Annotated in this window: 53 protein-coding genes (1 of these 53 running past the window's edge); 33 read left to right on the top strand and 20 right to left on the bottom strand. The window is 59.0% G+C overall.

The features are described from left to right. Nucleotides 1–60, bottom strand: the 5' end (the start) of a protein-coding gene (locus tag LOH53_RS04910) for an acyl-CoA dehydrogenase family protein (RefSeq protein ID WP_230066618.1). It extends 1131 nt beyond the left edge of the window; 60 of the gene's 1191 nt are visible here — the first part of the coding sequence; it begins with the start codon at nucleotides 58–60; its stop codon lies beyond the left edge, outside the window. Further along, nucleotides 57–836: an SDR family NAD(P)-dependent oxidoreductase gene (locus LOH53_RS04905; RefSeq protein ID WP_230066617.1), complete on the bottom strand. Its 780-nt coding sequence runs from the start codon at nucleotides 834–836 to the stop codon at nucleotides 57–59. The genes LOH53_RS04910 and LOH53_RS04905 overlap by 4 nt, the downstream gene beginning before the upstream one ends. Before the next feature lie 117 nt (nucleotides 837–953). Here LOH53_RS04905 and LOH53_RS04900 point away from each other — a divergent pair, with 117 nt between their 5' ends. The 4 genes from LOH53_RS04900 (at nucleotide 954) to LOH53_RS04885 (ending at nucleotide 4162) form a co-directional block, all read left to right on the top strand. Further along, nucleotides 954–2084: a glycoside hydrolase family 76 protein gene (locus LOH53_RS04900; protein ID WP_230066616.1), complete on the top strand. Its 1131-nt coding sequence runs from the start codon at nucleotides 954–956 to the stop codon at nucleotides 2082–2084. Nucleotides 2085–2145: 61 nt separating this feature from the next. Beyond that, nucleotides 2146–2808 carry a VOC family protein gene (locus LOH53_RS04895; protein WP_230066615.1) on the top strand — a complete coding sequence of 221 codons (663 nt, stop codon included), beginning with the start codon at nucleotides 2146–2148 and terminating at the stop codon, nucleotides 2806–2808. Between the two features lie 64 nt (nucleotides 2809–2872). Continuing rightward, nucleotides 2873–3412: an NUDIX hydrolase family protein gene (locus LOH53_RS04890; RefSeq protein WP_230066614.1), complete on the top strand. Its 540-nt coding sequence runs from the start codon at nucleotides 2873–2875 to the stop codon at nucleotides 3410–3412. 33 nt (nucleotides 3413–3445) lie between these two features. Then, nucleotides 3446–4162 carry an SRPBCC domain-containing protein gene (locus LOH53_RS04885; protein WP_230066613.1) on the top strand — a complete coding sequence of 239 codons (717 nt, stop codon included), beginning with the start codon at nucleotides 3446–3448 and terminating at the stop codon, nucleotides 4160–4162. A 121-nt stretch (nucleotides 4163–4283) separates the two neighbouring features. Here LOH53_RS04885 and mctP read toward each other — a convergent pair whose 3' ends face one another. Beyond that, the gene (mctP, locus tag LOH53_RS04880) at nucleotides 4284–5999 is read right to left on the bottom strand and encodes a monocarboxylate uptake permease MctP (RefSeq protein ID WP_326832741.1); all 1716 of its coding nucleotides are present in this window, start codon (nucleotides 5997–5999) and stop codon (nucleotides 4284–4286) included. Continuing rightward, nucleotides 5996–6433 carry a DUF3311 domain-containing protein gene (locus tag LOH53_RS04875; protein WP_230066612.1) on the bottom strand — a complete coding sequence of 146 codons (438 nt, stop codon included), beginning with the start codon at nucleotides 6431–6433 and terminating at the stop codon, nucleotides 5996–5998. The genes mctP and LOH53_RS04875 overlap by 4 nt, the downstream gene beginning before the upstream one ends. A gap of 207 nt (nucleotides 6434–6640) precedes the next feature. Here LOH53_RS04875 and tgt point away from each other — a divergent pair, with 207 nt between their 5' ends. Beyond that, nucleotides 6641–8023: a tRNA guanosine(34) transglycosylase Tgt gene (tgt, locus tag LOH53_RS04870; RefSeq protein ID WP_230066611.1), complete on the top strand. Its 1383-nt coding sequence runs from the start codon at nucleotides 6641–6643 to the stop codon at nucleotides 8021–8023. 98 nt (nucleotides 8024–8121) lie between these two features. Here tgt and LOH53_RS04865 read toward each other — a convergent pair whose 3' ends face one another. Further along, nucleotides 8122–8886, bottom strand: a complete 765-nt coding sequence (locus LOH53_RS04865) for a queuosine precursor transporter (RefSeq protein ID WP_230066610.1) — start codon at nucleotides 8884–8886, stop codon at nucleotides 8122–8124. A 298-nt stretch (nucleotides 8887–9184) separates the two neighbouring features. Beyond that, nucleotides 9185–9799 carry a hypothetical protein gene (locus LOH53_RS04860; protein ID WP_230066609.1) on the bottom strand — a complete coding sequence of 205 codons (615 nt, stop codon included), beginning with the start codon at nucleotides 9797–9799 and terminating at the stop codon, nucleotides 9185–9187. Between the two features lie 208 nt (nucleotides 9800–10007). Between LOH53_RS04860 and LOH53_RS04855 the strand changes: the two genes are divergently transcribed. From LOH53_RS04855 to LOH53_RS04840, 4 genes are all read left to right on the top strand, one after another. Beyond that, nucleotides 10008–10883 (top strand): MurR/RpiR family transcriptional regulator, encoded by an 876-nt coding sequence (locus LOH53_RS04855; RefSeq protein WP_230066608.1) that lies wholly within the window; start codon nucleotides 10008–10010, stop codon nucleotides 10881–10883. 91 nt (nucleotides 10884–10974) lie between these two features. Continuing rightward, nucleotides 10975–12159 (top strand): amidohydrolase, encoded by a 1185-nt coding sequence (locus LOH53_RS04850; protein ID WP_376991484.1) that lies wholly within the window; start codon nucleotides 10975–10977, stop codon nucleotides 12157–12159. Further along, the gene (locus LOH53_RS04845; RefSeq protein WP_230066606.1) at nucleotides 12156–13622 is read left to right on the top strand and encodes a DUF3100 domain-containing protein; all 1467 of its coding nucleotides are present in this window, start codon (nucleotides 12156–12158) and stop codon (nucleotides 13620–13622) included. Before LOH53_RS04850 ends, LOH53_RS04845 begins: the two co-directional genes overlap by 4 nt. Before the next feature lie 16 nt (nucleotides 13623–13638). Continuing rightward, entirely contained in the window at nucleotides 13639–14802 is a 1164-nt protein-coding gene (locus LOH53_RS04840; protein WP_230066605.1) for an alpha/beta hydrolase, read from the top strand. Here LOH53_RS04840 and kynA read toward each other — a convergent pair. Next, the gene (gene kynA / locus LOH53_RS04835) at nucleotides 14799–15680 is read right to left on the bottom strand and encodes a tryptophan 2,3-dioxygenase (RefSeq protein ID WP_230066604.1); all 882 of its coding nucleotides are present in this window, start codon (nucleotides 15678–15680) and stop codon (nucleotides 14799–14801) included. The genes LOH53_RS04840 and kynA overlap by 4 nt on opposite strands. 38 nt (nucleotides 15681–15718) lie before the next feature. Next, nucleotides 15719–16489, bottom strand: a complete 771-nt coding sequence (locus LOH53_RS04830; protein ID WP_230066603.1) for an alpha/beta hydrolase — start codon at nucleotides 16487–16489, stop codon at nucleotides 15719–15721. Nucleotides 16490–16614: 125 nt separating this feature from the next. Here LOH53_RS04830 and LOH53_RS04825 point away from each other — a divergent pair, with 125 nt between their 5' ends. Then, the gene (locus LOH53_RS04825; protein ID WP_230066602.1) at nucleotides 16615–17541 is read left to right on the top strand and encodes an NADP-dependent oxidoreductase; all 927 of its coding nucleotides are present in this window, start codon (nucleotides 16615–16617) and stop codon (nucleotides 17539–17541) included. 26 nt (nucleotides 17542–17567) lie between these two features. On the opposite strand, the gene LOH53_RS04820 is transcribed toward LOH53_RS04825, so the two are convergent. From LOH53_RS04820 to LOH53_RS04810, 3 genes are all read right to left on the bottom strand, one after another. Further along, entirely contained in the window at nucleotides 17568–18485 is a 918-nt protein-coding gene (locus LOH53_RS04820; protein WP_230066601.1) for a ketopantoate reductase family protein, read from the bottom strand. A 115-nt stretch (nucleotides 18486–18600) separates the two neighbouring features. Beyond that, nucleotides 18601–19089, bottom strand: coding sequence for a hypothetical protein (locus LOH53_RS04815; RefSeq protein WP_230066600.1), 489 nt, complete (start codon nucleotides 19087–19089; stop codon nucleotides 18601–18603). Next, entirely contained in the window at nucleotides 19067–21013 is a 1947-nt protein-coding gene (locus tag LOH53_RS04810; RefSeq protein WP_230066599.1) for a primary-amine oxidase, read from the bottom strand. The genes LOH53_RS04815 and LOH53_RS04810 overlap by 23 nt, the downstream gene beginning before the upstream one ends. A 136-nt stretch (nucleotides 21014–21149) precedes the next feature. Here LOH53_RS04810 and LOH53_RS04805 point away from each other — a divergent pair, with 136 nt between their 5' ends. The 5 genes from LOH53_RS04805 (at nucleotide 21150) to LOH53_RS04790 (ending at nucleotide 26166) form a co-directional block, all read left to right on the top strand. Next, a complete protein-coding gene (locus tag LOH53_RS04805) occupies nucleotides 21150–21743 on the top strand; it encodes a TetR/AcrR family transcriptional regulator (protein WP_230066598.1) in 594 nt (197 codons plus the stop codon). A 112-nt stretch (nucleotides 21744–21855) separates the two neighbouring features. Further along, entirely contained in the window at nucleotides 21856–22818 is a 963-nt protein-coding gene (locus LOH53_RS04800; RefSeq protein WP_230066597.1) for an AraC-like ligand-binding domain-containing protein, read from the top strand. Between the two features lie 165 nt (nucleotides 22819–22983). Continuing rightward, entirely contained in the window at nucleotides 22984–24393 is a 1410-nt protein-coding gene (locus LOH53_RS04795; protein ID WP_230066596.1) for an aldehyde dehydrogenase family protein, read from the top strand. 48 nt (nucleotides 24394–24441) lie between these two features. Beyond that, nucleotides 24442–24600: a hotdog domain-containing protein gene (locus LOH53_RS16995; RefSeq protein WP_376991461.1), complete on the top strand. Its 159-nt coding sequence runs from the start codon at nucleotides 24442–24444 to the stop codon at nucleotides 24598–24600. 39 nt (nucleotides 24601–24639) lie between these two features. Next, nucleotides 24640–26166, top strand: coding sequence for an APC family permease (locus LOH53_RS04790; protein WP_230066595.1), 1527 nt, complete (start codon nucleotides 24640–24642; stop codon nucleotides 26164–26166). Between the two features lie 94 nt (nucleotides 26167–26260). On the opposite strand, the gene LOH53_RS04785 is transcribed toward LOH53_RS04790, so the two are convergent. Then, a complete protein-coding gene (locus tag LOH53_RS04785; protein ID WP_230066594.1) occupies nucleotides 26261–27619 on the bottom strand; it encodes an MFS transporter in 1359 nt (452 codons plus the stop codon). A gap of 310 nt (nucleotides 27620–27929) precedes the next feature. Between LOH53_RS04785 and LOH53_RS04780 the strand changes: the two genes are divergently transcribed. From LOH53_RS04780 to LOH53_RS04745, 8 genes are all read left to right on the top strand, one after another. Continuing rightward, nucleotides 27930–28661, top strand: a complete 732-nt coding sequence (locus LOH53_RS04780) for an IclR family transcriptional regulator (protein ID WP_230066593.1) — start codon at nucleotides 27930–27932, stop codon at nucleotides 28659–28661. Nucleotides 28662–28894: 233 nt separating this feature from the next. Next, the gene (locus LOH53_RS04775) at nucleotides 28895–30364 is read left to right on the top strand and encodes a fumarylacetoacetate hydrolase family protein (protein ID WP_230066592.1); all 1470 of its coding nucleotides are present in this window, start codon (nucleotides 28895–28897) and stop codon (nucleotides 30362–30364) included. Then, the gene (locus LOH53_RS04770) at nucleotides 30364–31068 is read left to right on the top strand and encodes a GntR family transcriptional regulator (RefSeq protein ID WP_230066591.1); all 705 of its coding nucleotides are present in this window, start codon (nucleotides 30364–30366) and stop codon (nucleotides 31066–31068) included. Before LOH53_RS04775 ends, LOH53_RS04770 begins: the two co-directional genes overlap by 1 nt. Before the next feature lie 28 nt (nucleotides 31069–31096). Continuing rightward, entirely contained in the window at nucleotides 31097–32602 is a 1506-nt protein-coding gene (gene hpaE, locus LOH53_RS04765) for a 5-carboxymethyl-2-hydroxymuconate semialdehyde dehydrogenase (RefSeq protein WP_230066590.1), read from the top strand. A gap of 26 nt (nucleotides 32603–32628) precedes the next feature. Beyond that, entirely contained in the window at nucleotides 32629–33702 is a 1074-nt protein-coding gene (hpaD, locus tag LOH53_RS04760) for a 3,4-dihydroxyphenylacetate 2,3-dioxygenase (protein ID WP_230066589.1), read from the top strand. Between the two features lie 71 nt (nucleotides 33703–33773). After that, complete coding sequence (hpaH, locus tag LOH53_RS04755; RefSeq protein ID WP_230066588.1) at nucleotides 33774–34559, top strand: 2-oxo-hept-4-ene-1,7-dioate hydratase; 786 nt, start codon at nucleotides 33774–33776, stop codon at nucleotides 34557–34559. Continuing rightward, nucleotides 34544–35353 (top strand): HpcH/HpaI aldolase family protein, encoded by an 810-nt coding sequence (locus LOH53_RS04750; RefSeq protein ID WP_230066587.1) that lies wholly within the window; start codon nucleotides 34544–34546, stop codon nucleotides 35351–35353. Before hpaH ends, LOH53_RS04750 begins: the two co-directional genes overlap by 16 nt. A 78-nt stretch (nucleotides 35354–35431) precedes the next feature. Then, a complete protein-coding gene (locus LOH53_RS04745) occupies nucleotides 35432–35722 on the top strand; it encodes an antibiotic biosynthesis monooxygenase family protein (RefSeq protein WP_230066586.1) in 291 nt (96 codons plus the stop codon). A gap of 82 nt (nucleotides 35723–35804) precedes the next feature. Here the strand turns inward: LOH53_RS04745 and LOH53_RS04740 are convergent, their stop codons facing one another. Next, nucleotides 35805–37697, bottom strand: coding sequence for an FAD-binding monooxygenase (locus LOH53_RS04740; protein ID WP_230066585.1), 1893 nt, complete (start codon nucleotides 37695–37697; stop codon nucleotides 35805–35807). Between the two features lie 191 nt (nucleotides 37698–37888). Between LOH53_RS04740 and LOH53_RS04735 the strand changes: the two genes are divergently transcribed. Further along, nucleotides 37889–38710, top strand: coding sequence for a COG4705 family protein (locus tag LOH53_RS04735; RefSeq protein ID WP_230066584.1), 822 nt, complete (start codon nucleotides 37889–37891; stop codon nucleotides 38708–38710). Nucleotides 38711–38852: 142 nt separating this feature from the next. On the opposite strand, the gene LOH53_RS04730 is transcribed toward LOH53_RS04735, so the two are convergent. Then, complete coding sequence (locus tag LOH53_RS04730; RefSeq protein WP_230066583.1) at nucleotides 38853–40031, bottom strand: MalY/PatB family protein; 1179 nt, start codon at nucleotides 40029–40031, stop codon at nucleotides 38853–38855. Between the two features lie 322 nt (nucleotides 40032–40353). Here LOH53_RS04730 and LOH53_RS04725 point away from each other — a divergent pair, with 322 nt between their 5' ends. The 6 genes from LOH53_RS04725 to LOH53_RS04700 all read left to right on the top strand — a co-directional run bounded on the left by LOH53_RS04725 (nucleotide 40354) and on the right by LOH53_RS04700 (nucleotide 46809). After that, nucleotides 40354–41928 (top strand): ABC transporter substrate-binding protein, encoded by a 1575-nt coding sequence (locus LOH53_RS04725; RefSeq protein ID WP_230066582.1) that lies wholly within the window; start codon nucleotides 40354–40356, stop codon nucleotides 41926–41928. A 91-nt stretch (nucleotides 41929–42019) separates the two neighbouring features. Then, nucleotides 42020–42979 (top strand): ABC transporter permease, encoded by a 960-nt coding sequence (locus tag LOH53_RS04720; protein ID WP_230066581.1) that lies wholly within the window; start codon nucleotides 42020–42022, stop codon nucleotides 42977–42979. Continuing rightward, on the top strand, nucleotides 42976–43866 hold the full coding sequence (locus tag LOH53_RS04715; protein ID WP_230066580.1) for an ABC transporter permease: 891 nt from the start codon (nucleotides 42976–42978) through the stop codon (nucleotides 43864–43866). Before LOH53_RS04720 ends, LOH53_RS04715 begins: the two co-directional genes overlap by 4 nt. Before the next feature lie 3 nt (nucleotides 43867–43869). After that, nucleotides 43870–44859: an ABC transporter ATP-binding protein gene (locus tag LOH53_RS04710; protein ID WP_230066579.1), complete on the top strand. Its 990-nt coding sequence runs from the start codon at nucleotides 43870–43872 to the stop codon at nucleotides 44857–44859. Further along, entirely contained in the window at nucleotides 44856–45905 is a 1050-nt protein-coding gene (locus tag LOH53_RS04705) for an oligopeptide/dipeptide ABC transporter ATP-binding protein (RefSeq protein ID WP_230066578.1), read from the top strand. The genes LOH53_RS04710 and LOH53_RS04705 overlap by 4 nt, the downstream gene beginning before the upstream one ends. Before the next feature lie 73 nt (nucleotides 45906–45978). Next, on the top strand, nucleotides 45979–46809 hold the full coding sequence (locus LOH53_RS04700; protein ID WP_230066577.1) for a M55 family metallopeptidase: 831 nt from the start codon (nucleotides 45979–45981) through the stop codon (nucleotides 46807–46809). Here LOH53_RS04700 and LOH53_RS04695 read toward each other — a convergent pair. The 6 genes from LOH53_RS04695 to LOH53_RS04670 all read right to left on the bottom strand — a co-directional run bounded on the left by LOH53_RS04695 (nucleotide 46806) and on the right by LOH53_RS04670 (nucleotide 53290). Beyond that, on the bottom strand, nucleotides 46806–47411 hold the full coding sequence (locus tag LOH53_RS04695) for a helix-turn-helix domain-containing protein (RefSeq protein WP_230066576.1): 606 nt from the start codon (nucleotides 47409–47411) through the stop codon (nucleotides 46806–46808). The genes LOH53_RS04700 and LOH53_RS04695 overlap by 4 nt on opposite strands. 78 nt (nucleotides 47412–47489) lie before the next feature. Continuing rightward, a complete protein-coding gene (locus LOH53_RS04690; RefSeq protein ID WP_230066575.1) occupies nucleotides 47490–48650 on the bottom strand; it encodes a phosphotransferase family protein in 1161 nt (386 codons plus the stop codon). Then, the gene (locus LOH53_RS04685) at nucleotides 48650–49897 is read right to left on the bottom strand and encodes an acyl-CoA dehydrogenase family protein (protein ID WP_230066574.1); all 1248 of its coding nucleotides are present in this window, start codon (nucleotides 49895–49897) and stop codon (nucleotides 48650–48652) included. Before LOH53_RS04685 ends, LOH53_RS04690 begins: the two co-directional genes overlap by 1 nt. Nucleotides 49898–49927: 30 nt before the next feature. Next, on the bottom strand, nucleotides 49928–50701 hold the full coding sequence (locus tag LOH53_RS04680; protein ID WP_230066573.1) for an SDR family oxidoreductase: 774 nt from the start codon (nucleotides 50699–50701) through the stop codon (nucleotides 49928–49930). 85 nt (nucleotides 50702–50786) lie between these two features. Further along, nucleotides 50787–51791 carry a nucleoside hydrolase gene (locus LOH53_RS04675; protein WP_230066572.1) on the bottom strand — a complete coding sequence of 335 codons (1005 nt, stop codon included), beginning with the start codon at nucleotides 51789–51791 and terminating at the stop codon, nucleotides 50787–50789. Between the two features lie 62 nt (nucleotides 51792–51853). After that, nucleotides 51854–53290, bottom strand: coding sequence for a helix-turn-helix domain-containing protein (locus LOH53_RS04670; protein WP_376991483.1), 1437 nt, complete (start codon nucleotides 53288–53290; stop codon nucleotides 51854–51856). A gap of 205 nt (nucleotides 53291–53495) precedes the next feature. Here LOH53_RS04670 and aceA point away from each other — a divergent pair, with 205 nt between their 5' ends. The 3 genes from aceA to LOH53_RS04655 all read left to right on the top strand — a co-directional run bounded on the left by aceA (nucleotide 53496) and on the right by LOH53_RS04655 (nucleotide 57519). Next, nucleotides 53496–54818, top strand: a complete 1323-nt coding sequence (gene aceA / locus LOH53_RS04665; RefSeq protein ID WP_230066570.1) for an isocitrate lyase — start codon at nucleotides 53496–53498, stop codon at nucleotides 54816–54818. Between the two features lie 112 nt (nucleotides 54819–54930). After that, nucleotides 54931–56592, top strand: coding sequence for a malate synthase A (aceB, locus tag LOH53_RS04660; protein WP_230066569.1), 1662 nt, complete (start codon nucleotides 54931–54933; stop codon nucleotides 56590–56592). A gap of 225 nt (nucleotides 56593–56817) precedes the next feature. Continuing rightward, nucleotides 56818–57519, top strand: coding sequence for a DsbA family oxidoreductase (locus LOH53_RS04655; RefSeq protein ID WP_230066568.1), 702 nt, complete (start codon nucleotides 56818–56820; stop codon nucleotides 57517–57519). The last annotated feature ends 152 nt before the right edge of the window (nucleotides 57520–57671 follow it).

Raw genomic sequence — 57671 nt, 5'->3', positions numbered from 1 at the left:
GGTCTCCGTGAGCTCAGATTCAAAATCGTAAAAGTCAGCCGTGGGCAGTTCAACACTCATTTAGGCGACATCCGGATAGCGCCGTCGAGTCTGATGGTTTCGCCATTGAGCATCGCGTTGGCAACAATATGTTCCACCAGCGCCGCATACTCTGCAGGCTTGCCCAGCCGCGAAGGGTGCGGAACCTGGGCACCTAAGGAATCCTGCGCGGCCTGCGGCAAACCAGCAAGCATGGGAGTTTCGAAGATTCCCGGGGCGATGGTGACGACGCGGATCAGCGAGCGTGCTAGTTCGCGCGCCAACGGCAACGTCATAGCCGCTACGGCTCCCTTGGACGCTGCGTAGGCGGGCTGACCTATCTGCCCGTCAAAGGCTGCTACCGATGCCGTGTTGACGATGACTCCACGTTCTTGGCCGAACTCACCAGCAAGAGCCTCCGTCGTCGCCATGGCCGCAGCGCACAGACGGACCACGTTGAACGTGCCGATCAGGTTGATCTGGACCACCCTGCTGAACTGCTCCAACGGCAGGACACCCTCACGGCCCAAGACCTTACCCGGGGTGGCCACCCCTGCGCAGTTGACGACGATCCGTAAGGTGCCGAGAGCGGTGGCGGCGGCAATGGCCTCGTTCACCTGATCTTCGTTGGTGACGTCCACGGGAACAAACACCGCCCGGTCGCCGAGCTCAGCAGCCAGTTCAGCGCCTCGAGATTGTGGCAAATCAACGAGCACGACGGCGGCGCCGCCGGCATATAACCGCCTCGCCGTCGCAGCACCTAGGCCCGATGCTCCGCCGGTGATCAGTGCGACGGTACCGTCGTCTAAAATCTCCATGGTTCCTCCTCGTCGAGGTCCTTGACCGCCTTCGCGGTCTCATAAACTGCGTTAATGCATACTAACTGAATTTGTCGGGGTAAACGCGGCTTAGCCAACAAACAGTACGCTGGGTCCATGACCGAAGCAGCCGGCCCCCTTGCCCGTTCCTTGCCTCCCAACTGGGACAACTTGGCAGCTGCTGACCGCAGTGCGGTGAATTCCCGCTTCTCTTACTCTCCTCTCTGGCTTCCCGGAACTCAGATAGGCGCCATTTCGCACCCCGCTCCGACGAGCCCTGCACCCTGGAACGAATGGCATTACTGGTGGCAGGCACACTATCTAGACGCCGTGGTCGATTCCGGCTTCCGGGCATTGCGGATGGGATCCCACGTCACCGCCCTGAGCTCTGTACGGCAAGCCAGAGCACTTTTGCGCGGGATTCTCCTGCGCAATTTTGGCCGCTTTCCCAACCACTTTTATGACGACATGGCCTGGTTGGCATTGGCCACGGGACGGCTCAACGACTTAGTGCGTGCCGCCAACTTAGCCGGTCCGGCCAGAGGAGCTGGTCCGGCCACGGGCAGGATCGGTTCCTTATCTCAACGTCCGGGATTCTTGTCCATGGTGGCCAGCTCAACGTTGACTCACCAGCTTGCCTGCGCCCACGACGGCGTCCTGGGCGGCGGCATTTATTGGTCAAAGAAGCGCGATTACAAAAACACACCAGCCAACGGCCCCACGGCACTTCACTTTGCCCGGATCGGTGAGATGGAACGGGCACAGGCCATTGTGGACTGGCTGCGCCGCGAATTGTTTGATCCCACGATTGGGCTTTACCTAGACGGCATCCACCCGTCTGCGGCACCAACCACCGCGGTCAAGGACATTGAGCGCACCATATATACCTACAATCAAGGCCCCATTCTGGCAGCCCTTCTGCAACTGGATCACCCTCGGTACGCACACCAGGCCGCGGAACTGGTGGACGCCGTCGCCCGCGAACTTGAAGTTACCGAGGGCGGGCTGCGGCTAGAAGCTGGCGGCGACGGCAATCTCTTCACCGGTATTTTGTGCCGCTACATGGCGCTTGCAGCTCTGGATCGGCGCTTACCGGAAAGAACACGCGGGGTCGCTCAACGCTTGGTGGTAAACACTGCTAAGGGACTCGTGGGTATCCCTGAGCCAACCACTCTCTCCGCTGCGTTGCAGCGCTGGATCGTCTTCGAGGCCGCCGCAACATGTAGCAAAACGTCGCGAGCTGCGTAGCCCGGTCAGGGCTGCACACTAACGTTGGTAGCGTGGGGATACCACCGACCAGGAGGAAATAGTGCTGCGAGTTCGCCCCATCCTTTTCACCTCAAAAATTGACGAACATGCCGCTCTGCTGCTGGCACTAGGTCTGTCCTACGTACAGAATTCTAGCGATTGGCGTCTTCTAGATTCCGGCAATGGCAGGGTTGGTTTGCATCGGGCACCCGCGGGCAGTCCCCAAGACGGCACGCTCCAGCTCGGTTTTGAAATCCGGGATCGGGAGATCTTTGTTAGCCGCACGTGCGCGGACGGCACCGCTGCCACCTTGGTCGATTCAGACCACGGTCCCGCGGCCCGTGTCACCGCCCCAGACGGTTTCAGTTTTCTGGCGGACCCCGTGATCGACGCGCCAAACTACGAAACACCATCTTGCCAACTGAGCGTAATCCAGGTGTGGCATACCCCTGATGCGGATGCCGCCCGGGCAGTGCTGGCAAACATCGGCGCACGTCCGGTCCCGGATAGCAACCAGGCGTTCATGGCCAAGAATGGGGGCTTCATGGAGGTCCAGACGGGCCCGGCGAACGGCGTCGAACTGTGTTTCGTTTGCGACGGCGACCTCACGAATCTACGCACCCGCCTAGCCGGCGCAGAACTTGACAGTGAGTTTGCTGCTGACACGCTCCAGATTCAGGGCCCGCAAGGAATCTCACTACACATTCGACGCTCTGACGCGTAAACGAATGTGGCCACAAAAGCGGTTGTACCAACAAAGGTGCGGGTACATGAGGTAGAACTGATACATGAGCGTACGCACCCCCGACCCGTACCCCGGCTGGCTATCCAACGAAGACTTGTATGAGGCCAGAAACCGCCTCCCCATGGTCTACGTGGAGGTTGTTCCGGTCCGCCTTGACCCCCTCGGTTACGTCAACGAGGTGGGATTATTGCTGCAAGCAGACGACGAAGGGTCCATGGTTCGCACACTGGTTTCAGGCCGCGTGCTGTTCCGAGAGACCATTCGAGCGGCCCTGGTCCGCCATGTCGAGAAGGATCTAGGCCCGCTGGCGTTCCCGCAGCTGCCTGTGAGTCCGGTTCCTTTCACTGTGGCTGAATACTTACCCTCACCGTCCGAAACCGGGTTCACCGACGAACGCCAGCATGCAGTTGCATTGGTCTACGTCATTCCCGTCACAGGCGAATGCGAACCGCGTCAGGATGCCCTGGAATTGACGTGGATGACGCCAGATGAGGTGCTCAGCCCCGGTGTTCAGTCAGAATTCGTGGGCGGTCGCGGAGCGCTAGTGCGCCAAGCGATCTCCTACGCAGGATTGGGACGCTAGCCGGTTTCTGCGAAGCAGCGTAGATTACCGACCATGGAGACAAACCAACTCTCAGTGCTTGTCAACGCAGATGCCGAGCAAGTATGGCGGATGCTTCGCGACCCTGCCAAAATAGCCCAGTGGCATGGCTGGGATGCGGATGGCCTCGAAGATGAAATCGCCCAAATCTACGAATCCAACGTCAAGGAATCGGCGGACCACCGTCGCCTGCAGCTGGAAAGTGGCGACTTCTTCTCCCTGGATCCTCATCCGGACGGCACAAGACTCACACTCACCCGGACTAAAACCACCGGTGAATTGGCGCAGTACGACTCCAACATCACGGAGAGTTGGGTCATGTTCATCCAAGCTCTCAAGTTCAAACTTGAGCGCCATCCGCAAACGCCAAGGCGGACCTTCTTCGCGGACGGAACCAGCTCCGAACACACCAATTTGTGGACCGCTCTGGGCATCGACACCGGGTGGCTTCCGGAACCGGGCGAAAAATATGAGCTCACACTAAATACGGGCGCACGTCTTAGTGGCAAGGTTTGGTACCGCACGGACACTCAGTTGGGGCTGAGCGTGGCGGACTACGCCGAACATGGCGACGGCCTACTCATTCTGGCTGAGCAGCCACGTATGGACGCCATCCCCGAGCACCCAGGCGCCCTGATCATAGCCAGCACTTTTGGCCTGGGCGCCGCCGCGTTTGAATCCATCGCAGCACACTGGGACTCCTTCATGGAGACTTACTATCCGCGCACGTAATTGCTGTTAGCACCCAAGCGCAGCGTGGGCACTTGACGCAGCAAAATGGTGTGGTGCGACGCCGGCCGCTTGGCCGCCGTCGCACCTCACCTTTCTTATGCGAAGCTTGCGCTTCACAACCCTAGATAACTGGACCGGCCGTATCCACGGACCGGGCAGCGAAGGCCGAAACCTCGGGGTCGTCCTCATTGGCGCCAAAGTCTGAAGGCTTGGTGATGTCCTTGCCGACAGGAACCTTCAATGCTTTAAGGACCAGTGTCAGGACCAGGGACACCACGGCGTTGAGCACAAACGCCGTGATCGCGATGTACACCTTGATGTTGGTCCCCGGAATGGCTGCGATTGAACCACCGAAATGCGCATGCGTGACCGGATTGACCACGCTATAGGCGGCGTAAGTACCGTAGATGATACCCACAGCCCAGCCGGCAAACAGTGCCCAGCGATGGAACCAGCGAGTGTACAGGCCCGCAACAATCGCCGGGAACGTCTGCAGGATCCAGATGCCGCCCAACAGCTGCATGTTGATCGCCGCGGAAGCATCCATACCGATGACAAAGATCAACGCACCAAATTTCACCACCAAGGAGGAAATCTTAGAGACCTGCGCCTCCTGCCTCGGGGTGGCATCCTTCTTGAAGAACTCCTTGTAAATGTTTCGGGTGAACATGTTAGCTGCCGCAATGGACATAATGGCAGCCGGCACCAATGCGCCCACCGCAATGGCGGCCAGCGCTACGCCGGCAAACCAAGACGGGAAGTTATCCAAGAACAGCTGCGGGACCACCAGCTGCGGGTTGATGGTCTTGCCGTCCAACTCCAGCGGATGAGTACCCGCAGCAATGGCCACATAACCGAGCAGCGCCAAAAAGCCCAGCACCAGAGAATACAGGGGCAAAATAGCGGCGTTCTTACGGATGGTGTTACGGCTCTTGGTAGCCAGCACGCCGGTAATGGAGTGCGGATACATGAACAGCGCCATCGCCGAGCCCAGCGCCAGTGTGGCATAGGCGGCGTAGCTATCGGCGCCCGGAATGAACGGGCCAGGGACCTTACCGGTAGCCGGGTTGATGGTTGTCATCTTTTCTTGGGCAGCACCGAAAATGTGCTCCCAGCCGCCAAATTTCTGCGGCAGGTAGATGATGGCAACAATGACAGCCAGGTAGATCAGCACGTCTTTCACCACAGCAATCATGGCAGGGGCACGCAGACCGGATGTGTACGTGTAAACAGCGAGCACACCAAACGCCACGATCAGCGGCAGATCATTGAGGAACCAATTGTCCGCACTGCCCACGCCCAGCACCGTCAGGACGGCCTTAATACCCACCAGCTGCAACGCAATATAGGGCATGGTGGCCACAATTCCGGTCACAGCCACTGCGAGCGCCAGCGGCTTGCTGCCGTAGCGTCCACCCACAAAGTCGGCCGTCGTGACGAAGCCATGGCGTTTAGACACCGACCAGAGACGAGCCATGAGCAAGAACACTATCGGGTAGAGGACGATTGTGTACGGCACCGCGAAGAAGCCACTCACCGAACCTGCAGCCCACATGGCTGCCGGAACTGCCACAAAGGTGTAGGCCGTATACAGGTCTCCTCCCAACAGGAACCACGTAACCCAAGTACCGAAGCTGCGACCACCAAGGCCCCACTCGTCAAGGGAATGCAGCCCGTCCTTATTGCCCCCGGTACGCCAGCGCGCTGCGTAGAAGCCCAGGACTCCCACGAAGATAAACAAAATGATGACAACTGCCAGCGCCGTCACATCGACGCCACGGGTGGCTGTGGGTGCGGCGGGAGCAATGCTCGCCATCACGCTTGTCAATGCACTCATTCGCCGTCACCGCCAGCGTCATGGCGACCCTTGTGCGGTTCCCCAATGGGTCCGCTGGTTCCGTCGCTTCCGCTTGTTCCGTGCGTTTGCTCGGTTACGTCAGGTCCGCTGACTGGGTTCGTTCCGTCGCTTACCACTCCAGACTGTGTACCATTCGGTGACGACTGACTCGTGACAGCTGCCCGGCGGCGCTTATCCTCCGCCGTCGTGAGCTTGTAGGCGATACCAACCAGGAGCGCGCAGACGGGCACCCAGGCCATCTGATACCAGTAGAAAAATGGAAAGCTAAATAGCCGGGGCCCGTCGTGGGCGTACATGGGTACCACCAGCGGCATGATGACGGCCAACGCCAGCATCACCCCGCTGATGACATATGGCATGGGTCTGGCCGGACCTCGGGTTGGTGAGTCGTGAGTGATGTTCTGGGCGGACATGAGCGGCTCCTTAGGGATCTGCAGTCCTTGAATATTTTTAGACGTTTACATAATAAGGACGCCTATCAACCACTCGGAAGGTTTACGGCGAAAAAGTTTTCGCGTGTCACATCCCACAACCGTCATCATGTACGCTTGAAGAGAGTATGCGGTCAGTCCACACAGCCGTGTGCATTCGGTCCGCAAAAGGCTGGCAAAATGGTTCCCATGCCTTCCCCTGAACCCAGCACCAACATCCACCTCACCGAACCGGCAACTGTTGCCAGCGCACCCCAGCCGGCAGCGTCCGGTGGACGCGACGGCACACCCGGCAGCCCGGCGTCGCAGGCGGAATTTAGCTTTACGCTGACCACCCGCCTGCAGGAGCGCTGCACGCCGTCCCAGGCTGAGGTAGACCGCAATGGCGGTAAATTCCAGGGCCGCACCGGCATCATCACCACACCCCACGGCACAGTGAAGACGCCCGCTTTCATTGCCGTTGGCACCAAAGCAACCGTGAAGTCCGTGCTCCCAGAATCCATGGCAGATTTGGGCGCCCAGGCGCTGCTGGCCAACGCCTACCACCTCTACCTGCAGCCGGGTGCGGATATTCTCGACGCCGCCGGTGGGCTCGGGAAGTTCATGAATTGGTCCGGCCCCACCTTCACCGACAGTGGCGGCTTTCAAGTCATGTCTTTGGGCTCAGGCTTCAAAAAGGTCATCAATATGGACGCTGTGGCCGCATCACCGCATGCAGGTGCGGACGATTCCGTCGCAGTTGGCAAGGAACGCTTGGCCCACATCGATGACGACGGCGTCTGGTTCAAGTCGCATCTCAATGGGGATATGCACCGTTTTTCCCCCGAGATTTCCATGGGGGTCCAGCACCAAATCGGCGCGGACATCATGTTTGCCTTTGACGAGTTGACCACATTACTGAATTCACGCGGCTACCAGGAGATGTCCCTTGAACGGACCCGGCTCTGGGCGCTGCGCTGCATTGACGAACACTTTCGGTTGACGCAAGAACGGACCGGCAAGCCGTATCAGGCGTTATTCGGCGTCATTCAGGGCGCGCAGTATGAGGACCTGCGCCGCAAGGCTTCCAGCGATCTGGGTGCCATGAACTTTGATGGCTACGGGATTGGCGGGGCCCTGGAAAAGGAAAACCTTGGCACCATTGTGCGCTGGTGCGCGGAAGAGCTGCCCGAGGAAAAACCCCGTCATTTGCTAGGTATCTCGGAGCCGGATGACATCTTCACAGCGATCGAAAACGGCGTCGACACTTTTGACTGCGTCTCCCCCACCCGTGTGGCCCGCACGTCCGCCTTCTACACTCCGGATGGCAGGCTGAACCTCTCCAACGCCCGCTTCAAGCGCGACTTCACGCCGCTGATGGAGGATTGTGACTGCTATACGTGCCTGAACTACACCCGCGCCTACATCCATCATCTATTCAAGGCCAAAGAGATGATCTCCGCGACGCTAATTTCCATTCACAACGAGCGTTTTGTGGTGCGGATGGTCGACGACGCCCGGCTGGCCATCGAGGACGGGACGTTCTTCGCGTTTAAGGCCGAAACATTGCGTCGCTACTACCCGAAGCGCTAGCGAACTGCTCCCCACTCTTGCCGAGACCGACGGAGCCCGCCGAGTCAGACGTGGCGCAGCGCCATTCTCGCAGCGCTCCGTCAGTCTCGGCGCAGTGACTACTTCGGGTACGTCGGTTCGTGGCGCTTGAACCAGCCGATTGCCAGTGTGGTGACGGGAATCAGCGCGTACTGCACCCCCACTTTGTAGACAAATCCGACTATGACGTAGTTGGCGAACATGCCAAAGCCCACGATCCCAATGACAGGGGCCGCGATGAGGCAGAAAATCAGCGTGTCAAAGAATTCGCCTACCCCGCTAGATCCCATGAGCCGCATCCACAGCTTGCGCTCTCCTTGCCGAGCTTTGAGCCGGACCATGATCTGGGAGTTGATAGTCTGTCCCACCAGAAACGCGAGCAGGCTGGCCAGCACAATTTGCGGCACCGGCCCCAATGCTTCAACCAAGGCTGCCTGTTTAGCGATTCCATAATCGTCCGTGAAACCTGGCAGCGCGATGATGACCCAGTAGGACAGTGAAGCGAAAACTGACAGCGCGAACGTAGTCAGAATTGCCTTGCGGGCCATCTTGAAGCCGTAAATTTCGCTGATGACGTCGCCCAAAATGTAGGCAAACGGGAACAAGAAAAATCCGCCGTCGGTGACGATTGGTCCAAACAACACGCCCTTAGAGGCGCCGATGTTGGAGAGGATGACGATGACTGCCATCGACGCCAACAAGATGCCATAGTGACGACTTCCGACGTCGGCGAACCGGGCGCCAGCGGTGAGTGCAGGAACTCCAGCGGAACCAGCCGACGACGTAGGAGCTTCGGGTGTGTCGGTGGGAGGTGGGTTTGCGGCAGTATTGCGCAGGGAGGGCATGGTGAACGTCTCAATCTATTGGGTAGTGGTTCGCCCAGCCGTCACATCCTCTAGGGCAGCCGGCCGGCTGTATTATCACTGGGCCCGTCTGCACCCGGGCCAGCACCAATTCTGCCATGTTTTTGTTGTTTTGGCCCAGCACCAGGTTTCTCAACCCGCCATTTCTCACCCAGCCAGCCGGGCGAGTCTCACCCCACCAGCTGTGCGAGTCTAACCCCACCAGCCGGGCAAGTCTCACCCCACCAGCTGGGCGAGTCTCACCCCACCAGCTAGGCGAGGGCGCCGCCGTTAGCAGCATTCACCGACTGAAGCTCAGAAGCTCAGCGACCTTAGACCAACCGTCAACCTTTGCGAAGCGCTCTGCTTGGGCAGGATCAGCTACCAAATACAGGACGTCCGCACCATGCTGGAACGCTTCGTCTCCGAGTACAGCCACCATGGCTTGTTCAAACACGCCCACCAATTCTTCTTGGTCCTCTGCAACACGCAACTGGCCCAGTACCGCGAGGCCATCCTCGAGCTTGATGCGGCCGTCAGCAACAGGGCGGTCAAAGAGAGCAACCTCAACGGCGTCGTAGTCCTCCATGGGCGCCTCAGCAATATTGGCATCCGCGGGTAAGGAAGGGGACAGATCCAAATCATCTGTCCTAGCACTGAGCAGTACCAGTGCACTCGTCTCCTTCAGACCCAGTCCGGCGGCAAATTCGCGGGATGCGGCGGCTTCCTCGGTGGCCAGCGTCAAAATGGAACCAGTAAAGGTTGTGGCCTGCTCTTGAGCATCCGGCCACGCTACTAAGCGCTCCCGCAGTGCATCCGCGTGGCTCACATCGTCGTGGCGCATCTCACCAGATAAACCGCGCACCGCCGACCACGCCGGGCCCCAAACTGCGATTGATTCCTGCCAATGCGCCATAATTCTCATCCTCTGTTCGGTACCTGCGAAGGCCACGCCCCGGTTCTGGGGTCTCAAACGCCCGCCTGGAAAGCCGTCCTAATGGGCCACGTTTCCGGCTTTTCCAGTATAGGCGCGGTAGGCAGCGCAACGCCGGGTGCCAGATCACCACAAAATAGGTTCTGCAATCCAGATTGCATATTCACCGTTCTGCAATCATAATTGCAGAGTGACGCAACTAACATCTTCTGAGGGCACCGCGAGCCCGGGCATCGACTGGCTCGATGACATTCTGGCGAAGACTACCCTGCCGAGGGCCCAAAACCGGGTGGCAAACGTCATCATGCGCCAACCCCAACTCGCCTCTTACGCAGAGATCGCCGAGATAGCCCGTCATGCCGATGTGAACAATTCAACGGTTGTTCGGGCGGCACAAGCCTTGGGGTTCGACGGCTGGCCGGATCTGCAGCGCGAACTCCGCTCACGCTACTTGGCGAAAATCTCCAGCGAAGACACACTGGTTCAGCATGGCCAGCACAACAATCCGTTACAGGCCGCCCTGACCCAGGACATTGAGAACCTCCGCCTCACGCTGAAGAACAACACCTCCGCCGACGTCGAAGCCACCATCGCCACGCTGGCAGCGGCGCGCTCGATTCTGGTGATAGGGCATGGCTCTTACGCCGCGCCCGCTGTCGTCATGGCCCACTTGGGCTCCACCATGGGCTACCCAATTTCCCTTGAGAGCCGCGCTGGCGTCCACCTAGTGACCAGCACTAACACGATGGGCCCAGGCGACGTGATCGTCGTCATCAACATTTGGCGATCGATCGGGCAGTTGATCGCCGCCGCGGAGGCCGCCCATGAGGCTGGCGCCACCATTATCGCCATCAGTGATATGCGGCGTGGACGTCTCGCGGACATCGCCGAGCACTTGCTCATTGTCCCCTCCGAAGGAATCGGCTTTTTCCAGTCGGTCACGGCAACAACCTCTGTGGTCTACGGGCTGCTAGCGGGCATGCAAGCCGCCCATCCAGAACGCAGCCGTGAAACCCTGCGCCGGTCCCAACAGCTATGGAAAGACCTCGGCGTCCATCTGGATTAATCCCACTCAGCAAACTTTTGACTCAGCTATTTTCCAGCACCTAGGAGAGAACATCTTGAACCTTGGCAACATCACAGAATCGCGGGCCGGCATCCATGCGGAGCTGGCCGCCGGAATCGATCATTGGCGCGAGAAAGTTCAGGCACTTGCCGTCGATATCCATGCTCATCCCGAGCTTTCCTTTGAGGAAGTACGCGCATCTGCCGGCATTACGTCCCTGCTACGCGAGGGCGGTTTCAGCGTTGAAACCGGCACGTCCGGGCTAGCTACGGCCTTCAGCGCTACCGCCGGAAGCGGAGACCTGACCGTCGCACTGTGCATCGAATATGACGCGTTGCCGGGAATCGGCCATGCCTGCGGACACAATCTCATCGCTGGTGCGTCCGTAGCTGCGGCTCTGGCCCTCGCACCTCTAGCCGACAAACTTGGCATCACGCTCAAAGCGATCGGTACCCCTGCCGAAGAACACGGCGGCGGTAAGGTCCTCATGCTCGAAGACGGGGCGTTCGACGGCGTCGGGCTGGCCATGATGGTCCATCCCGTCCAGGATGGGGTCACCTATAACCCGGCCGGAACCAGCGCACAGGCGGTGGGCCGCTACCGGGCGACGTTCACCGGCAAAGCCGCGCACGCTGCTGCCGCTCCGCACTTGGGTGTCAACGCAGCTGACGCGGCCGTCATCAGCCAGGTCGCCATCGGTTTGCTGCGCCAGCAAATCCCAGGAGACCAGCGTGTGGGCCTGTACATTGCCGAAGCTGGCAAGGTCACCAACATCATCCCCGAACGCGCCGTCGTCGAGTTTGAATGCAGGGCGTTCACCTTGCCCGCCTATGAAGCCCTACTGGTCCGTGTTCGACGTTGCTTCGAAGGCGCCGCACTGGCTACCGGAACGGAACTGGCCGTTGAATCGACGGAGCCGTTGTATGAACCGCTCCTGCAAGACGACGAACTTGCCGCAAACTGGACGGCGGCCATGGATGTTTTCGGTAAGGACACGACGCCGGCAGCCGGAATGGGCGGGGGCTCCACGGACATGGGCAACATTTCCCAAATTATCCCCAGCCTGCACCCGTGGCTGAGCATTCCGGGCGCAGATGTACCCATCCACTCCCACGATTTCGCCGCTTTGGCCAACACCCCCGAAGCCTATGCCGTCATGTTCGAAGCCGCTACCGCGCTGGCTTGGACCACTGCCGACGCCGCCATCAATCCTGATCAGCGCAGCCGCTTCATCGCAGCCGGCCACGCCAACCCCTCCAAGGAATTCACATCATGAGCACTCGTCCCGCACCAGCAAAGGCTGGGCTCAAGCACACCCTACCGATTGCACTTTTAGCCTTGGTGATTGCTTTGGCCGTGCAATTCATCGGCTCGGCTAAGATCAACGTCGGCATCGGCTCGATAGTTATTTTCCCCATGGTCTGGGGTCTGATCGTGGGCCTCTTGATATCAGTACAAAAGTTCAAGCCACTGGGCTTGGACCTGCAAAAGGTTGCTGCCGCATTGGTCGGTGTTGCCGTAATGCTCCTGGTAGCCCGCTTGGCTTTCAACATCGGCCCCAGCCTTCCGGTACTCGTGAAGGCCGGTCCGGCGTTGCTGTTGCAGGAGGTCGGACACCTTTTGGGAACCGTATTCCTGGCTCTTCCTTTGGCCGTGTTGCTCCGCATGGGTACGGCAACCGTCGGTGCCACGTTCTCGCTGGACCGCGAGCCGTCATTTGCCATGGTCTCGGAAAAGTACGGCCCGGACTCTGATCAGTACCGCGGTGTGCTGGCAATGTACGTTTTTGGCACACTCTTCGGCGCAGTTTTCATCACCTTGTTGACGTCCTTGGTTGCCAACTGGGGGATCTTCAACCCGTTGGCCCTCGCTATGGGCTCCGGCGTCGGCTCAGGATCCATGATGGCAGCCTCCGTAGCAAGCATCACCACCGCTTACCCCGGAAATGAGACGGCCATTCTTGGCATCGCGGCCGTCTCCAACCTGATCACCACCATCTTGGGCGTCTATGTGGGCATTTATGTCTCGCTGCCACTGGCCGACAAGTTCTACAAGCTACTCACGCGCAAGCGCACCGCGGCAGCCCTGCAGGCACAGACCGTTACGGCTTCGGCCGCCGTCGTCGCAGGTGGAACCACCAGCAGCTCCGTCACCTTTGCTCCTGAAACCGCCGGCGCGTCAGGAGCCGCCGACGTGTCAGGAGCCACCACCACGTCAGTATCCCCCGACGCATCAGGATCCGCTGGCGCCGTGGATGACGCCAACCGCGATTTCCGCGACAAAGTGGCCCAATCCACTGCCGAGGTGAAGCTACCGTTATGGCTGTCCCTGAGCGTGCTTTCCATTCTGGGCATCGGCACGGCATCTGTGGCCGCCAAGGGTCTGCACTGGAATGTCATTGGCGGTTATGTGGTCCTCATGGCTCTGGTAGTTCTGGGACTGTTCCTACACAAGATTTCCCGCAAGGTCTCGGCCATCATCTGGATCACGACCATCGGTGCCTACGCTTCAAGCCCATGGTTCTTCGCCGCCGGGCCGTTGACAAAACTGGTCTCCTCTGTGGACTTCCTCTCGATTGCCACGGTAATGCTGACACTTGCCGGCCTCTCACTTGGTAAGGACGTGCCACTGCTAAAAAACATTGGCTGGAAGATTATCCCCGTCGGCCTGGTGGCGATCACCGCGTCGTTCATGCTTTCGGTCGTCATTGCTGAGTTCTCGCTCGGATACTGGTCATAGCGGGTAGCATCCAGTCATGAGCACATGGCAGCCCGACGTTCTTGGTCCCGACTTTGAACAGCTAACTCTGGAGCTGCCTTCCGGTAACCTCGCCACCTTGATCCGTTATATCGGCAACGCCGAGCAATGGGAACCGTCCGCCATCACAGGTGCTGATGTGCTTTATGTCCATGGCTGGTCTGATTACTTCTTCCAACGGGAATTGGCGCAATTTTGGCACAAGTCCGGTGCAAATTTCTACGCACTTGACCTCCATAATTATGGCCGCAGCCTGCGCCCCGGACTCACTCCGGGCCAGGTTGGCTCTCTCACCGAGTACGACGCCGATCTGGACGCCGCGTTGGCGGCCATGGGACGCAGCGGGGTCGCCGAGGCAGTGCTGCCTCTTAGCTCGACGGACGAAACCCACGACCAACAGAGTTTTGAGCACGCTTTCTTGGAGGAAGCTAGGCAGCGTTTGGGCGCGGCTTTTGACGCCCTCGCAGGCAGAGAACGCCCAGTACCGCATGTGCTGCCGGTGGAACGCCCCTTGGTTTTATTGGGGCATTCCACCGGCGGACTCACGCTGAGCTTGTGGGCAGCCCGGCACCCGGGCGCGGCAGCCGCCGTCGTACTGAACAGTCCTTGGCTAGAATTCCAGGCCAATGAGATGGGGCGGGTGGTGATGGCTCCACTGATGCAGGCCAGATCACGGTGGTGGCCGCTGGCTCCCCTGCCTGGGATCGACCCCGGTTTTTACACCAGGGCCGTATCTTCGCGTTTTGACGGCGAATGGGACTACGAGCCAAAGTGGCGTCCGGACCGTGGTTTTCCCGTTTCCCCAACGTTCCTCAACGCAGTGTTCCAGGGGCAGGCTCTGGTGGCTCGCGGACTCGGGCTGGACGTACCGGTTTTGGTCATGCTTTCGGATAAAAGCTATCTTCAACCCAAATGGTCCGCTGATGCGCTGGTCGCGGACGTGGTCCTCAATGTCGACTCCGTGGCACGCCGGGCACTGGATCTAGGCCCGGACGTCACTTTGCACAGGATCGCCGGGGCCTTTCATGACATTTTTCTCTCCCCAGCCAAGGTGCGCGAAAATGCGTACGCGAGTATGGGCCGCTGGGTGGAGGCAGCCCTCGACGCGCCGTCGCTTCGTCGCTGGGAGTCGCGCAAACCCACCCCTGTGCGTAAAACCTAACCGGCGACGTTGCCGACCTCGGTACGCACGGCATACAGCTCCGGGAAGAAGGTCAGATCCAGCGCCTTCTGCAAGAAGCCAACGCCGGAGGAACCCCCCGTACCAACCTTCATGCCAATGATGCGGTTGACGGTGCGGACATGGCGGAAACGCCACAGCTGAAAGTTATCTTCCAAGTCCACGAGCTCCTCACAAGCCTCGTACAGGTCCCAGTGGTCATCGGGACGTTCGTAGACAACGCGAATGAGCTGCACCAGATCGGCGTTGAACACGTGGGCGTGGGTGATATCCCGCTCCAATACCTCAGCGGGGACGTTGAACCCCCGCCGGGCTAAAAGCTGTAAGAACTCATCGTAAATACTTGTCTGACCCAGGATCTTGGCAAGCATGGCTTGGGCGGGCGGGTTCGCGGCAAACACTTTTAGCATGCCAGCGTTCTTATTGCCGAGCATGAACTCCACGGCCCTGTACTGATAAGACTGGAACCCGGAGGAAGAGCCCAATTCGTCCCTGAACTGGGCATATTCGCTTGGCGTCAGTGTGGCCAGCACGCTCCACTGCTCAGTGAGGGAACGTTGGATGTGCTTGATGCGGGCCACACCTTTCATGGCCGCCCGCAAATTATCCGCCGCTAATTGTTGACGGACTGCCCGCAACTCGTGCAGCATCAACTTCAGCCACAGTTCTGAGGTCTGGTGCTGAATGATGAACAGCATCTCATCGTGGTGTTCGCTCACGGGCCGTTGCGCATCCAAAAGCGTGTCCAAGGCAAGGTAGCTGCCATAGCTCATCTTGTCGCTGAAATCCGTTTCAATACCGGATTCAATAATCCGAGTATTGGGGCACCCAGTTGTCTCGGGCAAGTGATTCTCGGGCATGTGTTTGGCCAACCTTCCAGATACGGCTTTCCAACACTTTACGCCCGCTGCATCAACCTGCGCACAAGGCCGCGGCAAACACTGTATGCGTCGCTGGAAACATCAATCAGATCGAAATGGTCGCCAGGGACTTCCACCAGATGCGCCTCTGCTCCTGACCTCAGCGCAGCCTCCACGTAACTGTGACTCTGCGAGGCGGGCACATGCTGATCGTTGAGAGCATGCACGGCGTAAACGGGCACCGGCAGAGGCAAGGCTTCCATGGGATCGGCCAAGGAGACTTTGCGTCCCAATAATTTTTTCACCGCTCCGCCGCTTAGCCGTAATTGCTTCGCCTGAGCTAGGTTCAGTACTCCTGACGCACTGACGACGCCGGAGAGAGGCACCGCTGGATTGGCCCCGACAGCTCCGGCCGGGAAGGCAGAGCGGCCAGCCGCCCACACAGCGAGCTGGCCGCCGGCCGAGTGCCCCAGGGCCACAACTCGCGAGAGGTCCAGCCCATGCACTGAGGCAGGCTCAGATAAGGCGTCAATACCGGCTGCAATGTCCGCGAATGTCTGCGGCCAGCCACCACCGTTGCCCATCCGGCGGTATTCAAGGTTCCATGCCGGAATGCCGTGTGCGGCAAGGTCCGCAGCCAATGGCTCGCCCAGCTCAGCCCCATAAGTACTGCGCCAGTAACCGCCATGGATCACCACGGCAACACCGGCAATCCCCACAGAGTCGGGATGGCCGTATCCATCGGGTAGGAAGAGTTCGGCCCACTGCGACGGGTCTGATCCATAGGCGTAGCGTTGGCGCGAAGTCATGAAGGAAGCGTACCCGCTCGCCTGTCCACCTGCGCCCCTACTCACCGGCTCCCCTACTCACCGGCCCCGGGAATCTTCGGGCACTTCTGCGAGTTGGCCCCATAGACGACGAAAGGCGGTTTCCCATGAAAGCCATGACATACACACAATTTGGCGGTACCGAGGTTTTGGAGGTTTCCGAGCTGCCCACTCCCAAGGTCGCGCCGGGTGCCGTTTTGATACGGGTAAAAGCTGCCAGCGTGAACCCCGTGGATTGGAAGATCATGGCCGGGTACCTTGACACTCTCATGGACATCACTTTTCCCGTGATCCCGGGCTGGGATGTGGCCGGCGTGGTGGAAGCTGTGGGCTTCGATACTCCAGAGTTTGCAGTGGGAGATGCGGTATATTCCTATGGCCGCCGGGACACCGTCCAAGGCGGCACATTCGCGCAGTTGGTGGCTCTACCGGCTTCGGTGGTGGCCCATAAGCCGCAATCCCTGACATGGGAACAGGCGGCCGGTCTACCACTGACGGGCTTGAGCGCACTGCGCACCCTTGATGCCCTAGACCTGGAGACCGGGCACACCTTGTTGATTCACAATGGCGCCGGCGGTGTGGGCAGGATGGCCATCCAACTCGCCGTGAATGCCGGAGCAAGGGTCATTGCAACGGCGTCAAAGAAAAACCATGAACGCTTGCGTGAGCTAGGTGCCGAACCGGTGGAATATGGGGAAAACCTGGTGCAAAACGTCCGGACACTGGCTCCGGAGGGTGTGGATGCTGTGGCGGATTTCGCGGGGAACGTCGTGGAACAAACACTTGCTGTGCTCACGTCCGGAGGAAAGCACGCCTCACTTGCCGACGGTTCCGTCGACGCTGCGGGCGGACGCTATATCTGGGTCCGTCCTGACCGTGGGGAGCTTGAGCGTCTCAGCGTCATGGTGGGCGCCGGAACGCTAAGCGTTGATGTCGCAGCCAGCTATCCCATGGAGGAATTGGCTGCCGCTTTCGAATCCAGCATGGCCGGGCATGTCAGCGGCAAAATTGTCCTGACTCCGTTCAGCAGTTGAGAGCGTTGATGTCCTAGGAGACCCGGCTACAGCGCTGCTGCCGCATGGACACGCAACTGCATCAGCGCCAAATCAATTAGTGGTGTGGACAGGCCCAAATCCGCGGCTCTGCGGGCGAAGTCGCCTAGCAGATGCTCGGACTCGTTCGGGAGCCCTGCCACCACGTCTCGGTAGAGCGAGGAAGTGAACGCTGAGCCGGGCTCCGTCAGCATGGTCAATGCGGCAACTAGTGCTTCATCAGGAACCGGATAGCCCGCCTGCGTTGACACTGCTACGGATTCGGCCAACGCAGCGTGAATAAATTCAAGACCGCCAGGAACAGCCACAATGGCTCCGACGCTACCGCGCATCAAGCATGTCACCACCCCCGCCGTGACGATAAAAACCCACTTGTGCCACATCAAGGCTCTAGCGTCCGGGACAGCTTGGACGGTGAAGCCAGGGACATCCAGCTCAGCGAGAATGGCGCGGACACGATCGCTGGGAGCACCGGTTTGTTCGCCAAAATCCCATTGCGCCAAGGGTGCGAGCTGAAGGATGTCGCCGTCGTCGTTAAGGGTAGTGACCACACGCACCACGCTGCCAAGTACCGCGCCGGCACCGAAGGCGCGCTCTAATGCGTCCATGTGCGCCATACCGTTGAGGAACGGGATGATCACGGTGTGAGGGCCTACGGCCGGGGCAAGGTCAGCGATTGCGCCAGCTAGTCCGCCTGCTTTGACGGTAATCAGAACCACGTCGAAGGGGCCGCTGAGGTTATCGGCCTGGACAAGCTTCGGCGCAAGAACCTGCGGCTCGCCAAGCCCTACGATCCGCAGCCCTCGTTCACGTAGCGTGCTGGCTCGGCGCTCGCGGACCAGGAAGGTGACGTCGCGACCGTCCGCAATCAGTTTCCCACCGAAATACCCGCCGGTGGCACCGGCTCCCACTACAAGAATTTTCATACCGACCTCATCCGTTGTCCGCCCATGCCGCACCCATGAAGTTCATGGGCGCGGCTTTTGTGGCCACCATCAGAGTATCGAAAACCGCAACTCTCCGGGATGGTGCTTTGTTAGCTCAGGCACCAGCGTCCGCGCTCGCATTTATGCGAACCCGGCGCAAAGACCCTGCCGCAAGTGCTGCCACTGCTAACTCTAGGGCGATGATCGCCAACATCGCCCCGGCGCCCGTTCCCGGCACGGTCACAGGCATCGCCATATCCATATTTGGCATGCCCCCATGCCCATGACCTGCCATCGACACGGGGGCCAAGACGACTGCGGTATGCCAGGCAACCATCACCAAAGCCATGAGGAAGAGCCAGCGCACCCCACGTTCACTCCCATCTCGCCACACCCCGATGGCACACGGCAAGCAGATGGCCGCCATCAACACCATGGCAGCACTTTCCCATGGCATTAGTCGGTGTTCCCAGGCCATCCATAAGTGTGCGGCCACCGAGATGATGGCTACGGCTGCGCACAGCCGCGCCTGCGTTCTAAACCCCCGGCGCACGCCCGACTGCGAGACGCTGACAGCCCTCTCAGCAATGGCAGGGAGCGCCACCCTCTCCCCCGTTCTCGTGGCAATCACCCGGAGTACTGGCAGGGACATCCAGGACGGGGCTGCGATCAAAGAATCCCTCGGGGCGCAGCTTGAAGCCGACGGCGTCAACAGGCATTATGGGCCAGTCTTCCACCCGTGGAAAGTGAGTGAGACCGAAAGTGTGCCAGAGAACTATGTCTTGTCCGTCTATGTCTCGGTCCGCTGCGATGTAAGCAGGGAGCCCAGCCCCGCCGCTGTGCTGGTTCACGAAGTCTCCTGTGGGGTACCGCTCTTCCTGCTCAAACCGGGTGACCCACAAGTCCTTGGTAGCAAAGGCAGCACGCCGGGCGATCGATGACTCGGGATCCGCCAGCAGTGTGGGGCCACCCTGCGGGTGCAGTTTGTAAGCCACTGGATCCCCCAGTCGGTTCAGCGACGTCGGATTGGAGATGACCCACGTGCGCCCCTTGCGCATGTCAGCCTCCCGCACGCCTTGCTGTTCGGTCGTCAGCACGGTGCGTTTGCGGGTAAAAGCGTTGCCGCGCTCATTGCCCTCACCCATGGGAACACGCACCACATCTTCCTCTTCCACTCTGTTCACGGTCCCGTCCAACGCCATATCCAAGCGAGCACTGAAAACGTGCTGGTGGTAGGGAGCTCCGAGCCCTGGGGCCAGCTCAGAGGCGTAGGGGTAATTCTTGCCGGGATAGGCGCTCGTGAAGACAACGCCGGTGGCCTTGGCCTCGAATTCAATCGTGCCGTCCAGGTAGAGGTACCAGTAGAAGCCGTAATCGTAGTTACCGATCGTGGTGAAGAAGGAGACCACCAAACGGCGGTTGCGCCGCGTGTAGTCGATCCCGGTCCACATATCTGAGTGCTTGGAGAGGATGGACCAATCCTCTTCATGCATGCAGATGCCATTGTGGATGGTGCGTGGGTTACCGAAGGCATCGCTGAGCACAGGTGAGAGATACGTGATTTCCCCCAGGCAATCGCAGCCTAGTTCCAAGGAATTTGCGTACTGGCCCACCTGGTATTCACCGGTATCAAAGTAGTTTTGCCAGGACCGAACGGGTGAGGGATCACCGTACGGGACCACCATTTCCGCGATCGAGGCCCGATTGATAATAGAGCGCTTGCGGTCGGCGTCTTGGAATGCAATATTGTAAAGAACCACGCCCTCGCGGGCATCGAAGCCTACATCCAGGCTCCATTTTTCCCACTCCACATGGTTGCCGCTGCTGACTGTGAAGCTGGGCCCCTCCGGCTGAGTGATGTTTATTGGTTTTTGGCTCTTCCGCAATGGCCCTGTCAATTCTGGGTCCGTGTAGTTTCCGTGCTCAGCCGGCACCGGAACCACTCCGTAGTCCAGCACCGAATCCACACTTTTATTCACAATGTCCACATAGGCGACTAATCCATCCACAGGGTGCGCCCAGGCGCTGTCTTCCGGGAAGTCCTGAACGAAGGCAAGCCCGCGCAGGATGCGCCGGCCTTTTTCGTCGGGGTATTCAAACACGCCCGCGGACAGAGGCGCCACACGAACCTTGGACACGTCCAAGTTGCGCGCGGCAAGTGCCTTGAGCCATTCGGGATGAATTGCCAAGATTTCCTCAACAACGGCGAATTCCTCCTCCAGTACCGGTAGCTCACCGGTTTTGGCTGTCTCCAGCTCGACGGCGGACTCAACGCTCCCGCTAGTCAGGGAAACGATTACGTCTTTGGGTGACGCGCCGGAAACATCGTGGAGGAAGACGCGAAAACGTCTCGCTAGTGCAGATTCGGTGTCACGCTTTCGAGGCGGGTCAAGTAGGCCCAAGTACGCGATCCGACCGGAATCCCCCATGAGCCCAGCTCCTTGGAGGATATCCCGCACTGCGGTGATTTCGGCGCTTGTGGCCAATTGGTAAGCAGATACTTCAATGTCCGTGACGGCGGAAGGCATAGTTCGCCCTTTCTTTTGGAGTGGGTCAAAGGACTAAAGTTTTTATTCTATGGTTGTAGAGAATACCCACACGTAAGATGCATCACAAGGGGTAACCCCATAATTTTTGCCATCCCGGCCCGACTGGAGAACTAACGTGCCCAAGATCGTTGACCACCACCAGCGCCGCCTTGACTTAGTGAATGCCACTTGGCGCATCATCGCCAGGCACGGCATCGAGGGTGCCACCATGCGGGAAATCGCCACTGAAGCTGGCTTCGCAAACGGCGCCTTAAAACCTTACTTCCCCACCAAGGACGACCTGATCACGTCCGCCTTCGGCCACGTGTTCAACCAGACCAACCAACGAATTGCCACCACCTCCACCGGGCTAGCCGGCATGGCCGCTCTGCGCGCTTTCGCTTTGGAGGTTCTGCCTCTGGATGAGGACCGTATCAACGAGGCACGCATCGTGATTCCCTTTTGGCAAAAGGCACTTACCGACCCAGCCAAAGCACAACTTCATGAGACGTCAATGGAAGAGTGGCGGAACACGATGGCTGGACACTTATCTCGAGCACGGGAAATGGGAGAGGTTACGGCCAGAGCCAGCAATGAGGACATCATCAATCAACTCATGAGCATGCTACTAGGCGCCCAGATCATTGCCGCCATGTCACCCACGCAGCACCTTCCGGCTCAGCTAAATGCTCAACTCGAGGCGTATTTGCTCTTACTGGGACCGGCGTAAGCAATGAGTGAACATAAGTTGGGTTTTTCGCCAATCGTCGAATAATAAGTGACAACGGACACATTCTGCTCCTACACTGATGAAAAGTGCCCACTGACATCAAGGGATTCCCATGACTTCCGCCCTCACCACAGATGCCGTCCAGACCGCCGTCGCCGCTTCCTTCTCCGACTGGCACGATCTCATCTCGAAATCGTTTGTACCGCTGCATGTCCGCTCTAGCGACACCGACCACTTTGCGGGTCGGTTACGCTCGCGGCTCTTGGATGAGTTGGCCATAGTCGAAGTCACCGCCACCGGACACAGCGTCCACCGCACGCCCTCACTCATTTCACACACCGACAAGCTGTACTACAAACTCAACCTGCAGCTTTCCGGCACAGGGCTTCTGGTCCAGGACAATCGCGAAGCCGTGCTGCGCCCGGGCGATCTAGCCATCTATGACACACACCGCCCCTACACACTTGGGTTCGAATCCGATTTCCGTACTCTGGTGTTGATGTTTCCCCATACAGCCCTTGACTTACCTGCTGGGTCAATCGGCTCACTCACAGCCGTGCGCATGCCAGGAGACGAGGGCTTGGGACGAATGATCAGCCCCTTCATGACCGAGCTTGCGGACAATTTGGATATCCTCTCCGGGCCCAGCGGGCATCGCCTAGCCCACAACATCATCGACTTGTTGGGAACGCTATTTGCGGCTCAACTAGACCGTTCGCCCCGCACAGCAGAGCGCCCCCACGAAGAACTATTGGGCAGGATCCGCCGCTTCATTGAGGCCAACTTAGGCGATCCAGAACTCTCGCCGGCCAGCATTGCCGGCGAGCATTTCATTTCAACGCGTCATCTGCACACGGTGTTCCAGGAGTCCGGGACGAGCGTGGCGAGCTGGATCCGAACCCGTCGACTAGAGAATTGCCGGCGTGAGCTACGGGACCCCCTTCAAGCACACCGGCCAGTTAGCAGCATCGCCTCGCGCTGGGGCCTGGTGGATGCAGCCCACTTCAGCCGCATATTCCGCACCTCCTTTGGGGAGTCGCCAAGCAGCTACCGGCATCCGCTTCTCCACACCTAACAAAACTATCGCGCGCCGGCCCACCAAGCCGACGTCGGCCTTGTTCGCCCGCGGTCAAGTGAACTTCGCGCATAGACAAGACGGCACGGGACAGGCCAGTAACACTGGGGGTAGCAAGGCGCGGCTCAGCCGTCCTTGGGCCCACAGACTCGAAGGGGAGCATTCATGGAAAACCACACCGACATCCTGAGCAAAATCACGCCCACTACCGGTGAGAGGCGCACCATCTTGGACCCGGCCACCGGCGCCGAGGTCGGAGAAGCCCCGGTTCACACTCTCGAAGACCTCGAGCTCGCTATCAGTGCCGCCGGGGCCGCCCAGCCCCAGTGGGCCGCGCTGGGCCACGAGGCTCGTAGCGCAGCGTTGCATAAGGCTGCCGACGCTATCGAAAGTAACGCCGAGGAACTCGCCCGCATACTCTCTCGCGAGCAGGGTAAGCCGCTCAACGGACCGAATGCCCGGTTTGAAGTTGGCGCCTGCGCAGCATGGCTTCGTGCAGCGGCCAGCACCCCGCTGGATGCCGAGACCGTAGTGGACGACGGCGAAAGCTACGCCAAGATCTACTACCGTCCCATCGGTGTCGTGGGTGCGATCGGCCCCTGGAATTGGCCCATGATGATCACTGTCTGGCAGCTGGCCCCCGCATTGCGCATGGGCAACACCGTGGTGGTGAAGCCATCTGAATACACTCCCTTGAGCGTGCTGGCACTGGCTCACGTGATCAACAAGGAACTACCCGAAGGCGTGCTCAGCGTGGTCTCGGGAGGACGCGAGGTAGGCGCCCGGCTGGCCTCACACCCAGAAATCGGCAAGGTCATGTTTACCGGTTCCACAGCCACTGGCAAAGAGATCATTAGGTCCTCAGCCGACACCGTCAAGCGGCTCACGCTGGAGTTGGGCGGTAACGACGCCGGGATCGTACTCCCTGATGCGGATCCGGCCGTCATTGCCGAGGGCCTCTTTTGGGGCGCATTCATCAACACCGGTCAGACGTGCGCCGCCCTCAAGCGCCTTTACGTACACACAGACATCTACGACGACGTCTGCCAGGCACTAACGAGTGTCGCCGCAGCCGCACCCATGGGGGTGGGTTTGGATGAAAACAATGTGCTGGGACCGCTACAAAACCAGCAACAATATGACATCGTGGCCCGCTTGGTGGAGTCGGCCAAGGATTCTGGCGCGCGAGTACTGCTCGGCGGCGACCCTCAGGCCGACCAGCCCGGCTACTTCTACCCGACCACGCTCATGGCTGACATCAACAATGACAACCCACTCGTCCGCGAGGAACAGTTCGGCCCCGTCCTTCCCATCATTCGCTACAACACCGTTGCGGAAGCCGTAGCCATGGCCAACGGCCTAGACGTTGGCCTGGGCGCGTCCGTCTGGTCATCGGATTTGGAGGCGGCCCGAGACGTGGCCGCCCAGATCCAGGCCGGAACCGTATGGATCAATAAGCATGGCGCTGTGGATCCGCGCATTCCCTTCGGGGGAGCCAAACAATCCGGCTACGGTCTTGAGTTCGGCGTCGAGGGTCTCAAAGCCTTAGGAGTCCCGCAAGTGATCAACGGCTAGAAATTAGCATGGGCCAAGGGCCGCCGCCACGATTCGTGACGGCGGCCCTTGGCGTTGAAACGAGTCACTCACACCCACTTTCGGAGACCGGCTCGCAGAGGGGAAACCGTCACGGCCGCAGCTTCCGCAGTTGGTTTTGACAAGAAGGTCTGCGCTGTCCGTCAACGGCGCTGCCGTGAACAACAAGCCACCGAATGTGGTCCCTGACACACTCAAAACATCTTTATTCTCCCAATGGAGGTTCTTATGTCACAGAAACAAATTCTCAATCCCCCCGGCAGCGGCGCTGAACCCGGTACCACTGTCAGCAGTGGGCCAGCTGCTGGCCACGGCCTAAGCAAAAGGACCCTTGGCGTGCCGGCCTTGGTCGTTATGATAATCGCCGCTTCTGCACCATTGACAGTGGTTGGAGGAGGTGTACCAAGCAATTTCGCAGTCAGTGCTAATCTGGGCGTCCCGCTTTCCTTCGTCGTATTAGGCGTTTGCCTAGCCCTGTTCGCCGTCGGATACGCAGCCATGAGCTCGCATATCCGCAACGCAGGTGCGTTCTACGCCTACATCGCCCAGGGGATCGGTCGGGCAGCGGGTGTCGGAGCCGCTTGGGTGGCACTCGTTTCCTACAACGCCATGCAGGTTGGGATCTACGGCCTTTTCGGCTTCGCACTGGCGTCTTTCGTCAACGCCAAACTGAACACAAACATCCCTTGGTGGGTCGGCGCGCTCGTCGGTTTTGTGATCGTTGGCTGGCTCGGAGTGAACAAGGTAGATTTCTCCGCCAAAGTGATTGGGGTACTCGTGCTCGGCGAGTTCCTAGCTGTAATCGTCTTCGATGTCGTTTCTCTCGCTGTCCGCCCGGAAGGAGTCAGCGGCGCCGGGTTGGCGCCGTCGGACCTTTTCACAGCTAGCGTCGGCGCCGCACTATCATTTAGCATGGCTGCTTTCATGGGCTTTGAATCCGCGGCAATTTACAGCGAGGAAGCGAAGGATCCCAAACGCTCGATCGCGCGGGCCACCTTCATCTCCGTTGGCATTATTTCCGTCTTCTACGCCGTCTCCTCATGGGCCATGATCATCGGTACAGGGCCAAGCCAAATCATCGGTGAGTCGCAGAAACAGGGTCCCGATCTGCTCTTCAATTTTCTCACGGCCCACGGTGCACTCATCGTCTCTGATGTTGCTCAAGTGCTGTTTGTGACCAGCTTGCTGGCGGCTCTTATCGCCTTCCACAATGCCGTGGCCCGTTATGCCTTCTCACTGGGTCGCGAAGGCGTCCTGCCTCGGTCTTTAGCCCGAGTCAACAAGCATCACGCCCCTGTGGCCGGTTCCCTCGCTCAATCCGCGCTGGCTCTTCTCATGCTGGTCACATTCGCGATCGCCGGCACTGGCTCCGAGCTTGGCCCGCTATATCCGGTCTTGACCTTCTTTACCTGGCTGACTAACACCGGCGCGTTCGGCCTGGTATTGCTGCTGGTGCTGATCTCGGTGGCAGTGATCGGGTACTTCCGCAAGCACACAGGCGAATACTCGGCGTGGACTCGACTCATCGCCCCGTCCCTCTCGGCACTCACGCTGGGCATCGTATTTGTGCTGATCGTGGTCAATTTCAACCTGCTCATCGGCTCAGAGGGCTTCTCGCCACTGTCCGTCATACTGCCGGCGATCATAATCGTCCCTGGTATCGCTGGCCTGCTGTGGGGGATGCGGCTAAAGAAGACGCATCCGGAGATCTACCAGGGCATCGGTTACGGTGGCGCCCCAGACCCTTCCGCATGATCTTCTTCCGGCAATAAATAGGGGCGGTCCGGCACACGCCGGACCGCCCCTATTTATTGCCAGGATGTTCCTCTAATAAGTCAGGAACGTTTTCCTATAGTGCTCGCGCGGCAGCAGCCTTGACGAGTTCCTCGTCAAGGTCCTCCACGTGCAAGTTGTTTCCCCGTGTCTCACCAACCCACACCACAGCGGCCATTGACACCACCGTCAGCGCCATGATGTACAGCGCGATCGAGCCGGACCAGCCAGTCTTTTGCAACAGAACTTCTGCCACCGTGGCGGCAAACGCGCCACCCAAGATGGCGCCAATCGCGTAGCCGATCGAGATACCCGAGTAGCGGATGTGAGCCGGGAACATCTCGGCATACATGGCTGATTGCGGGCCATAGGACAGGCCCAGACCGATGGTTAGAACGAAGATTCCCACACCGTAGAGGAAGACGCTGCCGGTGTCGACCAAAAGGAACATCGGAATCATCCATACGAACACCAACGCATATCCAATCAGGAATGTAGCGCGCCGGCCGATCTTATCCGAAAGCCAGCCGCCCACAAGGGTGAAGACGAGCCAGCCAAAGGAGCCAATGGTGGTAGCTAGCAACACCGGCGCCACGGGCATCTTCAGCACCTTGGTCGTGTAGGCGATGAAGAACGCGATCACCAGGTAGCCGGCTGCGTTATTTGAAACAAAGATCAGAGCGGCCTGGATGACCTGCTTGGTATTGGTCTGGAACAGCTGCTTTAAGGGAGTGTGCTCGGAAGCCTTACGGAGAGCCAACTGCTTGAAGATGGGAGACTCCTCCACAGCGCGTCGAATGAGATAGCCGACGGCCACCAGTACCACCGAAAGCAGGAACGGAATGCGCCAGCCCCAAGCCGTGAACTGTTCTGTTGTCATGGCAGTTCGCAAAATGTACAGCATGCCGGTGGCAAGGATCATGCCCAGCGGAACACCAATCTGCGGGTAAGCGCCGAAATAGCCACGCTTGTTATCGGGCGCATGCTCCACGGCCATTAGCGCCGCGCCACCCCATTCGCCGCCAGCGGAGAAACCCTGGATGACCCGCAACAGCACTAGCAGCATCGGAGCCGCCACACCGATTTGCTGGTACGTGGGCAGCAAACCAATGAGTGCCGTGGCTGAACCCATGAGAATGAGCGTGAGAACCAGAATCCGTTTGCGGCCAAACTTGTCACCCAAATGTCCGGCGACTATGGCTCCCAGGGGACGGAAGAGGAAGGAGATACCGATCGTGGCAAACGCCAAAATCTGCCCGAGCCCGGGGTTGCTCTCGCTCAGTGGCTTCAGGAACAGCGGCGTCAGCAGGGTTGCCGTGAGCTGAGCGAAGATGAAGAAGTCGTACCATTCGATCGTTGTGCCGACGAGCGTGCCTGCAAGGACTCGACGAGTTTCTGAGCTGCGGGACGGGACCGCTGTTGGGGAGGGGGCCATTCGGACTCCATTGTTCGGCGCATAGGCGCGGCTGCTGAGAGCAATTCATTACCGACCGTTCGGACGGTAATGTATGTCGGCCAGATTAGCACACAGTGTGGGCCAGTTCACATGTTTTTCGCGAACGTTTCCCAAACGTCACCGACGGACGACTTCAAAAATAGTTCTTTAATTGAATGTCCATTGCGACTATGGAACACTAAAATACGCACGCTGCCACACCAATCCTCGATGCTCAAACCTTCCATTTCGGAAGGGCCACTGCACGCACCGCGACGCGTCAATCGCCGTAGATCTACAAGGGAGAGCTTTGAGCCAAGAAGCAGAAGCTGGCCATCTGGAGAAGAAGGTTCCAGCCCACTCCCAAACCTTGTCCCGAGGCATCCGCGCCCTGGAGATTTTAGCTGGAGCAGACCGGCCCATGAGCATTGCGGAGCTTTCCGAGGCTCTTGGCGTCCATCGCTCCATCGCCTACCGAATTCTGCGTACGCTTGAAGACCACTCTCTGCTCATGCGCGACGACGCCGGACGGGTCATGATCGGACCCGGAATGGCGACTCTGGCCCGCGGCGTCGCCCGGGATCTGCAGACGGCCTCCCTGCCGGAACTAACAGAGCTAGCCAACGAGCTGGCCATGACGGCCTTCATTGCAGTGTGGGATCACCGTGATTCCGTCACCCTACTCACCGTGGAGCCCCGCCAACCCGGGGCAACACTGGCCCAGCGTCCCGGCACCCGGCACTCGTTCAGCTCAGGGGCGCCAGGTATCGCCATCCAATCCGCCATCAGCGAGGACGCGTGGGCGAAGATGGCACCGGGCCTGCCCTATCGCCCAGAAGCACGTGCCGCACAAATTGCCGGTTACGCCACTAGCCATGACGAGGTCCTACCCGGCGTCTCTGCCATCGCAGCCCCCATTCACATCCCCGGCGGCGTACCCGCAGCCATCTGCGTAGTCTTCCTAGGCTCCGGGACGGATGCTCAGTACATTGGCGCAAGGCTGGCCACCAGCGCCCGGGCCATTGAGACGCAGCTAGCGTAAGCCCCCGCGTCGAATCAGACGGAGCGCGCCGAGAAAGGTGTTGCGCAACGTCTGTTTCGGCACTCTCCGTCTCCTTCGACGTGGGACACCCTGCCACCCCGACGTCGGACACCCTGCGCGAGGGGTTGACGTGACCGCCATTACAGTTCATAGTGGATCATATACGATATGATATTTGATGAACGGGTCGGACCGTCGGCCCACAGGTCTCACAGCCAAGCCAGGAGCGTCCAGTGGAACAAGTCACCGCAGCCACCCTCAAGCAGACGAGCAAGGTCATCGCCGTCCACCTGGCGTTTACGTCCCGCGCAGATCAGCGCGGCCGGACGCCAGCAAACCCTTCATACTTCCTCAAGGCTTCCTCCTCACTGAGTCTCTCTGGCTCAGAGGTGGAGCGTCCGGCAGGGTGCGAGCTTCTTGCCTACGAAGGTGAGATCGCCCTGGTCATTGGCACAACCGCCCGCCGGGTCAGCCTCGATGCGGCCTGGTCACACGTTGGCTACGTCACCGCAAGCAACGATTTGGGCATCTACGACATGAAATACGCGGACAAGGGCTCCAATGTCCGCTCCAAATCCGGTGATGGATTCACCCCCTTCGGCCCTGACTTGATACCCGCAGCAAGCGTGGATCCCGCCAAATTGCGCGTGCGCACCTGGGTCAATGGGAGCATCGTTCAAGATGACACAACAGCCGGGCTCATCTTCTCCTTCGCTCGGATCATTGCCGATCTGTCCCAGCTGATGACCTTAGAACCGGGGGACGTCATCCTGACCGGCACTCCCGCTGGATCTTCGGTGGCGGTCCCCGGCGACGTCATTGAGGTGGAGGTCGACTCCCCCGACACCGGCTTATCTACAGGGCGCTTGCACACCACCGTCACTCAAGGCAGCGTCGAATTCGCCGAATTCGGCAACCGCCCCCGGGCCACCGACGTCGACCGTGAAGACGCCTATGGTTCCGCCGAGGCTGCCGGTTTGGCACCCAAGGGACTCAGCGCTGAACTGCGACGCAAATTGACCAGCGTAGGCACGGCAACCCTCAGCTCACAATTACGCAAACGCGGACTCAACAATGTCAGCATCGACGGCCTCAACTCGACCCGTCCGGACGTGCGGATCGCCGGTACCGCTCGCACCTTGCGCTTTGTCCCGAACCGGGAGGATCTGTTCAAGACCCACGGCGGAGGTTACAACGCTCAAAAGCGCATCATCAATACCCTCAACGACGGCGACGTACTGGTCATGGAGGCACGCGGGGAGAGCGGAACGGGTACGCTCGGTGACATCTTGGCCCTGCGTGCCCAGATCAACGGAGCCGTGGCCATAGTGACCGACGGCGGAGTGCGCGACGTCGCGGCTGTCACCGCCATGGATATTCCCACGTTCCATAACGGCGCACACCCAGCAGTGCTGGGCCGGCGCCACATCCCCTGGGATACCGACTTGACCATTTCCTGCGGCGGAGCAACCGTCCAGCCAGGGGACATCATCGTTGGCGACGCGGACGGCCTGCTGGTCATCCCGCCGTCGCTCGCTGAGGAAGTGGCTAATGACGCCATCGCGCAAGAACACGAGGAAACGTTTATTGCAGACATGGTCGCTGCGGGAAATAGCGTTGAAGGTCTCTACCCGATGAATCCGGCATGGCGCACCCGGTTTGTCGAATGGTCCACCACCCACCCGAACCCAGTTTCCGTCTAATGACACCGGACGCGGGCAGCAAGTCGGAGAGGGCATACGCTGCCATCAAGGAGAAGATCCTGGCCGGGGTATACACCCCCGGTTACCGGTTGGTGCTGGCCAGGATTGCTCAGGATTTGGATTTCTCCACAGTCCCTGTTCGCGAGGCCATCCGTCGGCTGGAAGCAGAAAATTACGTCACCTTTGAACGCAACGTTGGTGCCACTGTAGCCGGGATCGACCCCACCGAATACCTTTTTACGATGCAAACCCTGAGCATTGTTGAGGGTGCGGCTACAGCATTGTCGGCACCACTGATCACGCCGTCGGACTTAGCCAGGGCCCGGGCAGTCAATGCCGAAATGCGTGCTTGCTTGGAGCACTTCGATCCGATCCGTTTCACTGCTTTGAACTTGGAATTCCACAGCGTTTTGTTCGAAAACTGCCCCAATCCGCACATCCTGGACCTGGTGCATCGTGGTTGGAACCGTTTACAGGCACTGCGTTCCTCCACGTTCAGTTATGTCCCGGGCCGGGCGCAGCAGTCTGTGGGCGAACACGAAGCACTCCTCCAGCTCCTCGAACATGGTGCCAGCTTCGAGGAAATCGAACACGCCGCCCGGGCTCATCGCGCCGCCACCCTTGACGCCTATTTGGCCCGTAGTAATCACGCACAACGCACAGCACCAGCACACTTAGCTACACCACTGCCTGCCTCCCGCTAGACCACCACAGAAGAAAAGGACCCGCCCCATGTCTGAGCACTACATCCCACAAGACCTACCAACCCGCATCCAGCACTACATTGACGGAGAGTTTGTCGACTCCGTCAATGGGGCGACGTTTGACGTGCTGGACCCGGTGTCCAACACGAATTACGCAACTGCCGCCGCGGGCCAAAAAGAAGACATAGACCTCGCCGTCGCCGCAGCAACTCGCGCTTTCACCGACGGCCCATGGCCACGCATGAAGCCACGGGAACGTGCCCGTATTCTGAACAAGATCGCCGACGCCGTAGAAGCTGCGGAAGCGCGTTTGGCCGAGTTGGAGAGCTTCGACTCCGGTTTGCCCATCACCCAAGCACGCGGCCAGGCGCTGCGTGCCGCCGAGAACTTCCGTTTCTTTGCCGATCTGATCGTGGCCCAGTTCGACGACGCCATGAAGGTCCCCGGCTCCCAGATCAACTACGTCAACCGCAAGCCGATCGGTGTCGCGGGCCTCATAACGCCCTGGAACACACCGTTTATGCTCGAATCCTGGAAGTTGGCGCCGTCGATCGCCTCCGGGTGCACCGTGGTACTCAAGCCCGCCGAGTTCACCCCGCTCTCCGCATCACTGTGGGCGGGAATCTTTGAAGAGGCCGGCCTGCCCAAGGGCGTGTTCAACCTCGTCAATGGCTTGGGCGAGGAAGCAGGCGACGCGCTCGTCAAGCACCCGGATGTACCGTTGATCTCCTTCACCGGGGAGACCACCACCGGACAGACGATCTTCCGCAACGCGGCCACTAATTTGAAAGGGCTGTCCATGGAATTGGGCGGCAAGAGCCCCTGCGTAATATTTGCCGACGCCGATCTGGACGCCGCGATCGACTCCGCCCTTTTCGGTGTCTTCTCCCTCAACGGCGAGCGCTGCACGGCTGGCTCACGCATCCTGGTGGAACGCTCCATTTACGACGAATTCTGCGAAAAGTATGCCGCCCGTGCCAAGAACATCGTGGTCGGGGATCCGCATGACCCCGCGACTGAAGTCGGCGCTTTGGTCCATCCCGAGCACTACAACAAGGTCATGTCCTACGTTGACATTGGCAAGTCCGAGGGCCGCCTGCTGGCTGGTGGCGGACGTCCCGAAGGACTGGATCACGGCAACTACGTGGCTCCTACCGTCTTCGCTGACGTCAAGCCGGACGCCCGGATCTTCCAAGAAGAAATCTTTGGTCCCGTGGTGGCCATCACCCCCTTCGACACCGATGAAGAGGCGCTGGAGTTGGCAAATGGCGTCAAGTACGGGCTTGCCGCTTACATCTGGACGCAGAACCTGACGCGCGCCCACAACTTCGCCCAAAGTGTGGAAGCCGGAATGGTGTGGCTAAACAGCCACAATGTGCGTGATCTACGCACCCCATTCGGTGGCGTCAAGGCGTCCGGTTTGGGCCACGAGGGTGGGTTCCGCTCGATCGACTTTTACACCGATCAGCAAGCCGTTCACATCACTCTGGGCACCGTCCACACCCCCAAATTCGGCGCCTCCACCACCCACTAGGCATTCCACTCAACGAGGAGTACATCATGACTAATTTTGTTCCCACCCCCACGTCTCCGGCACCGGACATCGTCCGCTGCGCCTACATGGAACTCGTGGTCACTGACCTGGCCAAGTCCCGTGAGTTTTATGTGGGCCTCTTGGGTCTGCATGTCACCGAAGAGGACGAGAACACCATTTACCTGCGCTCCTTGGAGGAGTTCATCCACCACAATCTGGTGCTACGCAAGGGCCCTGTGGCGGCCGTTGCCGCCGCAGCATTCCGGGTGAAATCACCGGCCGAGGTGGATGCTGCAGAAACGTATTACAAGGAATTGGGCTGCCGCACGGAGCGGCGCAAGGATGGATTCGTCAAAGGCATCGGGGATGCCTTGCGCGTTGAGGATCCGCTGGGTTTCCCCTACGAGTTTTTTTACGAGACCACACATGTTGAACGCCTCACCCGGCGCTACGACCTCTACTCCGCTGGCGAGCTGGTCCGTCTTGACCATTTCAACCAGGTCACCCCGGACGTTCCACGCGGCCGCAAATACCTCGAGGACTTGGGTTTCCGGGTTTCTGAGGACATCCAGGACTCCGACGGCGTCACTTATGCCGCTTGGATGCACCGTAAGCAGACGGTCCATGACACTGCTCTGACCGGCGGCGACGGCCCCCGCATGCACCACGTAGCCTTTGCCACCCACGAGAAGGCGAACATCATCGCCATCTGCGACAAAATGGGTGCGCTTCGCATCTCAGACCGGATTGAACGCGGGCCAGGCCGCCACGGTGTCTCCAATGCGTTCTACCTTTACATCCTTGACCCGGATGACCACCGTATCGAGATCTACACGCAGGACTATTACACCGGTGACCCTGACAATCCCACGGTCACCTGGGACGTCCATGATAATCAGCGCCGCGACTGGTGGGGCAACCCCGTAGTCCCATCCTGGTACACCGAGGCGTCCTTGGTCCTTGACCTAGATGGCAAGCCGCAGCCGGTCATCCAACGCACAGACTCCTCAGAAATGGCCGTCACTGTGGGAGCAGACGGCTTTTCCTTCACCCGCGAACCGGGCGAAGAGCGCGGCTTCAAGTTGGGCACCCAGCTCTAGCTGACAAATGCCATCGCCTCACCCGGCTTTTGGTTCTACGCTCAGCCCTTCAAAACGTTAGGAGAAACACCATGCTTGATGAAGCGACCATTGCAGACATCGCCGACGAACTGGTCGAGGCGGGCAAGAGCCGGATCCCGGTACCACGACTGACCCAGAGATACCCGGAGATGACGGTGGAGGATTCTTACCGTGTGCAGAGGCTGTGGAGGGAACGTGGCGAATCTGCTGGCAGGGTGCTGGGCGGGCACAAAATCGGCTTGACGTCCAAAGCCATGCAGTACGCCACGGGTATCACGGAGCCGGACTACGGCGTCATTTTCAAGGACATGATCTTGGAGAATGGCTGCACAGTGGACTGGAAGCAATATTCACACCCGCGTGTTGAAGTGGAGCTGGCCTTCTTGCTCAAGGAAGACATCAGCGGCCCCGATGCCACCCTCTTCGATGTCCTGCGAGCCACCGAATACGTCGTGCCGGCACTGGAGATCTTGGACTCACGGATTGAGATGGAGGGCCGGACAATCGTCGATACCATCAGCGACAACGCCGCCATGGGTGCCATGGTGGTGGGTGGGACGCCTGTCCGGCCCGACGACGTCGACCTGCGTTGGGTGGCCGCTATCCTGTTCAAAAACCAGACTATCGAAGAGACCGGGGTAGCTGCCGGTGTCCTGAACCATCCGGCTCAGGGAGTGTCATGGCTGGCCAATAAGATCGCCCCGCACGGAGACACCCTCAAGGCTGGGGAGCTAATTCTCGCCGGCTCTTTCACGCGTCCCATGTGGGTCAATGCCGGAGACACTGTCTTCGCCGACTACGGAAAGCTGGGTACCATCACATGCCAGTTCCGCTAAAATCTCAGCCGTCGTTCAAGGATGATTTAGCTACCGCCCAGCGCCCATTGACGGGAATGTGGGTGTGCTCGGGCAGCCCTTTGGTAGCCGAAATCTGTGCTGGGTCAGGACTTGACTGGCTGTTGATCGACGCCGAACACAGCCCAAACGGTTTAGAATCCGTGCTGGCCCAATTGCAGGCCATCAACGGCTATCCGGTTACGGCTGTGGTGCGCCCGCCCGTCAATGACACTGTGATCATCAAGCAATATTTGGACCTCGGAGCGCAGTCGCTGCTCATCCCCATGGTCCACACCCCGGACGACGCCGCCGCCGCCGTCGCTGCGACCCGTTATCCCCCGAATGGCGTACGCGGTGTGGGCTCTGCCCTGGCGCGTTCCGCCCGTTGGAACCGGATCCCGGACTACCTTTCCGTGGCCGCGCAGACCATCACAGTAATAGTCCAGATCGAGTCGTCTCAAGCCGTTGAGAACGTCGAGGCCATCATGGCCGTGGACGGGATTGACGCTGTCTTCATTGGGCCCTCAGATCTTGCCGCGTCCATGGGAGTCCTGGGAGAGCAGGAGAATCCGCGCGTGGTGGCCGCCGTCGAGCATTGCATTAAGGCCGCCAACGCGGCGGGAATGCCGGTGGGCGTAAACGCTTTTGCTGAGCCCATGGCGCTGCATTACATGAGCGCAGGCGTGGACTTCATTCTCACGGGCGCCGACGTCGCACTGTTAGCCCGTGGCAGTGAGGCGCTTGCCGCCAAGTACATCAACTCCTTCGACGCCGGCCCCTCCGCCAGCTACTAGTCTTTGCGAGCCGCGTGTGGACGTACGCTTAAACCATCAACAGGCGGCTCGGTACCACCGGGCCCGGAAGGAGCAAAAGTGTCCATCGTTGTCATCAATGCACTCAAAGTCCCGGTCGTGGCGGGGTCCGAACTCGAAGCACGCTTCGCTGCCCGCAAACATTCAGTGGACGGCTCGCCGGGGTTTGAAGGATTTCAGCTTCTGCGCCCTGTCGCCGGGGACGAGCGATACTTCGTCTACACGCAATGGGCAACGCGGGAGGACTTTGAAAACTGGCGTGCCAAGAGGACCCCTCATGATCCTTCCGGTCAGGCTCCGGTGGCCAGTGGCATGGACTTGCTCGAGTTTGAAGTGGTGGACTTGGGCTAAGAGCTTTTGGTAAAAGCCGGGCCCGCAGTGATTTCGCTGCGGGGCCCGGCTTTTCATGTTGAGCCAAACACTCTTAGTTGCGCTAGATGCTCTGCCCGGTATGGATTCGGTCAAAGAATTCAGCCAGCTCTGCCGTAGCGCAAAGTGGGAGGATATTCGCCACGTACTGGTCAGGACGCACGACGACGATGGCACCGTCGCGGCTGATCCCTCTGGAGTCAAAGATGTCCTCGTCAAGAACGACTCCGTACACCAACTCAAAATCAGTGAGTTGGAACGGCCCAACGTCTGGTTTGAAAACGGCGGGAACCGCATTGATGTCTATATCCTCATGCGCCTGCTGGTAGATGACCTTCACATCGAACCAGGCGTCGGCGTCGAGCCCCTTCGCGGTGGCGGCAAGCGGCGACTTTGGCGACGTGGAGAGCCACTTTGCAAGTTCGCTCACGGGAGATTGCGCACCGGCCACAGACGGGTCGGCGAAGACATAGATGCGCCACCGTCCGTCAGCGGTAGCATGGTGGCCCAGATGAATTGGGTTCGTGTCGCAGACGCGAGAAACTCGTGCCGACTTGAATCGTTTGCCCATTGGAAACCCTGTGGCGAGCTCCTGATGAGTGGGCTCGACGGTGAGCATTGAGGGCGCGTACGTCGTCATGAACCCGGCGGGGAACTCGGCTGTGCGCACGTAGAAGTCCTCTAGATCGTTGGGGTTCTCAAACTCCTCAGGCTTCTTGGCCATCATCGTCGACCATTCTTTGTCGAAGTCGATGAGGTTCTTCGCGACAACTTGGCGCTCGGCCGAGTACGTGGAGAGCAGGCTCTCCGGGCTCCGGCCCTCAAGAACGTGCGCCAGCTTCCACCCGATGTTGAAACCATCTTGCATGGAGACGTTCATGCCTTGACCAGCCTTGGCACTGTGCGTGTGGCAGGCATCGCCGGTGATGAAAACACGCGGGGACACAGAACCGATCGCTTCCGGGCGGACATCGTCGAAGCGGTCGGTGAGACGGTGCCCCACTTCGTAGACGCTATGCCAGGCAACATTGCGCACGTCCAAGGTGTAAGGGTGGAGGATTTTATTGGCCTTGCCGATGATCTCCTCGATGGTGGTGTTGCGGATTGCGCCTTTGTCTTCCTCCGGCACCACGCCCAGATCCACATACATGCGGAAGAGGTAGCCACCCTCACGTGGGATTAACAGGATAGATCCGCCGTCGTGGGACTGGATTGCGCACTTGGTGCGGATGTCAGGAAAGTCGGTTTTCGCCAACACGTCCATGACACCCCACGCATGGTTGGCTTTGTCCCCGTCCATGGTGCAAGCGATGGAGTCGCGGACTTTGCTCCGGGCACCGTCGGCGCCGACAACGTATTTGGCACGCACGATGCGCACGGCGCCGTCGTCCGCCCCGCCGCTGCGGACAAGGGTAACTTTCACGGGGTATTCGCCGTCGCCGGTAACCTCAAGTGAGCTAAAGTCCCAGCCGTAGTCAGGCGTCAATCGGGTCGGTGAGTTGAGCGCAACCTCGGCAAAGTAGTCCAGGACACGGGCTTGGTTGACGATCAGGTGCGGGAATTCGCTGATGCCGGTGGTGTCGTCAACGGCACGGCCGCCACGAACGATCCGCGTGGGGTCCTTTAGATCGGGTCGCCAGAACGCCATCTCCGTTATTCGGTAGGCCTCGGTAATGATCCGCTCCGCGAATCCAAAGGCCTGAAACGTTTCCACGCTGCGTGCTTGGATACCGTCAGCTTGGCCAATCGCCAGACGGCCACCCCGCCGCTCCACAACGCGTGTGGTGATGCTGGGAAACTGTGAGAGCTGAGCTGCTGTGATCATGCCCGCCGGTCCGGAACCGACGATCAGAACGTCAACTTCCTCGGGCAGTTCCTCGGGGCGGTCGATCCCGGTCCCGGCCGCTTCTTGAACGCGCGGGTCACCGGAAACGTATCCGTGATGGTGGAACTGCACAGGCGTGCTCCTCACTACATTGTGGGTGATGGCGAACCATCATAAATATGTTCGCTATTTGAATTTCAAGTTCTTATAGCGCACACTAAGCATAAATGTGTGGGGCGTATCACGCAAGCGTGCCGATTTCGGAGCACCGCGTCAGTGGCGGCTCCCCGGAGCTTCCCAGCCAGTCGCCGCAGAATTTGATCATGCCTGATCAAATTTCACCGGAGCCCCCGGAGCTGACACTCTGCGGATCATCCACCGTTCCAGCGTCTTTGGCCAGAGTCCCCGAAGTCACCGTGCTCTTCTGGATCATCAAAGTCTTGACGACCGGGATGGGGGAAACCACCAGCGATTTCCTGGCACACACGCTGGACCCAGTGCTTGCTGTGGGCATCGGTGGTGTGTGTTTCGTAGCCGCCTTAGTCCTACAGTTCTCGCGTAAGCGCTACATCCCGTGGGTCTACTGGCTGGCCGTCGTGATGGTCAGCGTTTTTGGCACCATGGCCGCGGACGTGCTGCACGTGGGCTTGGGCATTCCGTACGCGGTTTCTAGCGTGTTTTATGCCGTGGTTCTCACACTTGTGTTCCTGGCATGGAAACGGGTGGAGGGAACGTTGTCTATCCACAGCGTCTATACCCGGCGGCGCGAAGCGTTCTACTGGGCTGCTGTACTGGCCACGTTTGCCCTGGGGACAGCCGTCGGAGACCTCACCGCGGTAACACTTCACTGGGGTTATCTGGGCTCTGGCATCCTCTTCGCCACAGCTATTGCCATCCCAGCACTCGCCCATTGGAAGCTGGGTCTGAACCCAATTCTCGCTTTTTGGGCAGCGTACATCCTCACTCGTCCACTTGGCGCATCGTTTGCTGACTGGATGGGCGTTTCGCACGCTCGCGGAGGTCTCGGTTGGGGAACTGGCTTGGTTAGCATCGGCTGGTCCATGGCCATCGTGGCACTCGTTGCGATACTGGCCACCCGAAAACCACGCCAAGTGTCTTTATCCACTGCGAACTTCATGCCGTAGACGCAACTACCGGGCTTTACGGCGTTGCGTTGTCCGTCGCCACGGGATGCGTCTACGTTTTGGCTCGCAAAGATCTTTTCCTCACCTACCCACTCCTGCTCCTGCTGTTCATCGTCTGAACAAACCGCAGCGGCGCATGATTTCAGCCAAGCCTGTGCCGCTGCAGGGCTTGAGCCATTCGTTCGAGCGCCTGTTCCAAGATCGGGCGAGGTGTGGCGAAAATGAAACGGACAAAACCTTCTCCAGCCCTCCCGCATGAACGCCCGTCCGTCAGCGCAACACCCGCGTGTTCTCTAAAGAAGTCGGCTGGGCTTTCGCGCAGGCCTAGGCTACGGCAATCCAACCAACCCACATAGGTACCTTCTGGTGGCTGGTACCCGATCTCGGGGATCAGAGCCGCCAGCTGCTCTCCGAGGATCTTGCGGTTGTTATCCAGGTAGGAAAGCACTCCATTTAGCCAGGGGGCGCCTTCGTTGTAGGCCACGGTGTTGGCAATGACTCCGAGGTTACTGGCCCCGTGTCTGGCAGCGCTTGCAAGGGGCTCCCAAATTGCAGCATCTGCGTCATTGCTGAGGATGATCTGGGCGCATTTGAGTCCTGGAATGTTCCAAGCTTTAGCCGCTGATGTGCCGGTGATCGTGTGGGATGCAGTTTCGGATGAGATGGATGCGTAGGGGATGTGTTTTCGGCCTTCGTACACGAGGGGGGCGTGAATCTCGTCGGCAAAAACTCGTCCGCCGTGGCGCTCCACCACCTCACTGATTGCAACTAGTTCCGCACGGGAAAAGACGCGTCCCAGCGGATTGAAGGGGTTGCAGAGCATCAAAAGATGGCCGCCTGCTCTAAACGCCTTATCCAGCCCGTCAAGGTCCATCTCATCGCGTCCGTTATTGCGAACCAACGGAACTTCAATCACGTCACGGCCCAACTCATCCGCGGTGCTGAGAAATTTCATATAGCTGGGGGTGGGGACGATCACGGCCGAGCCCGGCTTGGAGAAATGCAGGATTGTCAGCTCGAGGACCTTCAACACGTCGGCGATGGGATGGATTCGCGAAGCTGGCACATCCCACCCATAGGCATCCCGCTGCCATCGCGCCGTAGCGGTTGACATCTCGAGAGGAAGTTGCGGTGGCAAGTAGCCAAAAAGTCCTGCGTCAGTCGCAGTGTGAACGGCGCTAACAATTTCCGGCGCTGTGCCAAAATCCATCTCGGCAACAAATGCGCCGATGGCATCCGGATAAGTGGAGAACTTAACCCCGCCCGCTTGCCGGAGTTGATTGATGCTGAGTGCATCGAACTGGGCTGCCAGATCCATCATGGCTGACCCACCATTGAGTAGCCCGCGCGCAAGTTCGCCACCTTTTCACTACCCTCAGCGCGTTTGATGTTCTGGGCAGGTCGATTTCTATCAGACATGACCACAATTACTCCATTCATAAGGTAAGGCTCCAGCTAGGGGCAAGCACGGAAAAAGGTACACGACTCCGGGCTGCGGACCAGCACTTGAGCAAAATATAACGGAAATTTTTCACTTAACTGTTGATTGCGTTCAATATTAGATGTAGATTTTCACTCGATAATATCAATAATTTTTGATTCAATCTGCACAGTGTTGTGCAGGCGAAGGATTGAGACCACCGATGAAACGAAATCACCTCTACCTCCCACTCGTTCTGTTTGCTGCGAGCAGCCTCGCACTCTCCGGTTGCGCCCCCGGAGCGACTTCACAGTCAGGCGGCGATGGCGCTGGTGGAACTCCGGCTGCCGGTGGCGACCTCGTCATCACCCAGGCGGCCGGCGCCACCTCCTTGAATCTCACCACTGTCCACGACAACCCCTCAATTTTCACCGCACAGCAAATCATGGAACCGCTGTTCACCGTCAGCAATGATGGTAAAGACGCCAAGCCTTGGCTCGCCAAGAGCTACGAGGTTTCAGCAGACCAGCTGAGCTACACCATCAAGCTACGCGATGACGTCCACTTCTCCTCTGGTGCTCCCATGACCGCCGCGGACGTGAAATTCTCCATCGATCAGGACACCAAGACGGCATCCTCTGGTGGCTGGGGTTACATCAATGCGGCAATCAAGGACGTTGCGGTCGTGGATGACACCACCATAAAGGTCACTGCGAACTATCCGTGGACCCCTCTCATCGCGGACCTGGCGATGTTCAGCAACGCGATCGTCCCGAACAACTACGGCGGCAAAACTGCCGATGAGTTCTACCAGGCTCCCGTTGGCACTGGTCCGTTCGTTTTCGACACCTGGAAAAAGGGTCAGACTCTGACTTTTGCGAAGAACAAGAACTACTGGCAAGCCGGTAAGCCCTATCTTGACAGCGTTACCTGGAATGTTGTTCCTGACGTGAACACGCGCAAGCTTCAGCTGCAAGGCTCACAGGCAGACATTGTGGAAGCTCCAGATTGGTCCAGCTTTGACAGTCTGGGGAAAACCCCTGGAATCGCCACGAAGGCCTTCGAGTCAACCGCAATCGATCATGTCGCATTCAACCAACTTCGCAAGCCGTTTGCCGATGTACATGTTCGCCGCGCAATTGCTTACGCGATCGATCGCCAAGCACTAGTGGATGCGGTTCTTTTCGGTCACGGTACCCCGGCCAATTCTCTGCTGTCACCCGGCACGCCTTACTACGACAAGGACGTCAAAGGCCCATCATTGGACCTCGACAAGGCAAAAGCAGAAATGGCCAAGTCATCGGTACCCAAGGGGTTCTCGACTAAGCTTCTGATCTCCTCGGGTAACACCGAGAAAGCCTCGAACGCACAGATTATCCAATCAGAACTCAAAGAGATTGGGATCGACGTCGAGATCACCCCCTTGGACCCGACTGCTGGCCGCGCCGCAATCAATGCCGGTGACTACGACATGACGCTGACCGGTTGGACCATGGACATTCCAGACCCTGACCAGTGGACAACTTTTGCTGTAGACCCAGCCGGTGGAGCGAAGTCAGACTACACGAGCTACGAAAATCCCGACGTTATCAAGTTGAACAGGGATGCCCAGCGCGAAACTGACCCCAAGGTCCGCGCTGACCTCTACAAGCAACTTCAGCAGAAGACGGGCGACGACGCATTCCTCGCGTACCTCTACTACTCCCCCTATGGATACGCCATGCGGGACACCGTGAAGGACTTCTTAGTGACGCCGCTTGGCAACTATCACCTAGAGGACGTTTACAAGACGAAGTAGTTGCACGGGTCTGCGCTGAAAAGCGCAGACCCGAAGCATCGTTAGGCACTCCACTTTGCGGCAGCGCAAAAATCCGTGAAAGGAGGCAAAGTTGCTTCAACGGTTGAGTTTCATCCCGGTCCGGCTCATTCAAGCGATCCCAGTTGTTTTCGGCGTTACCCTTGTAGTTTTTCTCATGGCTCATCTACTCCCCGGTGATCCTGCAACCGCGATTCTTGGCGATAAGGCCACGCCTGCCACCATTGCAGCGCTCCGAACCCAGCTGGGTTTGGATCAACCGATCTGGAACCAATACGGCCTCTTCGTCTCACACCTTTTTCAGGGCGATCTCGGCACCAGCTTCACGTATCAGCGTCCCGTTGTGGAGATCGTGCTCGCAGCGATTCCCGTGACTCTCTCGCTGGTGGCCTATTCTCTGACACTTGCACTCATCATCGCGATCCCGCTCGCTGCGATTGCCGCAACCGCACCAAACCGCGGGCGCGACATCGTCGTTCGTATTTACACCTTGATCGGCCAGGGAATGCCCCAGTTCTGGGTGGGGATCATGCTGATACTGATCTTGGCGGTGAACCTTCGCCTTTTTCCGGTGGGAGGCTATGGGAACACTGCGTTGGAGCACCTGTATTATCTGTTTCTTCCGGCCTTGACCTTGGGTATCGCTTTGACCCCAACAATAATTCGTAGCCTGCGCTCATCGACCATCGATGTTCTGGGCTCAGAATACGTAGCCACGGCCCGCTCAAAGGGATCAGCTGGTGTGACGCTCTTTCGTCACCATGTGTTGCGTAACGCGGCCATCCCCACAGTCTCGGTCATTGGTGTCACCATGGGTTACCTGGTCGGCGGATCGATCGTCATCGAAAAGGTATTCGCGATTCCGGGGCTTGGCTCACTCATGCTGAATTCAATTTTCACGCGTGACTTCCCCACCATCCAGGCCGTCACACTCTTCGTAGGACTGTTCGTCGTTGGCGTGGGAATTCTTACTGATCTGACATACACACTGCTGGATCCCCGCGTTAATCTCACCGGAAGTGTGCGCTCATGACGCGAACCATCCCCGTTCCTGCCAATAATCGAGGCCTGCGTCGCTCGGCAAAAAAGCGCTCCCGTGCGCTGAAGCCGTGGTACACCAATACTTCCCTTGTGGCCGGAATGATAGTCATTGGGCTGCTCATTTTCGTGGCCGTTTTCGCCCCGATTCTGACGCCGTACGATCCGATTCAGCAAGACCTGCGCCATGCTCTCCAAGACCCGAGCGCGGCGCATTGGTTTGGTACCGACAAGTACGGCAGAGATATTCTCACCCGGTTGTTGTGGGGTACCCGGGTTGACCTGCGCATCGGGTTCCTATCTGTCATCATTCCCTTTGTCTTCGGATCAATTCTTGGCGCACTCGCCGGGTACTTCGGTGGCTGGTTTGACACGTTGGTAATGCGCATCGTCGACGTCTTTTTCGCGTTCCCGTTCCTGGTTATGGTGATCGTATTGGTCTTCATTCTTGGCTCAGGAGAAGCCAGCATCTATCTCGCAATCGCTGCCGTGAGTTGGGTGGCCTATACAAAGATCGTCCGTGGCGAGGTGATTGTCGCCAAGGAATTGGACTATGTCGTCGGGGCGCGCTTAAGCGGAATGTCCCACGCCCGGGTACTTTTCCGGCACATCGGTCCTAACGTGCTCTCGCAGTCCATCATTTATGGCATGAGCGACATCGTCATGAACATCATGGGAGTCGTGACCCTCGGTTACCTTGGCCTGGGAATCGCACCTCCGACGGCGGAGTGGGGAAGCATGATCTTGGACGGCCAGGAGTTCATCACCAGCCACTGGCTCCAAGCGACGCTTCCAGGTTTGCTGGTTGTTGTCACAAGCCTCGGTGTCTCCTGGCTAGGAGACGGCCTGTCCGAGCAACTGAGCCCCGAAAGGCGGAAATAACTAATGTCAACACCATTGCTTGAAGTGACTGACCTTTCGATCAGCGTCATGGGTAGCAAAGCGCGCACCAAGATCGTCGAAGGCGTGAGTTTCTCGGTGGAGGCCGGTGAACGTTTCGGGTTGGTTGGTGAGTCTGGATCAGGAAAGTCGATGACCCTGCGCAGCATCGCAAACCTTCTTCCCGGCGGAGTCACCGTATCCTCCGGAAGCATCCTATATAAGGGCCAGGAACTCATCGGGCTGCAAAACGAAAAGCGACGTCGGCTCATGGGCCCTGAAATCGCGATGGTATTCCAAGAGCCGATGACAGCCCTAAACCCGGTGATGCGCGTCGGTGAACAAATCGCAGAGGGACCGCGCCGGTACCTCGGACTATCACGCTCTGCGGCCATGGATTTAGCCGTTTCGATGATGGCGAGGACGGGAATTCCGGACCCAAAGCAGCGCGCAAAGGCCTATCCGCACCAGCTTTCCGGTGGCCTGCGTCAACGCGTCATGATTGCCATGGCGTTATCTTGCCGCCCCAAGCTTTTGCTCTGTGACGAACCAACAACTGCACTCGATGTGACGGTTCAGCACCAGGTGCTGCGTCAGCTCGAAGAACTGTGCGAGGACTTTGGCGCTTCTCTGGTTTTTGTCACGCACGACCTTGCCGTGGTGAACCAGACATGTTCAAAGCTGGCCGTGATGTACGCGGGCCGGATTGTGGAGACCGGGCCAGTGAAAGATGTTTTCAAGGATCCTCGGCATCCCTACACCCAGGGGCTTCTCACCTCCGCTCCAGATTTTGATCAACCGGAGCGCGAACTTATCCCCATTCCAGGTTTCCCACCAAATCTGGCGGACCGCCCACCGGGTTGTGAGTTCGCTCCACGCTGCCGCTATGCGCAAGCGGATTGCACATCGCTTCAACCTCGGCTTTTGCCCGTGGAACCGGGGCGGAACTCTGCATGTCTTCATACTGAAGAAATATTCCCAGGAGTCCTCGTATGAATCAGCCTGACGTAGACACCGCGATTCTCGGTATGAGCGACATCAGGAAAACATACCGCCTGAGCAGCTCAGTCTTGCAACGATTCATGAAGGGCTCGGGCCGTAGATCCGAGCTGACCGCCCTAGCTGGAGTGGACCTTGAGCTGCGGCGTGGGGAAACTCTCGCCCTTGTCGGTGAGTCAGGGTCGGGCAAGTCCACTTTGGGAAAGACGCTGGTGGGCAGCATTGGCGCTTCTTCTGGCATCATTTCCTACAATGGTGCACCGATGCCCGCCCACCGGGACAAGGAGCTAAGCCGACGGATCCAAATGGTGTTCCAGGACCCTTACTCGTCCTTGAACCCACGGATCAGTGTCGGATCAATGCTTAAGGAGCTCTTGCTACTGCACCAGATAGTTCCGCGGGATCAGGTGCGTGACGAAAGTATTAGGATCCTGAACCGAGTAGGCATGGATGAGGATGCCCTCACCGCCTATCCCAGCCAGTTCTCGGGTGGGCAGCGCCAGCGCATTGCGATCGCCCGGGCGCTTGCGGTCCGGCCTGACGTACTGATCGCGGACGAACCCGTTTCGGCGCTGGATGTTTCCGTCCAAGCAACCATCTTGGATCTTTTCGAGTCTTTGCAAAAAGAACTCGGATTGAGCATCCTTTTCATCGCCCACAATTTAGCGGTCGTTCAACACCTCAGCCAGCGGGTCGCTGTCATGTACCTTGGCCGCATCGTTGAAGTTGCCGAGACCGCGGAACTCTTTAAAAACCCGCGCCATCCGTATACGCGCGCTCTAATTGCCTCGATTCCGCGCATGAGCGCAGAGAGTGTCAACCAGCAGTTTGTGGTGCATGGTGATCCGCCAAGCCCCATCGACATTCCCCCGGGATGCCGGTTTAGTCCGCGGTGCACGTTCGCCCAGGATCAGTGCAGGAAAGTAGATCCGACGTTGCAAAACATAGCCGGCACCGTTGTCGGTTTGCACTCGAGCGCGTGCTTGCGTGCTGGCGAACTACCAATATTTTCCACAATCCTGCAAAGAGATGGTGCTCAGTAACACCCGTCCGTAGAGGACACCACGATGGAGTCAAGAGTGCTGGTTGCTAGCACTCGCAAAAGAAAGAGGCGTCATGAAGGTTTGGATATCTTTCGATATGGAAGGCGTGGCAGGCGTGGTCGACTGGGACCAGTGCCGTCCCGGCGGGCATGACTACCCCCTTGCCTGTGCACTGTTGCAGGATGAAGTGAACGCCGCCATTGAAGGTGCCCTGGCCGGAGGCGCAACGGAGATCGTGATAAATGACTCCCATGGACGGATGGCAAACCTGGATCCCCGGGCCGTTGCAGGTGGTGCGCAGTACATCGCCGGGAAGCAAAAGCCGCATTTTATGATGCAGGGACTCGACGAGAGTTTTGACGCTATTTTCTTTGTGGGATATCACGGCTCCATTTCCGGCCCGGTGTCCAATATGAGCCATAGCTTCAACCCACAAGTGTTCTCCGCTGCGCGCATCAACGGGACGTTGGTGGGCGAGAGCGGAATCAATGCACTGTTCGCGCAACATTTTGGTGTGCCGATCGCACTCGTGACCGGCGACTCCTTGACCTGGGAGGAGACTCGGGCTTTTGCGCCGGGAGCACAGCACGTGGTCACCAAGGAATCGATTTCTCGTCTGAGCGCCATGAGTCTCCACCCGAATGAGTCGTGCCGGCTAATCCGGGAAGCAGCTCAACTCGCCATCGAGAGGGTCGCTGGTGGAGAGGTTCAAGTCGCGAACATCGCCGTTCCAGCCCAGCTCGATTTAGACCTACGTTCCGCGGATCTTGTTTCGATGGCTTTGTGGATTAAAAATACTACTAAAATCGGCGAGCGCACGGTGCGCATCGAGAGCGCGCAAAGAAACCTTTTGGAAACCTTTGAGTCCTTCATTGGCGTTGATACGGTACTGCGCGGAGCCTAAAATGACGGCGGGGTCATGGCACCAAGCAGGCTGGCGATCTCGTCGGATTCATTTCTGTACCAGTGGTTCAGGGACGAATTGTACGTAATAGCGTCTCCTGCGCCGAGCTCGTAGCCCGTCCCGTCAACCGAAATATAGATACGCCCGGCAAGGACGATCGTGCATTCTTCGCCGACGTGAGAAAGCTGGGCGTCCTCGTTGCTGAATCCGGGAGTGAGCTCGGTCTTCACCACGCCGATTTGACCATGCATATTTGGTGTCATGAGCTCATACACGAGCTTGTTATCTGCCAGCTGGAGGAGCGGGCGCGATGCAGCACGAACCACTGTTCCTGCTTCATCAAGCCCGCTAAAAAACTCGCTGGCAGGGACATTAAGTGCCTGAGAAATCTTGATGATAGTGGTGAACGACGGATTACCGGCACCGCGTTCTAGTTGGCTCAGAAGCCCAGTGCTCAGCCCCGATTTTTCAGCCAAGTTCGCCAGACTCAGTCCCCTTTTACGGCGAACCTGGCGGACAAGTTTACCTGCGCGTCGAGCGCTCTCCGCATGGTTTTCGTCGATTTTTTCGTTCTCATCCATACGCGTGTCTAAATCCGTCATGTCTTCATCTTAGGGCTGCGTTGACCCGCCGATGCTCACACCTTCTCCGTCCGCGCAGGTGCCGTGCACGCCTGTTATTTATAGCCGTTTGGCACAGGCCGCGGCAGCTTCCAAAAGCTTCGGTACGCCGTGCTCCAGCATGGCTCCGAGCTCATGATGGACGACGTCGGCCTGGCCAGGTTTGCCTCGCACCTCACTCGCACCGGAGCTACCGGGTCCACCGGGTCCACCGGGTCCACCGGAAGATCCGTGCTCGCCGCGCAGCCAACGGGTATAGATCGCTTCGGTGAATATAGCGGCCTTCCACAGCGCCAACGTTTGGTACCAAGGCAAAGGGGACAAGTCCAAACCAAACGACTCGTTGTATCTGTGCGCAAGTTCCTCCCGGTTGAGAAATCCGGGCTGTGCCGTCACGGAGCTCAGTTCCATGACGGTTCCAGGTGTCCGCGCCTGCGCATAGGTCGCGGTGAGATACCCCAAGTCCGCCAAAGGGTCACCCAGCGTAGCCATCTCCCAGTCCAAGACGGCCTGGACTCGGGCCGGGCCCTGCGCACGGAACATCAGGTTTCCCAATCGGTAATCGCCGTGGATCAGCGCCGACCGTTGGGTGTCCGGCCGGTTAGCTTCCAGCCACTTTGCCAAGTGCCGGACCTGTGGGAGATCACGGGTGGCCCCCGCATCCCACAGTGAGGCAAAGCGAGCTACTTGCCGTTTCAGGTATCCGTCCGGCCGTCCAATCCCAGCGATCTCTCCGTGGCTGATATCTACCCGATGCAGCTTTACCAATGTGTCCACCACCGCCGCACTGATCTCGCGCCGCTCTCGGCTGGAGTCAAGGTGAGCGGGCACCGCGTCAGTGATGATGTCCCCATCCAGGAACTGCATCACGTAAAACGGCACCCCCAACACGAACAGATCGGAACACACGGCCAATATTTTCGGCACAGCAATGCCGAGTGGAGCCAGAATGTGTTGAATGTGGGCTTCGCGGACCATGTCGTGGGTTGAGGGGGGAAGCGGCGGGCGCGGTCCGCGTCGCAGGACGACGTCGACCCCCCGCCGTTTGATCCGAAAGGTCACGTTCGAGGCTCCCTCACCAATGCGGGAGCAATGTAAGGGCCCGCTCCCCAGCCCGGAGGCATCCAAGAACTCCTCCACCCGGTCCAAAATCAGCAGCGGCGCCATCGGCATCGCATCCGCCTGCGCCTGTGTGCGCGCGACTTCGTTCAGGCCGCTCATCAGCGTCCCCCTTCATAGAATCGCACCGAGCCCAAGAAGGGCTCTCCAGCTTCAACACTCTGACGCCGAGACTTGGTGGCCCGCCGTGCAATGGCCCATTTGTGAGTTTCCGTGGAACCGTCATAGATCCTAAAGGGGCGCACCTCGTTGAGATATTGGGCCAATGGAAGCCCGTCACTGACCCCGTCCCCACCGCACAGTTGCAAAGAGCGGTCAATGACACGGTAGACGGCCTCCGAACAGTGCACCTTAGCCACCGAGGAGAGCGCTGATCCCGCCTTAGGATCACTAGCAAGTAGCGCGGCACACTTGGCAATGATCGCGTCGGAGCTCTCAATATCAATAACCGAAGAAGCGATCATGTCCTGGGCAATGCCCAACTCCGAAATGTGCGAGCCAAAAATATTCCGGGTATTGGTCCTGTCCATGGCGATGTCATGGGCGCGCCGAGCCAAGCCCAACCAGCGCATGCAATGAGTTAGCCGGGCCGGGCCCAGTCGAAGCTGCGCATGCGCGAACGCACGCCCCACCTCACCCAGGACGGCCGAGCCCAGGACCTTGACGCCGTCGAACTCAACATGCGGGTGCCCGCCGGGGAGGTACCTGTCCATGGTGTGAATGGGGGCGCCCAGCGTAACGCCGGGGGTGTCCATATTCACCAGGAACATGGTGGCCCCCGCGGGAGCGTTTTCCGTAGCCGCGGTGCGGGCCATCACAATGACGAACCCGGCAAACATGGCTCCGCTGATGAAACGCTTGTGCCCGTTGATGATCCAACCGCCCACGGCCGGAGCCGCCGTGGTGGACAGCGCCTCCGGATCAGATCCAGCCCCCGGGTGGGGCTCGGACATGGCGAAGCAGGACGTCGCCTCGCCTCCTGCCAGGGGAAGGAGATAATCACGCTTTTGTTGCTCCGTTCCAAGCAACGCGAGCATGTGCATATTGCCCTCATCCGGTGCCATGCAGTTGAGCACAGCTGGCCCGATCGGGGAATAGCCCGCCTCTTGAAACACGCCGGACCACTGCTCCACGGCCAGGCCTTGTCCGCCGTATTCACGGGCAACGTGCGGAGCATAAACGCCCGCAACCTTGGCAGCCGCCCCCAGTTCGCGCCGTACCGCAAGGTTCAGCGCCTGTCCGGGCCGCGGTTCCGCGTCCATGACGGGGCCGCGAATGAACTCACGGGTGCGAAGGCGAAGATCCTCAACTTCGGATGGATCCAGACCAGACGAATGTGTTCTCTGCACGGACGACTCCTGACTGTGGAAGAAAAATTCTTAGCCGATACTGCTGGTGTTAAGCAGGCCGCCGTCGAGCACCAACACCTGCCCTGTGATCCAGGAAGCATCTGCGCAGGCGAGGAACGCTACTGCCGAGGCGACGTCGTCGGGCGTGCCTAAACGTTGAAGAGGGTAACTCGCGGCCACCTGTTCCTCGCGCCCTTCATAGAGTGCGCTGGCAAATTTGGTCTTGACCACAGCCGGGGCCACGGCGTTCACCCGGATCTCCGGGGCGAGTTCCGCCGCCAAGGTCCGGGTCAGATGGGAAACGGCGGCCTTGCTGATGCCGTAAAGACCAATGCCAGCAGCCGGAACCTGCGCACTGACCGATGACACGTTCACCACCGTCCCGCGCCGCTCGCGAAAATGCAGTCCGCGATGTCCCAGCGCCCCCTGCGTCCAAGCGAGCGTGGCCAGCACGTTCACGTCCAAGATCTTGCGAGCCGCATCTAGATCCGCCGACTCCAGCGGGCCGTACGCGGGATTGATGCCGGCATTGTTGACCAGGATATCCAGCCCCCCAAATTCACGTACGACGGCGTCCAGCACCTGTGCGCGATGGTTCGCCTCATCCGCGTGTCCGGCAACGCCGATGGCCGCACCTGCTGGGAATGTTGCCACAGCATCAGCCAGCGCATCCTCGCCGCGTGCTGTTAGGCAGACGCGGGCACCCTCCGCCACTAGCCTTTCGGCAATGGCCAGTCCGATCCCGCGACTGGCTCCCGTGACGATGGCGATCTTGCCGCGTAGCCTTTGGCATTGTGAATCCATGGGATCCCCTTCCACACGCCAGCTAGTTACTGGCGGGTACTTGCCAGCATGCTGTGGATCGCGGCGGCGGTCAAGGGTTCGGGGTTTACAGCGTGCTTCCTGCGGCAGGCGCTCCGAGCGTTTTGATTCCGGGCGTTGTGATTCCGAGCGTTGTGAAAAACAGTTCCAGGACCTTGTCGACGTCGGCGGAAAGTACCACCTCAACCACGGGCCAAGCGCTTGCTGTTCCGTGGATGGTGTCTTCACCGATATGGACGCGACGATCCACTATGGTCTGTCCCCGGTTAGCCCCCTGGGCAAGCTGGACCTGGACGGGGAATGACTCCCGGACCATCAGATCACCGGCAACAAGGGCGCACACTGCCCCGGCGTCGCCGATAAGCCTGCGACTGCTCTCTTGCGCTTCTTCTTCCCCGGGGAATTGGAAGGACAGCAAACCGCCTAAAACCTGCGCAATATGCTTATCCGAGGCTGCCAGAACTCTGACACGCTCAGCGTCCAGGCCTACCGTGTTAAACACGTCCAGACCATACATCGTCAGGGGTACCCCGCTGTTGAGAACAATGTGGGCGGCCTCAGGGTCGTGCCAGACGTTGAACTCCGCCACGGCAGTGGCGTTTCCCACCGATGCCGAACCTCCCATGAACAAGATCCGTTCGATCTTCGCAGCGCACTCGGGGTAGGTGCGCAGCAATAGGGCCAGGTTCGTCATGGGCGCCAGAGCTACGATCGTGATCGGTGTGAGCGACTCCGTAAGCATGTGGCGCATCATTTCAACAGCATGGATGGGCTGCCCCTGACGTGAGCTTGCTGGCAGATTCACATCCCCCAGCCCGCCCGCCCCATGCACATGGGCCGCGCTGCGTGCCTCTTCGATCAGCGGACGGACGGCGCCCGCTGCAACCGGGATAGTGGGAGCGTTGAGAACATCAAGGATTTTGAGGGTATTTTTTACGACGTTATCAACGCTGACGTTGCCACAGACGCAACTGATCGCCTTGACGTCAATGTCTGGGTGTTTGACGGCGAACATAATCGCCATGGCATCGTCAATGCCGGTGTCTACATCCATGATGACGGAGTGTTTCATAGGGGTGCTCCCATTTTTTGTCGGGCGTTTATGGTTAGGTTTTTTGTGATTAGGCGCTGTTGTCAGCGTTCGGCATGGGCCGAAAGAAATTTGTAAACTTCCGTCTCATCCACGCCAGGGAACGCTCCTTGAGGCATGGCTGCGAGCAGATGTGAGTTGGCTCGTGTTGACGGCCAGGCTTGACCGGCCCACTGTGCCGACAATTCCGCTGGGGGGCGCCGGCAGCATGACGGGTCCGGACACTTTGAGGTCGATCGTTCGGTAGTATCCCGGCCCCGGAACCATTTCACCTCGGCGTATGGTATTCCGATGCTGAGTGAGTATTCCCCGGAGGAATGACGTTCCGTGCGGGCGGTGCACCAGTACGTACCCACCGCCGTATCCGTGTACTGATTGAAGGCACGGAATTTATCGGGCACCTCAAAAACGGCTCTGGAGGTCCAGAACCGGCACACGGCCTGTCCCTCAATGGCCCCGGTGTGATCGGCTGGAAAGTTGACGCCGTCGTTCTCATAAGCCTTGTGAATAATCCCTGACTCATGCACTTTTTGAAAGTGCGTGGTGATACCCAAGTGTTCGGTTGCCAGATTTGTAAAGCGGTGCGCCGCCGTTTCATAGGAGACAGCAAAAGCGTCCCGAATGTCCTCGATGGCCAATTCCTTGGCGGCCTTGGCCTCCTTGAGGAAGTCGACGGTGGCCCGCTCAGGCATCAAAAGTGAGGCAGCAAAATAGTTGGTATAGACGCGCTGACGTAAAAAGTCTGCATAGTTCCGCGGTGTCTGATGACCCAAAACGTAGTGGCCCAGAGCCTGGAGCAGTACCGAACGGGGGTCGTGATCGGAACGCTGGCCTTGTGTGAGATAAATACGGTGATTCTTCAAATCCGTCACGGACCGGGTGGAATGAGGCAGATCCCCCACATAATGCAGGTCAAACCCTAGGTGCTCGGCAATGTCTGCGGCCACGTGATGTGAGAGCGGCCCGCGGTCATGCCCCACCGCAGCCAGTAAGTCCTGGGCCTGGCGTTCAATGTCCGGGTAATAGTTGTTGCGTCCGCGCATCTCCAGCCGTAATTCGTTATTGGCCCGCCGGGCCTCCTCCGGTGTGGCGGACTGCTCGTCCAGACGCCGCTCAAGCTCATGTTGCAAGCCCACTAGTGATTCCAAAATATCCATCGAAAGCCGCGAGCTGACGCGAACTTTGGGCAGTCCCAGCGACTCATACAGTGGTCCTCGTTGGGCGCGTTCCAATTCAATTTCCAGTGCTGCCCTGCGGTTGGGCGGCTCTGCCTCAAGCAATTGATCAAGACCCAAGCCAAGGGCTCCGGAGAGACGTGTCAGCAGAGTTAGTTTGGGCTCGCGTTTGCCGTTTTCAATCAATGAAAGCTGCGACGGCGCAGCCCCGACCTTTGCGCTCAAATCGTCCAGCGTCATGCCAAGCTTTTTGCGCAGATAGCGCACCCGCCGACCCAGAGCGATCACGTCGAGTTCTTCGCCCATGGCAGCATTTTCGATTTCCCGAGACCGGACCGGGGTGAGATTCCATCCTGCATTGTTCATTTCTTGAGCATAAGGGAAGAAGTGCAAATCTTTCCACTAATTACCCCTAGCGAGTACCTGAAAAGCCCGGAATAGTTGAAATCACGAAGAAGGAACACCCTTCCAGGGCCTCGAAGGACCTGAAAATCGCAAAGGAGCGACCAGCATGTGCGCAGCATTTGAATCCGCAAAGACACCGGAGAAGTCAATCGTCGAAGCCGCTTCCGACCTTGAACTCGAGTGGGCTGCCAATCCCCGCTGGGAAGGCGTGACGCGCTCCTACAGCGCAGCCGACGTCGTCAAGCTCCGCGGTAGGGTCACTGAAGAACACACCTTGGCCCGCCGCGGTTCAGAAAAACTCTGGGATCAACTGCGCAACGGCGAGCCAGGCGCCTACACCAACGCACTCGGTGCACTGACCGGCAATCAAGCGGTTCAGCAGGTCAAGGCCGGCCTGAAGGCTGTCTACCTTTCCGGCTGGCAGGTCGCCGCCGACGCCAATTCCAACGGAAACACCTACCCAGACCAGTCCCTCTACCCCGTGGACTCGGTACCCAAGGTAGTCCGTCGCATCAACAATGCCCTGCTCCGAGCAGACCAGATCGAGTTCTCCGAGGGCATCCAGAGCGTTGAAGATTGGCTGGTGCCGATCGTGGCCGATGCCGAAGCCGGCTTTGGCGGCCCGCTCAACGCCTACGAGCTGATGAAGTCCATGATCGATTCCGGCGCGTCAGGCGTCCACTGGGAAGATCAACTGGCTAGCGAAAAGAAGTGCGGTCACCTTGGTGGCAAGGTCCTCATCCCCACCAAACAACATGTCCGCACGTTGAACGCCGCACGGCTAGCAGCCGACGTCGCCGGTGTCCCGTCCGTCATCATCGCCCGCACAGACGCCGAGGCCGCCACCCTCATCACCTCCGACGTCGACGAACTCGACAAACCATTCTTAACCGGCGAACGCACCGCGGACGGTTTTTATAAAGTCCGCAACGGAATTGAGCCGTGCATTGCCCGTGCCCGCGCTTACGCTCCCTTTTCAGACCTCATCTGGATGGAGACCGGCACCCCTGACCTGGAACACGCGAAGAAGTTCGCCGAAGCCGTCAAGGCTGAATTCCCGGACCAGATGCTCGCCTACAACTGCTCGCCGTCGTTCAACTGGAAAAAGCATTTGGATGACGAAACCATCGCGAAGTTCCAACGCGAACTTGGCGCCATGGGATTCACCTTCCAGTTCATCACGCTGGCTGGTTTCCATTCCCTGAACCACTCGATGTTTGACCTTGCCCATGGTTACGCCCGCAATGGCATGAGCTCCTACGTCGAACTGCAGGAGCGCGAATTTGCCTCCGAAGACCGCGGCTACACCGCAACCAAGCACCAACGCGAAGTCGGCACAGGCTACTTCGATCTGGTGGCGAGCGCACTGAACCCAAACAGTGGCACCCTCGCATTGGCAGGCTCCACAGAAGCCGCGCAGTTCCACTAACCTTCCCTCACTCCCACTCAACTGACCCGCAGAAAACGCCGAAAATCACGGCAAAATCGTGAATTTTCGCCGTTTTCTGCGGGTCAGTTGAACCAGACTTGGAGCACGTCCCATGAACTCAACAAACAGCCTGAACGGAATAACGTTCAATGGCATCACATTGACAGCACCGCCCATCCACCGCCAAGAAGAAATCCTGACCCCCGAAGCTCTGGATTTCATTGCCGCCCTCAACCGCACCACGACGGCGCGCCGGACGGAGTTGCTCGCTGCTAGAAAAACCCGCCGCACGCAAATCCTTAGCGGCTCGGATCCTCGCTACTTGGCCCACACCTCCCCCATACGTGAAGACCCGCACTGGCGTGTTGCACCTCCCGCACCGGGCTTGGAAGATCGCCGCGTGGAGATTACCGGACCAGTAGACCGCAAGATGACCATCAACGCCTTGAACTCAGGGGCGAAGGTGTGGTTGGCGGATATGGAGGACTCCTCCACCCCCACGTGGGGCAACGTTATCCGTGGCCAGGTGAACCTGATCGATGCTTTGGAACGCCGGATCGATTTCACCAGTCCCGAAGGCAAGGAATACAAGTTGGCCGCCGGTGAGCTGCCCACCATTGTGGTACGTCCACGTGGTTGGCACCTGCCGGAAAAGCACCTGCTCATCAACGGAAAGCCGATGGCCGGTGGGATCGTCGATTTTGGTCTGTTCTTCTTCCATAATGCGCGCCGGCTCATCGCCCAGGGTAAAGGCCCGTACTTTTACCTGCCGAAGATCGAAAACCACCTAGAAGCCCGGCTGTGGAATGACATTTTCATTCAAGCCCAAGACCTACTGGGTATCCCGCAGGGCACCATCCGCGCCACCGTCTTGATCGAGACCATCACGGCTGCGTTCGAGATGGAAGAGATCCTCTATGAACTGCGCGATCATGCGTCAGGGTTGAACGCCGGACGCTGGGACTACCTGTTCTCCGTCATCAAGAACTTCCGAACCCGTGGGCCGCGTTTCGTCCTGCCGGACCGGAACCAGATCACGATGACAGCGCCGTTCATGCGTGCCTATACCGAACAGTTGGTGCGGGCCTGCCACCGTCGAGGTGCCATGGCCATTGGAGGCATGTCGGCGTTTGTGCCTAACCGCCGTGATCCCGAGGCCAACGCCAACGCCATGGAGAAAGTTCGTGCGGATAAGACCCGGGAAGCCAATGACGGCTTTGACGGCTCTTGGGTTGCACACCCGGACCTGGTGCCCGTGGCAATGGCAGTCTTCGACGACGTTTTGGGCTGGAACCCGAACCAGATTAGCCGTCTACGCGAAGACGTTGAACTTGATGACCGTGCGCTGCTAGATGTTGCGGGCACGCAAGGACGGATCACTGAACAGGGTATCCGCGACAACATCTGGGTTGGCATCCAGTACATCGAGTCTTGGCTGCGCGGCCACGGCGCCGTCGCCCTGAATAACCTCATGGAAGACGCAGCCACCGCTGAAATCTCCCGGTCCCAAATCTGGCAGTGGATTCACAGCCAGGCGATCACCGACGAAGGCGAGATCATCACCTTCGACTGGGTCAAGGAGATGCTGGAAGAGGAATTTGAGAAGATGCCACGCTTCGACGCCGACAGGTTCGAGGACGCCGTGGAAATCTTCGAGGCCGTGGCACTAGGCGAGGACTTCCCGGCTTTCCTCACCCTCTCCGCCTACGAAAATTACCTGCACGAAACCCCTGAGAAAGAAACGGCAAAGATACCAGTTCTCACCGCCGCCTAAGTTTGGTTGGTTCCTACCGGATTATCCGCCACTACTTGCCCGATCCCCGGGCCCCGGTGAACCAGCCTCAAAGCAAGCAGAAGAAAGGGTGGGAGAAGGCAGTGTTTCCTTGTAAACATTGTTCTCTCCTACCCTTTCCTTGTGCCGGGCAGTACGGGCGCCGCCGGAGTGTCACGCGTCCCGGGCTCCCGGAATATCTGTTGACCCGTCTTGGTTTGCGACAGTATGAAGATTGAAATCTACTCCGACGTCGCGTGTCCCTGGTGCTTCATTGGCAAGCGTCGTTTTGAGAGCGCACTCAACGCTTTTGCGCACAAGGACTCCGTGGAAGTGCAGTGGCGCAGTTACCAGCTGGACCCGACTCTTCCCGAGCACTATGACGGCACTGAGCTGGATTACCTAGTTGAACGGAAGGGCATGGACCGCGAGCAGCTGGCGGGAATGCTCGGCAACGTCCTGGAGCAGGCAAAGGGGGAGGGCCTGAACTATAAATTTGAAAACCTGGTGGTGGCGAATAGCTTCAACGCCCATCAGTTGCTCCATCTCGCGGCCGCGCACGGCAAGTCCGACGCCGTCAAGGAAGCCCTCCTCTCAGGCCACTTTGAGCATGGGGAAGACATCGGCGCCCGCGAATTCCTGGTCCGGACAGGAACTGCTGCCGGCCTCTCTGCAACCGAAATCAACGACGCCTTGGATACCGATATGTACGCGGAGGAAGTACGCGCGGACTTCGCCCAGGCCCGCGCCATCGGAGTGACAGGCGTGCCATTCTTCGTCATTGACAACAAATACGGGATCTCCGGCGCGCAGCCTGCGGAAACGTTCGCCCAAGCACTCAATGAAGCCTGGCAGGAGGGCCATCCGCTGACGATTCTCGCGGATGGCGCCGACGCAGAGGTGTGCGGCCCGGACGGCTGCTCGATCTAGCGCCCCGAGATGCCCGAACGTACGTCAACGTAACGTGAGGGCGTGCCAAAGCGGTGAGGTGGCGTGAAATTTCACGCCACCACACCGCGTTTGCACGCCCACACCTTACGTTGACGTACGTTCGGGCATATCGGGGGGCTAGAACGAGCAGC

Origin of the sequence: Arthrobacter cryoconiti, assembly GCF_020905375.1 — a bacterium.
Classification (GTDB): domain Bacteria; phylum Actinomycetota; class Actinomycetes; order Actinomycetales; family Micrococcaceae; genus Specibacter; species Specibacter cryoconiti.
This window is presented reverse-complemented; position numbering and strand designations above follow the sequence as displayed.

Excerpts from the sequence above, each read along its gene's own strand:
- LOH53_RS04890 (WP_230066614.1), top strand. The coding sequence starts at position 2,873 with ATGAGCGTACGCACCCCCGACCCGTACCCCGGCTGGCTATCCAACGAA.
- LOH53_RS04875 (WP_230066612.1), bottom strand. The coding sequence starts at position 6,433 with ATGTCCGCCCAGAACATCACTCACGACTCACCAACCCGAGGTCCGGCC.
- LOH53_RS04690 (WP_230066575.1), bottom strand. The coding sequence starts at position 48,650 with ATGAGCGGCCTGAACGAAGTCGCGCGCACACAGGCGCAGGCGGATGCG.
- LOH53_RS04785 (WP_230066594.1), bottom strand. The coding sequence starts at position 27,619 with ATGGCCCCCTCCCCAACAGCGGTCCCGTCCCGCAGCTCAGAAACTCGT.
- LOH53_RS04695 (WP_230066576.1), bottom strand. The coding sequence starts at position 47,411 with ATGACGGATTTAGACACGCGTATGGATGAGAACGAAAAAATCGACGAA.
- LOH53_RS04825 (WP_230066602.1), top strand. The coding sequence starts at position 16,615 with ATGAAAGCCATGACATACACACAATTTGGCGGTACCGAGGTTTTGGAG.
- LOH53_RS04750 (WP_230066587.1), top strand. The coding sequence starts at position 34,544 with ATGCCAGTTCCGCTAAAATCTCAGCCGTCGTTCAAGGATGATTTAGCT.
- mctP (WP_326832741.1), bottom strand. The coding sequence starts at position 5,999 with ATGAGTGCATTGACAAGCGTGATGGCGAGCATTGCTCCCGCCGCACCC.
- LOH53_RS04710 (WP_230066579.1), top strand. The coding sequence starts at position 43,870 with ATGTCAACACCATTGCTTGAAGTGACTGACCTTTCGATCAGCGTCATG.
- aceA (WP_230066570.1), top strand. The coding sequence starts at position 53,496 with ATGTGCGCAGCATTTGAATCCGCAAAGACACCGGAGAAGTCAATCGTC.
- LOH53_RS04845 (WP_230066606.1), top strand. The coding sequence starts at position 12,156 with ATGAGCACTCGTCCCGCACCAGCAAAGGCTGGGCTCAAGCACACCCTA.
- LOH53_RS04865 (WP_230066610.1), bottom strand. The coding sequence starts at position 8,886 with ATGCCCTCCCTGCGCAATACTGCCGCAAACCCACCTCCCACCGACACA.
- LOH53_RS04905 (WP_230066617.1), bottom strand. The coding sequence starts at position 836 with ATGGAGATTTTAGACGACGGTACCGTCGCACTGATCACCGGCGGAGCA.
- LOH53_RS04885 (WP_230066613.1), top strand. The coding sequence starts at position 3,446 with ATGGAGACAAACCAACTCTCAGTGCTTGTCAACGCAGATGCCGAGCAA.
- LOH53_RS04655 (WP_230066568.1), top strand. The coding sequence starts at position 56,818 with ATGAAGATTGAAATCTACTCCGACGTCGCGTGTCCCTGGTGCTTCATT.
- LOH53_RS04715 (WP_230066580.1), top strand. The coding sequence starts at position 42,976 with ATGACGCGAACCATCCCCGTTCCTGCCAATAATCGAGGCCTGCGTCGC.
- LOH53_RS04840 (WP_230066605.1), top strand. The coding sequence starts at position 13,639 with ATGAGCACATGGCAGCCCGACGTTCTTGGTCCCGACTTTGAACAGCTA.
- LOH53_RS04735 (WP_230066584.1), top strand. The coding sequence starts at position 37,889 with ATGCCTGATCAAATTTCACCGGAGCCCCCGGAGCTGACACTCTGCGGA.
- LOH53_RS04675 (WP_230066572.1), bottom strand. The coding sequence starts at position 51,791 with ATGAAACACTCCGTCATCATGGATGTAGACACCGGCATTGACGATGCC.
- LOH53_RS04725 (WP_230066582.1), top strand. The coding sequence starts at position 40,354 with ATGAAACGAAATCACCTCTACCTCCCACTCGTTCTGTTTGCTGCGAGC.
- hpaE (WP_230066590.1), top strand. The coding sequence starts at position 31,097 with ATGTCTGAGCACTACATCCCACAAGACCTACCAACCCGCATCCAGCAC.
- LOH53_RS04830 (WP_230066603.1), bottom strand. The coding sequence starts at position 16,489 with ATGACTTCGCGCCAACGCTACGCCTATGGATCAGACCCGTCGCAGTGG.
- LOH53_RS04670 (WP_376991483.1), bottom strand. The coding sequence starts at position 53,290 with ATGGGCGAAGAACTCGACGTGATCGCTCTGGGTCGGCGGGTGCGCTAT.
- LOH53_RS04770 (WP_230066591.1), top strand. The coding sequence starts at position 30,364 with ATGACACCGGACGCGGGCAGCAAGTCGGAGAGGGCATACGCTGCCATC.
- LOH53_RS04790 (WP_230066595.1), top strand. The coding sequence starts at position 24,640 with ATGTCACAGAAACAAATTCTCAATCCCCCCGGCAGCGGCGCTGAACCC.
- LOH53_RS04795 (WP_230066596.1), top strand. The coding sequence starts at position 22,984 with ATGGAAAACCACACCGACATCCTGAGCAAAATCACGCCCACTACCGGT.
- LOH53_RS04705 (WP_230066578.1), top strand. The coding sequence starts at position 44,856 with ATGAATCAGCCTGACGTAGACACCGCGATTCTCGGTATGAGCGACATC.
- tgt (WP_230066611.1), top strand. The coding sequence starts at position 6,641 with ATGCCTTCCCCTGAACCCAGCACCAACATCCACCTCACCGAACCGGCA.
- LOH53_RS04860 (WP_230066609.1), bottom strand. The coding sequence starts at position 9,799 with ATGGCGCATTGGCAGGAATCAATCGCAGTTTGGGGCCCGGCGTGGTCG.
- LOH53_RS04800 (WP_230066597.1), top strand. The coding sequence starts at position 21,856 with ATGACTTCCGCCCTCACCACAGATGCCGTCCAGACCGCCGTCGCCGCT.
- LOH53_RS04810 (WP_230066599.1), bottom strand. The coding sequence starts at position 21,013 with ATGCCTTCCGCCGTCACGGACATTGAAGTATCTGCTTACCAATTGGCC.
- aceB (WP_230066569.1), top strand. The coding sequence starts at position 54,931 with ATGAACTCAACAAACAGCCTGAACGGAATAACGTTCAATGGCATCACA.
- LOH53_RS04700 (WP_230066577.1), top strand. The coding sequence starts at position 45,979 with ATGAAGGTTTGGATATCTTTCGATATGGAAGGCGTGGCAGGCGTGGTC.
- LOH53_RS04680 (WP_230066573.1), bottom strand. The coding sequence starts at position 50,701 with ATGGATTCACAATGCCAAAGGCTACGCGGCAAGATCGCCATCGTCACG.
- LOH53_RS04730 (WP_230066583.1), bottom strand. The coding sequence starts at position 40,031 with ATGATGGATCTGGCAGCCCAGTTCGATGCACTCAGCATCAATCAACTC.
- hpaH (WP_230066588.1), top strand. The coding sequence starts at position 33,774 with ATGCTTGATGAAGCGACCATTGCAGACATCGCCGACGAACTGGTCGAG.
- LOH53_RS04900 (WP_230066616.1), top strand. The coding sequence starts at position 954 with ATGACCGAAGCAGCCGGCCCCCTTGCCCGTTCCTTGCCTCCCAACTGG.
- LOH53_RS04820 (WP_230066601.1), bottom strand. The coding sequence starts at position 18,485 with ATGAAAATTCTTGTAGTGGGAGCCGGTGCCACCGGCGGGTATTTCGGT.
- hpaD (WP_230066589.1), top strand. The coding sequence starts at position 32,629 with ATGACTAATTTTGTTCCCACCCCCACGTCTCCGGCACCGGACATCGTC.
- kynA (WP_230066604.1), bottom strand. The coding sequence starts at position 15,680 with ATGCCCGAGAATCACTTGCCCGAGACAACTGGGTGCCCCAATACTCGG.